Source organism: Bradyrhizobium sp. INPA03-11B (genome assembly GCF_040446015.1).
GTDB classification, from domain to species: Bacteria; Pseudomonadota; Alphaproteobacteria; order Rhizobiales; family Xanthobacteraceae; genus Bradyrhizobium; species Bradyrhizobium macuxiense_A.
Genome location: NZ_JASGSR010000004.1, coordinates 1 through 57671, shown reverse-complemented (window position 1 = coordinate 57671; position 57671 = coordinate 1). Strand labels below are relative to the sequence as shown.

Here is a 57671-nt window from a genome sequence, read left to right as displayed (position 1 = left end):
CGGACAGGATCCGACCAAGAGCAATGTCACCCTGGTCGCGCCGCGCGGCACCATCGATCTCGGCGCGGCGGGTATCCGCGGCAACGACATCACGCTCGTGGCGCTGGTCGTCCTCAACGCATACAACGTGCAGGCCACCGGCACGGTGACGGGACTCGCGTTTACGCCGACGCCGAGCACCACGCTCGCCGCTGTCACCAACAACGCGACCGCTGCGACCCAGCAGTCGGGGCAACCGGCGCCGAACAAGCCCAACGACCAGCCTTCGATCGTGATCGTCGAGGTGCTGGGCTATGGCGGCAGCGGCGGCGACGACGCGACGCCGGCCGGCACCAGCGGCGGTGGCGATAGCCAGAAGCAGAGCAGCGGCGACGACGAGCGCCGCCGCCGCGGGCAGCAGCCTTAGCCCGTCGTTGGTCTCACGGTGAAGGCCCGTGAATGTATGCAACCTCGTCATTGCGAGGAGCGGAGCGACGAAGCAATCCATGGTTCCGCGCGTGTGGACGGATGGATTGCTTCGCGGAGCCTGTCATCCGGCGGCGCTTCGCGCCGACCGGGTGAATCGCAATGACGTGGATAGAGCTGCGCGCTTCGACCGCACGGTTCGATGCGTCCTTGCACCGCTCCGTGAGGTCTTATGATGTCATCTCAGTCGATCGCGCCCACGCCATCAGTCCCAGTTGCCGAAACCGACCGGCTGAGCGCTCTGCTTGCAGCCGAACGTCTCACCGCCGTGGTCGATATCGGCGCAAACCCGATCGACGTTCCACCCTATGTGCCGCTGCTGCAGAAGCGGCTGTGCCGGCTGTTCGGCTTCGAGCCGCAGCGCAGCGCGTTAGCCGAGCTGAACGCCCGCAAGAGCGAGCTTGAGACTTATCTGCCTTACGTCGTCGGCAGCGGCGAGCTGGCCCGCCTTCGCGTCTGTGCCGCGCCCGGGATGACCAGCCTGCTGGAACCCGACCCAATCATGCTGAAGCACTTCCAGGGCTTCAATGAATGGGCGCGCGTCATCGCCGACAGCAAGATCGCGACGCATCGGCTCGACGAGATCGGCGAGATCGATGCGATGGATTATCTCAAGATCGACGTGCAGGGCTCGGAGCTCGCGATCTTCCAGAACGGGCGGCGGCGGCTCGCGGAGGCGGTCGTGATCCAGACCGAGGTCTCGTTTCTGCCGCTGTACAAGAAGCAGCCGGTGTTCGGTGAGATTGACCTCGAGCTGCGCAGCCAGGGCTTCATTCCCCATGCCCTGCTCGGGATCAACAAGCGCATGATCTGGCCGATGCGCGGCGTCAATCCCTATGAGGCATTCAACCAGCTGCTCGAGGCCGACGCCGTCTATGTCCGCGATTTCACCAAGGCCGAGGCGATGAGCGCCGAGCAGCTCAGGCATCTCGCCCTCGTCGCCCACCATTGCTACGGCTCCTACGATCTGGCGGCCATCTGCATCCAGCATTTGCTCAACCGCGATGCGATCGTGCCCCAGGCCGGAAGCCGCTATTTCGAGCTCGCTGCCGCGCACCGCGCCGCCGCCAAAGTCGGCTGAGACGTCAACAGAACAGCCGGGCCTCGATCGAGCGCCCGGCTGCTGATGTCTTCGCGTGAGATCGTGATCCGGATCGCTCCGGATCACGAACTGATGTTGGCGTTAGTTCGCGCCGCCGGTGACGCCGGTGCAGCCGTCGGTCTCCGTGCCCGACGTGCTGTAGGCCGCGATCGCGCTCGGCAGGCCGCCGGCCGCGCTCGATGTCAGGTAGGCGTTCAGGATGTTGGTGGCCCACACGCCGTCGAGTTCGTGGAAGCCGTTGTTGCGGATGACCCGGGCGACATTCGGATCATAGCCGGGATTGTCGGAATTCGATGTCGCCGGATTGTAGTTCGGCAGCCCGGTGACCGATCCGCCGAAGTACCAAGCGAGCCAGTTCTTCACGGCAGGCACCCGCGTCCCGGCCGTGTCGGCGTAGCAGCTGTACACGTTGAGGAAGCTCGCGCCGGTGATCGGATAGTCGGCCTGCGACTGCATCGGGATGCCGATGACGGACAGGCCGTCATAGGTCACGCCACCGATGACGGTGCCGGCGGGATAGACCTGGGCATACAGGTTCCAGGCATCATAGCTGCTGTTGATGTCCGGTGCCGTCAGGTTGGAGAACGCCAGCTGGGCATTGTTCGGCGTCGGCGGGACGAAGTTTTGCGCCTTGCCGTTGCTGCCGACCTGGCCCGGATGATAGACGCCGAGCAGGCGCTGCCGTTCGTTCTGGACGCTGGCCGACAGCGGCGCCGCCGCGGAGATCGTGGTGCCGGCGATTTCCTCGGTCACGGTCTGCGCATAGGGCTGGGTGAAGTCGGCGCTGAGATAGCCGATCCGGCCGGCGAAGCGCGGGTCCGTGCCGATCTTCAGCGCTTCGTGGTTGCTGCCCGATGCGCTGATCCAGTGCGGATCCGGACGTTCCTCGTCGTCATCCACGTCGTAGGGGTCGCTCTGGTCGGAGCTCTTCACCGCCCTGATGTTGTCGAGCAGGCGGGAGAATTTGCCCGACGGCAGGTTCGCCGTGGTGCTGCCGCCGGCGCCGACACCGGTGAAGATCTTCTTGTAATTGTAGGTGCCGGTCGGGTCGAGCAGCGGGCAGAGGTTGGCGAGGTAGTTGGTGAGGATGAAGCTCGCGCCGGCATCATCCGCACGATAGACCACCTTGATCGGCAGCCGGCCGCTGGTATAGGCGACCGGGGTCAGCGAACCGTTGGTGTTGGCGTCGTAGAAGTGCTGGAATTGCTGCACGCCGTTGGCGTCGAGCGCGGGGATCAGCGTCGAGGTGTCGTGCCAGTCCGTCACGGTCGCCGAGAAGATCGCGCAGAGCTGGGCGGCAGAGAGCTGGATCGCGCCGCCGGCCTGGTTGTTCGGCGACAGCGCCGACTGGTTGGTCCAGGTCACGCCCGAGGCGGAGTTCGAGGTGTTGATCGCAATCGCAACCGGGACCTCCATAGCCGGCACCTGGATCGGCGCGCCGACGGCCGACGGGTTGAAGCTGGCGGCCGAACTGCTCAGGGCGCCGATCAGCAGCGTGTTCTGCCAATTGGTCGACGGGACTAAATTGCCGAACGAGATGGTGGTCAGGCTTGCAATCGTGCTGGCGAGCGGCGCGTCGCTGGCGGCGAAGTCGAGCCGCGGATAGGGATAGCTCTTGAAGGCCGAATTGGCGGTGTCGCGGAACGGCGGCTTGGCCGAAGGCTTGCGCACCACGGCCGGCGCGGAGGCCGGGCTGCCGCGGAACAGTTGCCGCGCATCGTCGGCGATGTAGGCGCGCTGGCCGTTGCCGGAGCCGACGGCGGCGAACAATCCCTCGACTGAGGTCGAGACGAGGGTGCAGCTGGTCGGCAGCAGGTTCGGGCTCGGCGCTGCGGTCGAGAAGCTCGGCGAGAATGCCTGGCCGTCATTGGCGAGCGTCGCGCCTGCATAGCAGTCGAAGATCTGCCGCAGCGCCAGCGACGACAGCGTGCTGCCGCCGCCGTAGATGCCGGTTTGGGCCGCAGCCGGTTGCTGGGCTCCGATCACGGCGGCGGCCGACAACACGACCAGCGAGGTCGTGCCCAGCACGCGTTCGGCGAACGATTTCGTCTTCATGATAACCTTCCCTGTTTTTGTTGCGTGACACAGCAGCGCCGCGCGACCGCCTGACGGCCTCGTGAAGTCCGGAACGTCTTGTTCGATGGCTGTAGAATGGGACGGCGATGAAGAAGACCTTGCAGGAACGTCTCAAGACAATCGAAGCTGTTCGCCGCGCAAGGCGGACAGCCCTGCGCGTCGTTGTCGGCATCGGCGCCGATGTGGCTCACACCCCTTAGACAATCTGAATTGGTGCGACGCGCAGAGGCTGGTGGTGATTTTTCGGGCGGGGTGAGTTCTGAAGGGAAGCGCTTCAGCTCCTTCAGGGGCGTCACCGGATCGATGCGCGGGCGTCACGATCCGGATTCAAGGGTGCGGGATCGCGAGGGCTCGATCAGCAGCAATTCGGCTACGCTCGCACGCTGCGCGGCTGGTTTCGACGGCGTGTCGACAACGAAACGGACGCCTCGTTCGAGGCGCCCGTGCCCCATGCTGCCTTAACGTTACGCAATCGGGATTGCATGCCGTGCAACGTGCGCTGGGCTACTTGGCGCCGCCACTGGCTCCATTGGCTACGTTCAAGCAGCCGTTCGTCTGGGTAGTGAACGCCCTGCTGATGGCGGTCGTCTGCGTGCCCCAGTACTGGTTCTTGATGTTCTGCACATACCTAATCGGCACCTTTTGGAAGCCGGCATTTTGGATCAACGGAGCGACGTCGGGATCGTAGTTGGGGTCCGTCCTATCGGCGCCGGCGAAATACCAGGTTAGGAAGTTGACCAGGTTGGTCACGCGGTCGGGATCGCTCTGGACGTTGTAGCAGCTATACAAGTTGAGGAAGGTCGTGCCGCTGAGCGGATAGGCGTTCAGCTTGTTGGTGAGCGGCAGCACCGGTAGGCCGGAGACGTTTACGCCAAACTGCGAGTAGAAATAAGCGGAGCCGGAAGGGATCACGTTGGCGTAGATGTTGTAGTCGTTCCAGGTCCAGGTCGTGGAGGGCGTCTGGAGCCTAACGTCAGCCCACGCGGCGGCGGCGGCGTCCGGCGTTGGTGCGATGAACGTCAGGGACGTCGATCCCCCGTTGTTCGGAACATAGGTGCCGGCCCCGCGCAGTTGTTCGTTCTGCAGCGCGGCCGAAAACGGCGCGCCGACATTGCTCAGGCCCGCTCCCGACACCTGGGTGGTGTAAGGCCTGGTCAGATTGGCGCCGACATATCCGATGCGGCCCGCCCCTCCAACTCCATCGCTGATCGTGGCGGCCGCGCCGCCGCTTCCTATTGCGGAAATCCATGCGTTTGTGGTCACTGTCGTGGTTGTTGACCATGGACCAGGGCCGCGGATAGCATCGATACGCGTGATCAGATTGGTGAAGGACGTGCTCGGCAGGGTCGTGGTGTTGAAGATCGATTTGTAGCCATAGAGTCCGCTCGGAGTATCAAGCAGCGGGCAGACCGCCTTGAGATAGTTGGTCAGGATGAAAGTCTCGCCGCTTTCGTCGCCGTTGTACACCACCCGGATTGGGAGGGACGAAACCGAGTATGCCTGCGCCGTGCCCGAGCTGTTGAGGTTCGTGTAGTCAAAAGCGGCGAGCTGCTGCGTGCCGGTCTTGTCGAGGTACGGGAGATAGTTGGGAGTCGTGCTGTTCCAGTCGGTCACGAGGCCGGTGAAGATCGCGCACATCTGCGCGGTAGAGAGCTGGATGGCGGCGCCCTGGCTGGCCTGGGTCGCGGGCAGCGTGCCCGTGCCAGCGACCGCCGAATTCACCGTCATCGTGCTGGTGTTGACTGCGATCGCGACATTGACCTCGAACGCCGGGATCTGGATCGGATTGCCGTAGACCGTGGTGTTGTAGGCGACCGATGCGGTCGAGGTGCTGTTCATTGTGATCTGGGTCAGCGCGCCGCCGGTGGTGGTCCAACTCTGGGTCGGGTTGAAGCTGATGAACGACGTCGTCAGCGTCGTGGGCGCACCAACCATAGCCAGCGGCGCTTCCGACAGGCCGATATCGATACGTGGATAGGGATAACTGCCGAACGTCGTCGCTGGAGCTCCCGGATTGGCCAGGTCGATCATCGGCGGTTGGCTCGCCGGTAGCGGCGTGTTGATCGGAAAGTTGGCCGATGCGTTCGGCATGAGCCTCCTACTGTACCATTGCTGCGGGGTGTTGGTGATGAAGCCGCGCATGCCGTTCCCGCTGCCGACACCGGCAACCATGCCCTGAACCGGCACACTCACCAGCGTACAGGTGGTCGGCAACAGGCCCCGTCCCGGGAAGCCGGCGTCGAATGCGAGGCCGTCGGGGTAGGTGGTGCCGGAGCCGACGATGCTGCCCATGTAGCAGTCGAAGACCTGCCGGAAGGCAAGCGCTGCGAGAGTGCTGCCGCCGGCGTAGATGCCGCTGGTGGCGGTGGAGGCCTGTGCATTGGCAGGCCTCGCGCCGGACAACGCAAAAAGAGTCGCCGCCGACAGCGCCAGCATCGATGTCGTACCGCGCAGATGGCCCAGAAGTGTTTGCTTCTTCATCGTTGTGCTCCGGTTTGTTGGCCATGCGCGTGTCGTTTGGGTGTTCGTGCATACACGCACAGCTTGCATCTTTAAGACATCTCTAGGCGAAGCGAAGCGCAGCTCTTGGCGGCGTTTTTTTGCGAACGCATGTGCTTTCGGATGAAACAGCTCTGGTGCTATTGCCCGTTGCCGCAATTGATCCCAACCCGCCGCTGTTCAACGCGCGTGCGAGACTGTAATGAGGGCGCGGGCTGCGTGCGTCGGGGGGGCGCCGGCGGCCTGCGGTCGCTTGTCACCAGGCGATCGCTCTCACGAAATAACGATGGATTTGACGTGGCGAATACCAAGAAGGCCCGCGCTGCTGCTGGCGCGACGAAGAACAGCAAGGGATTGGCGCGTTCCGGGATCTCATCTTCCTCGCCCCTCGGCATGTTGGCGCTGCATCTCCTCGAGCAATGGAAGACATCCGGCCGCGACGGCATCGTTTTCCTTGCCGAGAGCGAGAACAGGGCCGAGCGCCTCGGCAGCGTGCTGCATTCGCTCGATCCGTCGCTCGAGGTGCTGGTGTTCCCGCGGCTGAATACCTTGCCGTTCGACGGGCTGGAGCCGTCGCGCGAGATCGCCGGCCGGCGCAGTTCGGTGTTGCGGCGTCTGGCGAAGAGCAAGAGGCCCGTCTTCCTGGTGTCGACGGCCGAGGCGGTCATGGAGCGGTTGCCGTTGCCCGTGAGCTGGGGCCGCCTCAGCATCAGCCTGAAGGTGGGGGCGCGCTATTCCGAGCAGGATCTCAAGGTTCGTCTGGAAGCTCTCGGATACGATCTCGACGAAGAGGCGGATTATCCTGGAAGCGTTCTGTTCCACGGCATGACGTTCGAAGTGTTTCCGGCCGGCGCCCTGGGGCCGTTCAGGATCGAGCATTCCGGCGGCGTGATCGGCAGAATCGCAGGCGTCGATCCCGACGAGCACGATGTCGTCTTCGACACGCAGGAGCTGCTGATCGATCCGATGTCCGAACGGATCGCGCTGGGAGGCAAAAGGGCGCAGCGCGCGGTGCTGCCGGACTATTGTGAGCGCGCGCGCTGGATCGCGGACGCGGGCGTGTCTGTTCACGCCGACAGCTGGTTGAGCACGATCAAGGAGGCGGCCGGCCGCCGCGAGACCGAGCGCGAGTATTTTGCGCCCGCTGACTGGAAGAGGCTGACCAAACGCATGAGCGTGTTGCCGCGAAAGGCGGCGTTCATCCCGACACCTGATTTCTCGAAGGTCACCTCGTCGCGCAAAGCGCTCCGCGCCTTTGTCGCCGACACGGAACGCGCCGGATCGCGGCTGCTGCTCGTTGCAGCAGTGGAGGACGACCTGCGCACGATGGAGCGCATGGGCGGGATCAAGGCGGAGCGCTTCACCGATTGGAGCGAGGCGGCGAAGGGGCGGGGCGGCGAAGCCGCGCTCTTGGCAGACTTCGACACCGGCTTCATCGATTCAGGCCGCAAGCCGCTTGTCGTCGTGACGGCGACCGACGTGCTCGGCAGCCGGGCCCATCATCCGCAGCCGATGGCCAGAGCCTGGAGTGCGGCGTTCGATCATCCCGACGTGCCGGAGCGGGGCGCGGTCGTCGTTCATCTGCAGCGCGGTCTCGCCGAGCTCGACGGCTTGCAGACCCTCGACATGGGGAAGGGATCGTCGCGTGAGATGATCAGGCTGGCATTCGCCGGCGACGATGCCGTGCTGGTTCCGCCCGCCGACCTTGCACTGATCTGGCCCTATGCGGCTGAACTCGGCAGGCTGACATTGGACAGGGCGGACGGCAGCACATGGTGGGCGCGACGGACCAAGGCGGAGCAGGAAATCCAGATCGCCGCCAAGGCGCTTGCCAAACACATCGCGCAGCGGCGGCGCCGGCGCGCGCCCAAGCTGGTCGCTCCCGGTCCCGCATATGAGCGGTTCGTCGCGCGCTTTCCGTATTTCACGACGGTCGACCAGGCCAAGGCGATCCGGGACGTGCTCGACGATCTCGCGTCGGGTCATCCGATGGACCGGGTCGTCTGCGGCGATGTCGGATTTGGCAAGACCGAGGTCGCCTTGCGCGCGGCGGCCGCCGTTGCGCTATCGGGCAAACAGGTTGCCATCGTTGTGCCGACTACCGTTCTGGCAAGGCAGCACGTCGCGACGTTCCGCAAACGGTTTGCGCCGCTTGGCATCGAGGTGGGAAGCCTGTCGCGCGCGACATCGGCGCAGGAAATGCGGGAGACGAAGGAGAGCCTGCGAAGCGGCAAGATGAAGGTCGTGGTCGGCACGCAGGCGATCGCATCGAAGGACGTCAAATTCGCCAAGCTGAGCCTGGTCATCGTCGACGAAGAGCAGCATTTCGGGGCAGCGGAGAAGGCGAAGCTCTCGGGTCTGGCGAAGGGTGTCCATACGCTCTGGATGAGCGCCACGCCGATCCCGCGCACGCTTGCGGCAGGTCTTGCGGGATTCAGGGATCTCAGCGTGATCGCATCCCCGCCGGTGCATCGGCTGCCGGTCGTGACGAAGATCGCGCCGCTGTCGGACGCTGCGATTGCCGCGGCATTGCTGCGCGAGCAGCGGCGTCACGGGCAGAGCTTCCTGATCTGTCCGCGCATCCAGGATCTCGATCCGCTGCTGGCGCGGGTGCAGGCGGTCGCCCCGGAGCTCCGCATCGTTTGCCTGCACGGCAGGCTGCCCGCCGATGAACTTGACGACCGCATGATGAGCTTCGTCGAAGGCGAGGCGGACGTCCTGTTGGCGACCAACATCGTGGAAAGCGGTCTCGATATTCCGCGGGCGAACACCATCGTGGTCTGCTGGCCGGAAAAGTTCGGTCTGGCACAGCTTCACCAGTTGAGGGGACGGGTGGGGCGCGGTGGAACGCGCGCCTTCGCGTACATGCTGACCGAAACGAGCTCGGAGCAATCCGGCAAGCGACTGGCCGTTCTGGAGGAGTTTAGCAGACCGGGCGCAGGCTTTGCGATCAGCGAGCGTGATCTGGACCTCAGAGGTGCCGGAGACCTGTTGTCCGAGCGGCAATCCGGCCACGTGCAGGTGTTCGGACCGGTGCTCTATAGCCACCTTCTGAAGCAGGCTTCGGAGAAGACCAACGATCGGTCCGCCGATCTGTGGGTGCCGGACCTCAATCTTCCGCTCGCGGATCTCTTGCCAAGGAGTTACGTGCAGTCGGAATCGATGCGCCTTGAAATTTATGGCCGCGTCGCCAGGTGCCGGAATGAAGACGATCTGGAAGATCTGGAAGAGGAGACCTCGCGCCGTTTCGGCAGGCTGCCGCCGGCGGGTCGGGATTTCTTCGCGGCGGCAAGGCTCAGGATCGATTGCAAGCGGCGAGGCATCGTGAGGCTCGATGTCGGGCCGGAGGCGGTCGCGGCGACGTTCCTCCCGGGGAGGCTGCCGAAATCCAGAGCACGATCGCTCCAGCGCGACGGCGATCGCGTCTTTTACTCAGACAGGACACACGAGCCGCCGTTCGAGCGGATCAACGACCTGCTGGATATTTTGGACGAGTGAGTGTGACGTCACTCTTGGCTACGCCTTCGTGGGCTGCGTCACGCGCGCGCTGCTCACGGCGCTTGACCCGCTCTCGTCAGGCACGAGTCTTGTGACTGCATCCGACTGCATGGCGCCGTGTGACTGCGTCACGCGCGCAGTGGAGATATTTCATCGCACGCCTGCTGCGGAGAACAAATCGACTGATCCGGTGCACTGACATCGCCGTGACATGTAGTGCCGGTACTGCAGACATGAAGCGGTCCGTCCGCCGTCCTTCGGCCTGCTCCGAGCCATCGGAAAGCCCCCTTCCAGGCCCGACTCGACGGTATCTGGGGCGGGCTATGTCGTTCAGATACCGGTATTTTTGGGCCGAAATATCGTGCCCGGAGCCGGAATCAGTGCCGCCAAAGCGGGCTCCGATTTTCGCTTTCTCCGTACGACTACTCGTTTTGCACACCGTTCCGCCCGGTGTTGCCCAAAGTTATGCCCTCCGGCGGTATCTTAAATATTCTCATTATATTTCAATATTTTGCATGGGCGCCGCCGTTCAAATGCCCGTGATATTTGTGCAACATTTGCCCGAAAACAGCCGCAACTCCTGCCGAGACGAGCGGTCTTTTGTTGCGTGATCGGGGGCCTTCTGTCTCATATGGAACTGCGACGGAGGGGGGCATCCCGAGGTCGTCCCGTTCTAGGTGGTTCGCTTAAGTCCCTCGCGTTCATGCGGGTGTGTCCGAAGGCGCGAAGCGACTAAGCGGGGATTTAAGGGACAAAGGGAACCAACCTGAGGGTGTTTTACCCGGCGGAACCGGAACCTTCCCTGAGATAGAGCAACTTGGAGGTTTAACATGAAGATGGTTAAGAGCCTTATCCTCGGCTCGGCGGCGGCTCTCGTCGCGGTCGGCGGAGCTCAGGCGGCCGATCTTCCCGTCAAGGCCAAAGCGGTCGAGTACGTGAAGGTTTGCTCCCTGTATGGTCCCGGCTTCTACTACATCCCGGGCACCGATACCTGTATCAAGCTGGGCGGCTACCTGCGCGCCGACGTCGTCGTGAACTCGAACTCGGATCACACCGGCAACACCTCGGGTGCCGGCGGTGCGAACAACCGGTTCACCAACGGCTACACTTGGCGCTCTCGTGAAGACCTGAACATCGATACGCGTACGGCGACCGAATACGGTGTCGTCCGTACCTTCTTCGATGCGACCTTCTCGTGGACGTCGGACACCTACGCTGGCAACGGCGCGGCGCCCGGCTCGACCATTTACTCGGCCATCGGTGGTGGCGGCACGGTTTCCCCGGCCAGCGCACCGAACAACGCCAACTCCGGTGCGGTTGCGGGCGGTACGGTCGGCGTCTACTACGCCTTCATCCAGTTCGCCGGCTTCACCATGGGTAAGGCAGTCTCGCAGTTCTCGGCTCCGTGGGCCAACTATCCGGGCAACAACTTCGACGGTCTCGTCGGCGGCGGCGGTACCATCACTGGCGTGAACCAGTTCACCTACACCGCTCAGTTCGGCAACGGCGTGTCGCTGTCTCTGTCGGCTCAGGATCAGACGGCCTACTATCAGGCTGGCGTGAACAACATCCTCGCGGGTGGCGCTTACGGCACCAGCGATTACGCTGGCACGATTGCTCCGGACCTCGTCGCGATGCTGCGCGTCGACCAGGCTTGGGGTCTGTTCCAGGCGTCGTTCGCGGCGCATGACAACCACGCGGCCTACTACGGCGGCACTGAGTTGACCGGTCATCCGGACGACAAGTGGGGCTGGGCTGGTCAGTTGGCCTTGTCGATCAAGAACATTCCGACCGGACCTGGCGACACCATCAACGTGCAGGGCGTCTACACCAACGGTGCGACGCGCTACAACATCCAGGACCTCGCTGGTTCGGCTGGTGCGAACACCATCTATGGTGGAACTGGTCTGCCGGGCGCCTACCAGAGCATTGGTATCGGCGTTGCTCCTGACAGCGTGTTCGGTGCTATCGGTGGCGTGAACACTGGGCAGCAGCTGGTCACCACCTGGGGCTTCCGCGGTGCATACGTGCACAACTGGAGCCCCTACTGGAACACCTCGATCTACGGTGCTTATGCCGGTATCACCTACAACGATACGGCTAAGACCCTGCTCTGCGGCGTCGGCGGCGTGGGCGGTTCGGTTCGGACCACCCTCAATGCTCTGGGCGGCGCGATCACCACCTGCAACCCCGACTACAATATCGCGCAGATTGGTACCCAGACCCAGTGGACCCCGGTCAAGAACCTGACCTTCACGGCAGACCTGACCTACACCCATCTGGATCAGAAGTATGCTGGTACGGTGTCGGCGCCCAGCGCCGCGATCGGCAAGCCTGCTGCTCTCTACGAGCTGAAGGACCAGAATACTGTGACCCTGCTGCTCCGCGCTCAGCGCAACTGGTAATACCGGTTGATCTGATAGCCAACTAACAGAGCCCCCGGTGGAAACGCCGGGGGTTTTGCTTTGTTCAGGCAATGCGGCAGCTCTCACAAGAGCGCCATTTTTTCGTACGATGTCATATTTGGTTCATTAATGAGTACCAAGCACCGATGGATCGTTTTGGCGACCGATGACGGTAGCTCAACAAATAATTCGGCTCATTCGCGAACAGCCGGGTCTGACCGAACGCCAGATTGCCGAGCGCATCTTCGGCGACGGAGGTTCCATACAGCGCGTCAATCCAACGTGCCGAAAGTTGGTGGCAGCGGGCTGGCTGGAGCGACGTGGTCGCGGATGGGCGGCGGACCCGTTCACGTATCACGCCGCGAGGCCCAACCTCTGAACCAAGATTGAGATTGATTCGATTGTTTCGGGCAGCCCGCGTGGTCTATCTTTAATGAACCCCCGGCGCCGAAACGCCGGGGGTTTTGCCTTGTGCGGGCGGCTCGCGTGCGTCACGCGGCGAGCATGTCGCGCACCATCGGCACCACCTTGGTGCCGTAGAGCTCGATGCTCTTCATCAGCTTCTCATGCGGCAGCGGGCCCGCCGAATATTTCAGCTGGAAGCGCGCGGCGCCGAGCGCCTTCACGGTCGCCGCGATCTTGCGGGCGACGGTTTCCGGCGCGCCGACATAGAGCGAGCCGTGCTCGGCCTCGGCGACGAACTCATCGCGGCTCATCGGCGGCCAGCCGCGCTCCTTGCCGATCCGGTCGCGCATGACCTTGTAGTCCGGCCACAGTTCTTCGCGGGCTTGCACGTCGGTCTCGGCAACGTAGCCCGGCGAATGCACGCCGATCGGTTGCGGCGTCCGGCCGAACTGCTGATAGGCGCGCTGGTGCAGATCGACATAGGGCGCAAAGCGCTTGGGATCGCCGCCGATGATGGCGAGCATCAGCGGCAAGTCGTAATGCGCCGCCCGCACCACCGATTCGGGGCTGCCGCCGACGCCGATCCAGGTCTTCAGCCGACCGTGCTCGACCGCCGGATAGACCGACTGGCCCTTGAGGGGCGGCCGCAGCTTGCCCTCCCAGGTCACCGGCTCCTGCTTCAAGAGCTCGGTGAACAGGTCGAGCTTCTCCTCGAACAACTCGTTGTATTGCCTGAGGTCGAAGCCGAACAGCGGGAACGACTCGGTGAACGAGCCGCGGCCGAGGATCACCTCGGCGCGGCCGTTCGAGACCGCATCAACGGTGGCGAAGCGCTGGAAGACCCGGATCGGATCGTCCGAACTCAGCACGGTCACCGCCGAGCCGAGGCGGATGGTGTTGGTACGTGCAGCAATGGCAGCCAGCACGGTCTCTGGGGTGGAGATCGCAAAGTCGGCCCGGTGGTGCTCGCCGAGCCCGATGAAATCAATCCCGAGCTGATCGGCCAGCACCGCCTCGTCGACGACGTTGCGGATCACCTGGGCGTGGGGCAGCGGCGCGCCGGCGGCGTTCTTGGTGACGTCGCCGAACGTATCGAGCCCGAATTCGAGAGAGGTCGTCATCACATAGTCCAGTTGTCGGCGTGGCGGAGCATCCGCCACGGGCCACCCATCGCACGCAGGCCGAGAGGTCGTGTTGCTGAGATGTCCGCAAGCCTGCGCTGTGGAGCCTTCGGTTGGAGATGGGGTGGAGGTATTGCCTGTTCGCGGCCCGACAAGGTCAGGCCGCGAAACGCAGCGTTTCCAACCCCGCGAGCCGGCAGCCGACCGGCTGCGGCCAGCGGCGATCAGCCCGGGATGACCAGGAATCCGGCGCGCGGGAAATGCACCACGACCTCGCCGACGCGCTCGTCGGACCGGCGGATCGCGATGTGCTGCGCCGACAGCGAGACGATCTCGCCGCGGACCGGGATCTTGCCGTAGTCATCCGGCATCACGCTGACGATGTCGCCGGGCTTGCGACCGTTCGGATCCGCGGGATCGCCGAACACCGGCGACTCCGGCTGCGCCTTCGCCGCGATCTCGAGCGCGTCGGTTGACGACATCTCGCTGCGCGTGCCGTGGCCGATGGCGCGGATGCGCTCCTCCCACGCCGCGGTGCGTGGAAAAGGCTTCATCATTTCGTCGATCGTGGCGAGGCTCTGCCGTGCGTACCACACGTTCATATAGGCGCTGACATCGGCGAGGCTGAACTCGCCAAACAGCCACGGCCGGTTGTCACCTAGTTGCGCCTCGATCCAGTCGGCATTGGCGCGGAATTGGTTGCGCATCTGCGGCAGCGCCGCGGTCATGGCGGCGATGTCGAACTTGCCGCCGCGCAGCTTCTCGCGATCCGCGATGAAATTCTGCGGCACCTTGTCGCCGATGAAGCCGAACACGAGGTTGACCGTGCTCTGGAAGAACGGCCGGTCGGTCCACATGCCGAGCGCCCACGGCATTCCGGCATTTCCCGCGGGAAACAGCGTCGGCGTCGGATAGCGCCGCTCCAGCTCGCGGATGATGATCTGGGTGTCACAATAGATGTCCGCGCCGATCTGCATCGTCGGGGTGCGGCGATAACCACCGGTCATCGGCATCAGGTCCGGCCGCGGCATGATCCGGGAAATCCGCACCGAGTTCCAGGTCAGCTTCTTGAATCCGTAGATGATGCGGATCTTCTCGGAGAACGGCGACTGATCGAAATGATGCAGGATCGGCGTGGGCTGCGACATGGCCTTCTCCCGGGACAAGTTGCGATCTCGACGGACCTTGTCGCATAGCCTGACAAGATTTGCGCCGATCGCAATCGATTTTCCCGGGCGATGGCGCGCCGCCCTGGGCGCTCAGAACTGCTCCGCCCACGGCCGCAGGTCGAGCTCCAGCGTCCAGGCGCTGCGATGCTGGTGATGCAGCACCCAATAGGCCTCGGCAATCGCCGCGATGTTGAGCAGGCCATCCGGCCCGCGCTCATCCTTCAACTGCGGGCGCATGCTCAGCAGGCGATCGCCGCCGATGCCGCCGTCAACCACGACATGGCCGACATGAATGCCCTGCGGCCCGAATTCCCGCGCCACGCTCTGCGCCATCGCGCGCAGCGCGGCCTTGGCGGCGGCGAAGGGCGAATAGTTGGCCTTGCCGCGCAGCGAGCCGCTGGCGCCGGTGAACACCAGCGTGCCGCCGCCGCGTGCAAGCAAGGCGGGGATCGCGGCCTGTGCCAGCTGGAAGCCGCCGAGCGCGTGTTCGCGCCAGTGTTCCTCGAAGCGCTGCTCGCTGACCTTGAGGAACGGCGCCGGCCGGTTAGAGCCCGCATTGTGTACGGCCATTGCGAGCGGCGCGAGTTTTTGCGCAGCCTCGACGAAACGGGCGACGTCCGCGGCCGTCGAGGCATCTCCGACGACATGGGTGACCCTGGCGCCATCGGCTGCGAGCTCGGCTGCGGTTGCTGCGAGCTTCTCGGCGTTGCGTCCGGCGATCGCGACGGGATAGCCGCCGGCCGCGAAGCGTCGCGCGATCGCGGCGCCAAGGCCGTTGGATGCGCCGACGCCGGCGATCAGTACGCTGCCCTGCACGGCGCCCGGCTCGAGGGGAGATCGGTCGTTCATGGCTTGCTCCATCAAGCTGCCCGCGGCGCGGGCGCAATCATTCGTCTGAGGCCATCGCGATGATGCGCTCGCGCACCGTGCGCAGGATGACATCGGACCGCTTCGGATCGGTGAGGACGCGCGAGATCGCGAGTGCGCCGACCATCGCGCTGACAGCGACGATCGCGTTGCTGTCGTCATCGTCACCGAGCGTCTCGGCGACCTTGGCGATGAAGGATTCGATGTGCGGCTCCATCACCGCGCGGCATTGCGCGTCGGCGCGGCCGACATCGGAGATCAGCGCGCCGATCGCGCAGCCCAACTTGGGCTGATCGCGATGGGTGCGGCTGAGATAGCTTCGCACCAGTGCGTTGATGCTGACCGGCTTGTCGGGATCGCGCGCAGCGTGCGCCGACGCTTCGCCTGCGATCAGCGCCTGTTCCAGCGCCGCGGCGATCAGGTCGGAACGCGAGGCGAAGTGCCCGTAGAAGCCGCCATGGGTCAGCTTCACCTGCTGCATCAGGCCGCCGATGCTGAGCGCGTCCAGCCCCTTGTCGCGGATCTGCGTCGCGGCCTCGTTCAGGATCCGCTCACGGCTCCTGGCCTTGTCGGCCTGGGAATGGCCCATTTCACAGTGCCCCTGTTTGACTCTCGTTCTGGATTATGACCATCATGCATCTGGATGACAACCATCATCCAGAAAATATTCAGTCACAAAACAGGGAGGAACAGATGTCCGGCAGCGCGAGCGAAGGGCGGGTCCGCCACGAGCGGCATGACCGCATCCTGAAGATCATCATCGACAATCCCGCCAAGAAGAACGCCTTTAGCCCGGAGATGATGACTGAGCTATCCGACGCGCTGACGCTGCTCGACAATGATGACGGCCTCTGGGTCGGCGTGCTCTGCGCCGCCGGCGGCAGCTTCACCGCGGGTCTCGACATGCCGAAATTCTTCGGTCCGACGGCGAGCCGCAAGCCGCTGCCGGAGGGCAACGTCGATCCCTTTGGATTGTCGAAGCGGTGCCGGAAGCCGATCGTCACCGCGGTGCAGGGCATCGTGTTCACCGTCGGCATCGAGATGATGCTGGCCGGCGATATCGTCGTCGCCGCAGACGACAGCCGCTTCTGCCAGATGGAGGCCAGGCGTGGCATCGCGCCGCTCGCCGGCGCGCATTTCCGCTATATCAGCCGCGCCGGGTGGGGCGATGCGATGTATCACCTGCTTCTGTGCGACGAGTTCTCCGCGGCGGAAGCGCATCGGATCGGTCTCGTGCAGGAGGTCGTGCCGGCCGGTCAGCAGATTGAGCGAGCGATGGCGCTTGCCGAGATCATTGCGCGCAATGCGCCGCTCGGAATCCAGGTGACGAAAGAGGCGGGCCGCAAGTTCATCGAAGCCGGCGAGCAGGCGGCAATCGCAATCGTCCCGCAGATCCGCGAGCGCGTGCTCAACACCGCAGATGCTGCCGAAGGCATCAAGTCGTTCGTGGAGCGCCGCGCCGCCGTGTTCCAGGGGCGCTAGCGCCGGGACGCGAGTCCCAGGACGCAAGTTGCGTTCGCGATACGTACCCGGAGAAGCTGTGACAATGATGTCGCAGCTTCTTGATTTCGATCACGACAATGTTGCAGCGACTCTTGTCGAGATTCGTCGAATCAGGGAGACTCCAGTCATTCATTAAATTTCATTTCGTCCTGGCTCTCACTCAAGCGTCCGGTATGGAATCCCATGACAAACGCACGAGTAATTGTTGTCGGAAACAACAAGGGCGGCTCTGGCAAGTCGACGATTGCCATGCACGTCGCCATCGCGCTGATCAAGGCGGGTCAGCGTGTCGCCACCATCGATCTCGACAATAAGCAGAAGTCGCTGACGCATTACGTCGAGAACCGGCGTGACTGGGCGCGGGAAACCTCGCTGGATCTCGGCGTCCCGGCGCATATGTGCTTCGAGACGGTGAGCGGCAGGAGCAGCGAGGTCGAGACGCTCGGGCGCAGCGCACTCGCCGAGATCGTCGAACGGCTCGGCCGATCGCATGACTTCGTCGTCATCGACTGTCCCGGCCATGACACCTACCTGACAACGTTCACGCATTCGCTGGCTAACACGCTGATCACGCCGCTGAACGACAGCTTCATCGATTTCGACGTGCTCGGCACCGTCGATCCGAACGACTTCAAGGTGACCGGCATCAGCCACTATTCCAAGATGGTGGAGGAGGCGCGGCGCCAGCGCAGCGCAAACGATCAGCCGGCGTTCGAGTGGGTGGTGCTGCGCAACCGTCTCTCCACGCTCGGTTCACGCAACAAGCGCCTGGTCGGCGAGGCCCTCAGCGAGCTGTCGAAGACGCTGAATTTCCGCATGGTCGACGGCCTAGCCGAGCGGGTGATCTTCCGCGAATTCTACCCGCGCGGATTGACAGCGGTCGACGACGTCAATCAGCTCGCACTCGGCGGCCGGCCAACCATGTCGCATGTCACCGCATGGCTTGAGATGGAGCGGTTGATGACCGCGATCATGCTTGGCCATCTGGTGCGCCCGGCAACCTCCTCCGAGGACAGCCGCGACGCGGCATAAGGCTTGAGCGTTACGGGCAATTGCTATTGCCGGCGTTGGCGATGGTCAGGAACGTGATCGTTGCCGGTGCGAAGACGATCGTCCCGGCAGCGGTGGCGTCTCCTGCCAGTGCCGGAATCCGGCCGGATGACTCAAGGGCGAGTGTCCTGCCGTTGAGCTGAACGGTGCGGTCTGCGGGCGTCGTGCCCGCCAACGTGTAGCGTTGCGAGGCGGCTGGCAGCGTCAGCTTGTGGTGTAGCCGCCGATCATTGTTGACGACAAGCAGGGCTATTCCGCCCGGGATGTCGCGCGCGCAATGCGCATAAACATGGAAACCGGGTTGCCCTGAGATGCCGGCATCGAGCACGGTGGTTCCCATCAACCGTCGCCATAGCAGCGCGGCCCAGTAGTTCGGACGCGGCAGATGCGTCCGCTCGTCGAGCAGCCCATAGTCGCTCGCGGCAAGCGTGTTGTGCATCACGACCTGAACACCGGCCTTGGCCAGCCGCCCGAGCTGATCGAGGTAGCGGAACGTATCGGTGAAGGTTGCCGCCCAGCGGTTGCCGCCGCATGCGCTCTCCGCGGTTTCGGTCAGCCAGATCGGCTTGCCCGACGCGAGCCGATCGCGCAGCGCCCGGTAGAAGGCGAGGGTCTTGCCGGTTCGCGCCAGCCAATCGTCCGACAATGCCTGTCTCAGTGTGCGATCGCCGCCGCATCGGGCGGAGAGGGCCCCATAGTGATGATAGGAGACCACGTTGATGCCGGCTGCCGATACCGCGAACCGCGCTCTTGCATCCGCTCCGCTGCCGATCGTGCCTGGGCCGAGGATCGTCACGTCGGGCGCGGTGTCCTTCATGAAGGCGCGGAAAGTCGCAAAATCGCGGCCGTAGGCTCTGGCATCGTAGCGGTCAGGCGCGCCGCCGATCGCAGGCAGGTCAGGCTCGTTCATGAACTCGGCTGCGGCAATCTGGCCGCCGGCCGATCGCGTGAAGGAAAGAAGCAGCTGGGCCTGTTCGGAGGTCCATCGTCCCGCGGCGTCACGCGTGCCGGCGCTGATCGCAAAGGACGTGACGATGGGGGCATCGACGACGTGCGAGAAGTCGATCACATCTCGCCATTGTTGCCGTGTCAGGACGCCGCTGAAGCCGGCCGGCGGTGTGCTTGGCGGCGGGTCGGAATCCGCAAAGAACGTGCTGTTGGCCCAGGTTCCGGCGACGCGAAGGTAGGCCGGTGCGAGGGCGGCGGCCAGCGAGCGTAGCCGGCCATCGCGCAGATCGATCGGTGGGCGCGGTGCGAACCGTTCCGTCGTTGCATCCGCACCGGCGGCCGCATAGGGCCTCCAGAACCGCCCGCCGGTTACCTCGACCATCTCGATGTTGTAGGACTGGAAGCGCGGGTCGATCGTCGCAACGCGCGGCATGGCCGCGACATCGAGCGTCCGCTCCGCCGCGATCGCCTTCGTGCAGACCAAGACGGCAATCGCCGGGATGGCGATGCGTGTGATGCGTCGAAGTGAGCCGGCTCGTTGGTGGTTGCGCACGGGTGCTCGCGTCGATCTGAACTGCTTGTCAATTCAGAATGCCGCTGCCGCCTGCTTGAATCAACGCGGGAGCGGGTCTTGCGGCTCGCTTGCGATGCGATCCCACAGCGCGCGGATCATGTCTTTCATGACCAGCGCGTCCCGCCAGCGGTCGGACAATTCCCTGCCGTCGGGGCCAGTGATGGCATAGGGCGGGGGACCGAGCTCGCACAGGAAGGTCAAGGTCGCGTCGGGCCCGGCGCGCTTGCGCCAGGAGCGGATGCCGTACTCCCACCAGTCGGTGAACAGCGACACCCAACCCTGGTGCTGGGGGAAACCGGGCGAGATCTGCACCTGCTCGCGGCTCGCGATGCGGCCGTGGAGGCCCCAGGCATGGTCGAGGATGCGGTGCATCATCGCGTGGTTGACGTCGTCGACCGGCCAGGCAAATTCGCGGCCGACCAGGTAGTGCGAGAGATCGGCGGTCAGCCGCAGATCTGGAAAGCAATCGAGCAAATCGAGCATGAAGAACAGGTCGGTCGTCATGCGATCGCGATGGGTCTCGACGTGTACGGGAACGCCGGCCTCGGCAGCAAGCCGCCGCCAGCCCTCGAGCAGGGGAATGCAATCGGAAAGCCGGCGCGGCCGAACGTCAGGCTGCAGGTTGACATGATCGGCGCCGAGCCGAGCGACCAGCTCGAGCACCGGTTTCAGGTCGTCGACGCTCTTCGGGTAGCATTGCGCCTGCCAGATCATGCCATGCGCGCCAAGGAAGTCCGTCACCTCGCGCGCGAAGGCAGGATCGATGAAGCGCACACCGGCGCCGTCAAACCCGGCATCGCGGATCATCGCGAGCTGGGTTTGCAGCGGCCATTCATCCTCATCGGCCAGCCGCCGCTCCATCGCCCAGAGCGACTGCAGGACGCGCAGTTGCTGCGCCACCGATCAGGCCCGTGCCGGGATCGCCGTGGGCAGCTCGGCGGGCTCGCTCACGTCAACCGCGATGTCCTCTTGATAGGTCTCCGGCCCGACCCAGATCGCAACCACCGTGCAGGCCGACAGGAACATCGCGTAGCAGGCGACCGGCCACCAGGTGCCGTAAGCCGCCACCAGCGCGGTCGCGACGAACGGCGCGGGACCGCCCGACAGCAGCGAGCCGAGTTCGCGGGCGAAGGCGAAGCCGGCGAAGCGGCGCTGCGGCGGGAACAGTTCGGCGAAGTATGCCGCCTGCGGCCCGAACATCGCTGCGGTCACCACGGCGCGCGCGAGGATGAAGGCGAGTGCGATCATGACCCACTCCTTGGTGCCGACCATCCAGAAGAACGGGAAGGCGAGCGCGACGCCGGCCAGTGCGCCGAACATGTAGACCGGCCGCCGTCCGATTCTATCAGACAAGGCCGCGAAGCCGAGGATCGCAAACAGCTCGACCGTGAAGGCCAGCATCAGCGCGCTGAGCGCCTCCGCTTTCGGCACGCCGAGCGTCGTGATGACGTAGCTCAGGCCAAACACCGGGAAGAAATAGCCGAGCCCGTTCTCGGCCATCCGCGCGCCGAGCACGACGAAGAAGTTGCGCGGGTGCTGCCGCAACGCCTCCATCGCCGGATTGCTCTCGACCTTGCCGCGCGCGACCACCGCCTCGGTATATACCGGCGTCTCGGTGATGCGCATGCGGACGAAGATGCCGACCACGATCAGGAGGAAGCTCGCCAGGAAAGGCAGGCGCCAGCCCCAGTCCATCAGCTGCTCGCGCGGCAGCATCGTCACCAGCGCGAAGGCGCCGGCGGCGAGCAGATTGCCGACGGAAACGCCGAGCGGCGCGAAGCCGCCCCAGAAGCCGCGATGCTTCGGCGGCGCGTTCTCGACGAGGTAGATCACCGCGCCGCCATATTCGGCGCCGGCGCCGAGGCCCTGGACGACGCGCATCGCGACCAGCAGGATCGGCGCCCAGACGCCGATCTGCCCATAGGTCGGTAGCAAGCCGATCGCGGTGGTGCCGATGCCGATCATCAGCAGCGTCGCGACCAGCACCGGCTTGCGGCCATAGCGGTCGCCGAGGATGCCGAACAACAGGCCGCCGAACGGCCGCACCACGAAGCCGACGCCGAAGGTCAGGAACGACAGCAGCGTGCCGACCACCGGATCGCTCTTTGGAAAGAACAGCTCGCCGAACACCAGCGCGGCTGCGGTGCCGTAGAGGAAGAAGTCGTACCATTCGAGCGCGGAGCCGATGCTGGCTGCGAGAATCACACGCAGGCGCGATTGGCTGGCGCCATCTGCCATCTTGGTCATTCGTTTCCCCGTTGTTTTGGTTTTTATGGTTTGAAAGCAGCAATGCCCGCGGCGTGGCCGCGGGCATTGTCAGAGGTTTCAGGCCGCGCGCGTGAAGTAGGATTTCTTCGACGCCGACTGGGTCTCGTAGATCGATCCCTGCCGTTTGGCCGGCGGCAGCGGCATCCGCACCGGCACGTCGGTGAGCCGCGGTGCGACCACCGGCGGACCCGCCAGCAGGCGGCTGTTGAATTCGTCAAAGTCCTTCACGCCCATCAGCGGCCAGGCGTCGCTGGCGGCGACTTCATAGAGCAGCAGGTTGCGCGGCCGGTTCGACGTGTTGGTCGCCGAGCCGTGCAGCGCGCGGACGTGGTGGAACGACATGCTGCCGGCCTTGCCCATGCAGGGCACCGCGCGCTTGATGTCGTCCTGGATCTGGTCCGGATCGATCAGGCCGGCGAAGTGGCCGTCCTCGCCGTGATGATCCCACATCGTGGCGCCGGTGTGCGTGCCCGGCGTCACCAGCATCGGGCCGTTCTCGATATCGCAATCGTCGAGCAGCACGCCGATCGCGAGAATGTCGTCATTGGTGTGCGGATAGAACGCCCAGTCCTGGTGCCACTCGACCGGCGAGCCGTATTGCGCCGACTTCATGTTGAGCTTGGAGCCGTGCAGGCGAAGGCCGGGGCCGATCAGTCTGGTCAGGATCGAGATCACGGCGGGGCTGCGGACAATCTCGTCGAAGATCGGATGCACCTTGTGCGGCGCCTTGATGCGGCGGACCCGCGGGGTCTCCGGCGTATGGCCCGGTTCGAGGTCGTAGACGTCGGTGTGCTCGGTCACGGCGGCTGCGCCGGCCACCAGCTCCGCGAGCACCGTGCGGACTTTGCCGAGGGTCTCCTGGTTGAGCACCTCGGGGACCACGATCACCCCGTCTCGCTTGTAAGCTTGGGCCTGCTCGTCCGAAATCATGCCGTTTCTCCCTATTTGTTTCATGTTAGCGCTAACATGAGGCGATGCTAGCGCTAACATCATGGCTTGGCAACCCGGAATCGTGCAGGGTCGGGCCATGAGCTCCGAACTGACCGAATCCGGGACCGGCCCGACCGATGCCGCACCCACCCTTTCAGAGGTGGCCAAGCGCGCCGGCGTCTCCTCGATCACGGTGAGCCGCGTGGTGCGGATGCCCGACCTGGTCGCCCCCGAGACCCGGGCGCGGGTCGAGCAGGCGATGCGCGACCTCGGCTATATCCCGAACCTCGTGGCAGGCGCGCTGGCGAGCGCGCGGACCAATTCGGTCGGCGTGCTGGTGCCGACCATAGCCAACTCGATCTTTGCCGATACCGTGCAGGGCCTGTCCGACAAGCTCGAGCCGCTCGGCTTCTCCGTGATCCTGGCGCAGTCGCGCTATGACGCGGTGCGCGAGGACCGCATGCTGGCGGCGCTGCTGTCGCGGCGGCCCGAGGCGATCATCATGGTCGGTTCGCCGGCAACGGAGGAGGGCAGCCGCCTGCTGCGCAACGCGCGGATCCCGATCGTCGAGACCTGGGATCTGCCGGCAAATCCGATCGATGCGGTCGCGGGCTTCGACAATTACAAGGCCGGTGTCGCCGTCGCGAAGCATCTGGTTGCGCAAGGACGCAAGCAGCTCGCCTTCATCGGCGGCGACGATCCGCGCGGCACGCGCCGTTGGTTCGGCTTCAGGGACGAGGCGCTGGCCAGCGGCCTCGCCGAGCCGCGAAGATTGATCCTGGACCGCAAGGACTCCGGCAGCGTGGCGGCGCACGCACGCCTGCCTGATGTCGACGCCGTGTTCGCCGCCAACGATGCGCATGCGATCGGCTTCATGTCCGGGCTGCGCAAGGCCGGGCTGCTGCGTGACGGGCCCGCGTCGGCGCAGCCGGTCGCCGTGATCGGCCTCGGCGATCTCGAAATGGGCCAGCTGATCTCGCCGACATTGAGCACGATCAGCGTGCACGGCGATGCGATCGGCCGCACCGCGGCGACGCTGACGCTGGAGCGCGGCGGCGAACGCCGGATCGATCTCGGCTTCGAGCTGGTGCTGCGCGACAGCGGCTAAAGCATGATCCGGAAAAGTGCGTAGCGGTTTTCCGAGAAGATCATGCTTAAAAGCGCGATCCCTCACCTTGCCGCGCCGCCGGAGTCCACCTCCTCAAGCAAGCTGAGAAGGCCACGCAGGATCGTCATCGGAGGTGGAGGACATCCCGGAATGTGGAGATCGACCGGGACGATTGCGGAAACCCCGCCCACCACCGCGTAGCTGCCGGCAAAGCATCCGCCGTCCCTGGCGCAATCGCCCGCCGCGACAACCCATTTCGGATCGGGCGTCGCATTGTAGGTTCGCTCCAATGCCTCGCGCATGTTCCTCGTCACCGGACCTGTGACGAGCAGGACATCGGCGTGACGGGGTGACGCGACAAATCGGATTCCAAATCGCTCGACATCATAATACGGATTGCTCAGCGCGTGAATTTCCAGCTCGCATCCGTTGCATGAGCCAGCATCAACCTCGCGGATCGACAGGCTGCGGCCGAGGCGACGCCTTGCGGTGCGGCCGACCGTGGCCGCGAGCTCCGCGAGCGCGGCGTCGTCCGGACGCGGCGCCTGCTCGGTCAATGGCTGGCGAAACAGACTCTGAAGCAGAAGTTTGCGCATCGCGTCCGGTCCTCAGAGGTCGTGCCCTGAATAGGAGCAGTTGAACGACTTGTTGCACAGCGGGAAGTCCGCCACGATGTTGCCCTCGATGGCCGCCTCGAGCAGGGGCCATTGAAACCATGACGGATCGCGCAGATGACATCGCTCGATCCGGCCATCGCTCAGGCGCAGCCATGCCAGGATGTCGCCCCGGAAACCTTCGACCAGCGCGATGCCTTCGCAAGGTTCCGGCGCAATCTGCAGCGGCACCTTGATTGGGCCGGCCTCGAGCGCATCGAGGATCTGGCCTGCCAGCGACAGGCTCTGCTCGACCTCGCGGATCCGGATCCAGACGCGGGCGTTCACGTCGCCGTCGCTGAGAACAGGCACGTCGAAGCGCAGGCCGTCATAGGGATGATAGCCGGGGCTGCGGCGGGCATCGTAGGTGCGGCCACTGGCGCGTCCGACATAGCCGCCGGCGGCGAATTGACGTGCGAGTGCCGCGGTGACGATGCCGGTGCCGACGGTTCGATCCTGCAACGATGCCGTGTTGTCATAGAGCTCGACCAGCGACGGAAAATGCCGGCGGATCTGCTCGAGCGCGGCCCGGATTGCCGCAGGTCCTTCGCCGGTGATGTCGCGCGCCAGGCCACCGGGAACGACGACGTCGCGCATCAGGCGGTGGCCGAAGGCAGCGTCAGCCGCGCGCAGCACGCGCTCACGCAGCACGCCGCAATGCGCGTGCATCAGCGCGAAGGACGCGTCGTTGCAGATCGCACCGATGTCGCCGAGATGGTTGGCCAGCCGCTCGAGCTCAGCCATCAGCGCGCGCAGCAACACCGCGCGCGGCGGCACGGCAACCTGCATCGCGGCCTCGACGGCTTGCGCGAACGCCAGTCCATAGGCAACCGTGCTGTCGCCTGACACCCGGCCGGCGAGCCGCGCGGCCTGCTCGACGGTGCTTCCCGCCATCAACCCTTCGGTGCCCTTATGGGTGTAGCCGAGCCGCTGCTCGAGGCGAACCACGGTCTCGCCGCTGGCGGTGAAGCGGAAATGTCCGGGCTCGATGATGCCGGCATGCACGGGGCCGACCGCAACCTGGTGCAGGCTGTCTCCTTCGGCCGGAAGGAACGGATAAGGCGCTGGATCCGGTGCTGCATCGAGACGTTCGCCCAGCGGTGCCTGCATTTGCCAGCGACCATGATCGAGCCAGGGGCGGCTGTCCGGCGTCTCGATGGCCACGAGTCCGAACAGGTCGTGGATGGTGCGCTCCGGTCGAAGCGCCGGGCGATGGCGGGCGGCGACGGAAGGGTAGCGGCGATCGGGGCAGTCCAGACTGATCACACCAATATTGGATGTGCTGTTGTCAAGCAGCGCCATATGCACGCGCGATGGGTCGCCCCACAGTCCGAGCAAGCTCAGGCTGCCATCCGCAAGGGCGCCGGTGGCGGAGCGCCAGGTGCCGCTGTCCACGCTGACGCGCGGCCATGGGTTGTGCCGTTCAACCCTGCGGCCTGCCCGGATCAGATCGATCAATGCCGGCATGTCTCGTTCTCCCTCGCGCTAGCCCAGGAGGTTGGCGACGTGCTGGAACCAGACGACGAGCGGTCCCGGAAGATAGATGCCCGCAGTCAGCACCAGCGCGAAATGCGCGAACATCGGCAGATAGGACGCTTCCGCCGGCGCGGCACTGCCGCGCGGCTCGCCGAACGCAAGGCTCGTCAGGCGCAGCACGAGCGCGCCGAAGGCGAGCAGCAGGCCGAAGACCAGCGGGATCGCGAGCAGCGGCTGGCGCGCGAAGGTCGAGCTGACGATGAGAAACTCGCTCATGAAGATACCGAGCGGCGGCAGACCGGCGATTGCGACCACGCCGATCACAAGGCCCCAGCCGAGCGCGGGATGGGTTTCAGTCAGGCCGCGAATATTGGCGATCCGCTGCGTGCCCTTCACCTGCGCAATGTGGCCGACCGCGTAGAAGATCCCCGACTTGGTCAGGCTGTGCATCACCATGTGCAGCAGGCCGGCGAAGTTGGCGAGCGGGCCGCCCATCCCGAACGCAAACACGATGATGCCCATATGCTCGATCGAGGAATAGGCGAACAGCCGTTTGATATCGCGGCGGCGGTAGAGCATGAAGGCCGCGAACAGCAACGAGGTCAGCCCCATCGTTACCATCAGCGGACCCGGCGATATCGCGTCCGGGTTGGCGGCAAGCAGGATCTTGAAGCGGAGCACCGCGTAGAGCGCAACGTTGAGCAGCAGGCCGGAGAGCACGGCGGAGATCGGGGTCGGGCCCTCAGCATGCGCATCCGGTAGCCAGGCGTGCAGCGGCGCGAGACCGACCTTCGTTCCGTATCCGAGCAGCAGGAAGATGAAGGCGACGTTGAGCAATGCCGGATCGAATGTCGCGGCGCGGCTGACCAGCACCGTCCAGACCATCGCGTCCTGACCCTCGCCGGTGACCGGCAGCGCGGCCATGTAGACCAGGATGGTACCAAACAGCGCGAGCGCGATGCCGACGCTGCCGAGGATGAAATACTTCCAGGCAGCCTCCAGCGCCGCGTGGGTCCGGTAGATGCCGACCATCAAGACGGTGGTGAGCGTGGCGACCTCGATCGCGACCCACATCAGGCCGATATTGTTCGACACGAATGCGAGGTTCATGCCGAACATCATGACCTGGTACATGGCATGGTAGAATCGCAGATAACGCGGCGTCAGTCGCCCGGTCTCGAGTTCATGGGCAATGTAGCTCGCGCTGAACACGCTCGTGGTTAGACCGACGAAGGTGTTGAGCACGATGAAGACGATGTTGAGATCGTCGACCAGCAGATACTGGCCGGGTTGTGGGCGGGCGAAGACGAGCAGCGAAAGCGCGGCCAGGAAGGTGCTGAAGCTGGCAAGGATATTGAGCCCCGCGGTCAGCCGATAGCCGGGCAGCGCCGCCAGCACCGCTGCGGCGCAGATCGGTATCAGGAGAATCCAGGCAACGGCATCCGACGCCGCGTTCATCGCCGCTCCCCCCTGAACTCATCGAGCGCGCCGACATCGACGGTGTCGAAGCGCTCTCGGATCCGGAACAGGAACACGCCGATGACGATGAACGCGATCAGGATCGAGAAGGCCACGCTGATCTCCACGACCAGCGGCATGCCCTTGGCGCCGGTCGCGGCCAGCACCAATCCGTTTTCCAGCGACATGAAGCCGACGACCTGGCTGACGGCGTTGCGCCGCGTCACCATGACGAGCAGTCCCAGCAGCACCACCGACAGCGCGAAGGCGAGGTCTTCCCTCGCCAGCGGATCGGCCGCCCCAGTCACGCGCAGCATCAGCACCATCGAGAGGGCGACGAGCCCCATGCCGGCCAGCATGGTCGGGCCGATACCGACTGCGGTCTCGATATCGCGATGAATGCCGAGCTGCTTGACGATCCGATGCAGCGCCACCGGAATGATGATCGCCTTGAACACCAGCGCGATGGCCGCGGTCACGTAGAGATGCGGTGCGTTCTGGATGAATGCCTGCCAGGCGACCGAGAGCGCGAGCACCACGGCGTGGGCCGCGAAGATGTTCAGCAACGCATACAGGCGGTCCTGATACAGCATCATGAAGCTGATCAGCACGAGCCCGCCGGCGAGCAGATGGGCAATGTCGAAGGCAAGGTTGTGCATCAGAAGCCCCGCGACACGAACCGGAGAAGCGTACCGAGCAGGCCGAGCATGAGGGCGGCGCCGAGGAACTCGGGAACACGGAAAACCCGCACCTTGGCCGTTGCGGTCTCGAACACGGCAAGCAGGAAGCTTGCGATCACGAGCTTGAGGATGTAGGCGGCGACGCTCACGAGGTACGACAGCGGGCCTGCGCCTTCAGTGGTGATCTGCCAGGGAAAGAACACGCAGATGATCAAGGAGACATAGAGCTGGAGCTTGAGAAAGGCGCCGAACTCGATCATGGCGAGATGGCGTCCGGAATATTCCAGGATCATCGCCTCGTGCACCATGGTCAGCTCCAGGTGCGTCGCCGGGTTGTCGATCGGAATGCGGGCGTTTTCGGCGAGCGCCACCATGATGAGGGCAATCATCGCCATGCCGAGCGAGACGCGCAGGCCCACTTCAGATGACGCCATGAAGGTCGCGACCGTCGACAGCTGGGTCGAGCCGGCAATCAGCGCGACGCAGAACACCATCAACAGCATGGCCGGTTCGGCCAAAGCGGCGATCATCACTTCGCGGCTGGAGCCGATGCCGCCGAAGCTGGTGCCGACATCCATGCCTGCCAGCGCGAGGAAGAAGCGCGCGCTGCCGAGCAGGGCGACGATCGCGATCAAGTCGGCGCTCCAGCTGAACTCAAGGCCGGTGGCAAATGTCGGGACCAGCGCTGCGGCGACCCAGATCGCGGCGAACGTTATGTAGGGCGTGACGCGGAACAGCCAGGACGCGTTTTCGGCGAGAACGACTTCCTTGCGCAGCAGCCGCAGCAGATCGCGGTACGGCTGGAGAATCGATGGTCCTTTGCGGCGTAGCAGGCGAGCCTTCATCTTGCGCACGACGCCGGTCAGGAGCGGCGCGAGCAGCAGAACAAGCGTCATCTGGCCCAGTTGAACGAGGATGTCCGAGATCACGACCATATCGCGAGTGCCAGCAGCAATGTGACGAGGGTTGCGAAGACCAGGCTGAGATAGCGGCGGATGGTGAGGAACTGGAGCTGGTTCAGCCGATCGGCAAAGAACCACACTGTTTCAGTCACCGGCGTATAGAGCCGCTCCCAGACCGGATCGTGCATGTCGATCGTGAGGCGGGCCGGCCGCAGGTCGCCCGGCGGCGGCATGTCGACGTGTTCGCGGGCCTGGAAGATCAAGGTGCCGAACACGCGGCGGATCGGCTGGACGAAGCTTACGCCGGAATATTGCGCCGCCGGAGCCGGATCGGCAAAGCCGCAACCCCAGGCGGGCCCGCGTCTGATCGCGCGCGATGCAAAGCGATGGATGAAATACACGGCAAGCGATGCCGCAGCCGTGATGAAGATGAAGACGAGCAATCCGTTGTAGGAGCTGCGGCTCTCCTCGATCGGAACGATCGAAAGCCAGGCGTCGCTCGCCTGAACCGGCATGCGGTGGCCGATCACGGCCATTGCGACGGGCGAGAACGCGTCGATCACCAGGCCCGGCAGAATTCCGGCGAGGAAGCACAGCGCGGCGAGGCCAAACATCGCGGCGAGGCAATAGCGATCGACCTCGCCGGCGGCCTCAGCGGCCGGGCTTCGCGCGCGGCCGAGGAACGTGACGCCGAAGGCCTTGACGAAACATGCGGCCGCGAGCGCTGCCGCCAGCGCCAGCAACGCGCCGACCGCGGGCACCATGATCTTCAGCATCCATTGCGGCAGATCGGGGCTTTGCAGGACCGCCTGAAACATCAGCCATTCCGAGACGAACCCGTTGAACGGCGGAAGCGCCGAGATCGCAACGCAGCCGACGAGAAAGACGAAGCTCGTAAGCGGCATGCGGTGGATCAGACCGCCCAGTTTCTCCATGTCGCGTTCGCCGGTCGACGTCAGCACCGCACCGGCGCCGAAAAACAGCAGGCTCTTGAAGAACGAATGGTTGAGGACGTGGAACAGTGCGGCTGTGAAGGCGAGGGCCGCCGCCAGGCCGTAGCCGTTCGCCTGAAACGCCAACGCGAGGCCGAGGCTCGCGAAGACAACGCCGATATTCTCGATCGTGCTGTAGGCGAGAAGGCGCTTGAGATCCTTCTCCATCAGCGCATACAGGATCCCTATCACGGCGGTCACTCCGCCGAGAATGAGAACGACGACACCCGCCGACCAGCTTGGCGGTCCGAGCAGATCAAACACGACCCGGATGAATCCGTAGACCGCAACCTTCGTCATCACGCCGCTCATCAGCGCCGAGACATGGCTCGGGGCCGCGGGGTGGGCGAGCGGCAGCCACACATGCAGCGGGACCAGGCCGGCCTTCGACCCGGCGCCGAGCAGCATCAGCGCAAGCACCAGCGCGGCTTCGGACGGCGTGTGCTGGATGCCGCGCATGGCCGCAAAGCTGTAGCTGCCGCCGGCTCCCGACAGCAGGCCAAACGCAAGCAGCAGAGCCAGGGTCCCGAAACTTGCCATCACGAGATAGACGTAGCCCGCCCGCGCATTGTCTGCTTCACGGTGGTGCGACATCACGAGCGCCCACGATGCGAGCGACATGAATTCCCAGCACAGCAGATAGGTGAACGCGTCGTCGGCAAGCACAACGAGGTTCATCCCGGCGAGGAACGCCGGAAAGAACGGAAGGACGCGGTGCGGCGTCGTTTCGTGGCTGCCGTAGCCGAGTCCATACAGGCTTGCGGCCGCACCGCCGAGATTGACCACCGCGAGAAAGAATGCGGCGAGCGCATCGAGACGGAAATGCGAGCCCAGCCAGGGCAGGCCGACCGGCAACATCAGTTCGGTTGCGTTGCTGTGAGCGATGAGCGAGAGCAGCGCCCCGGCCAGCCCGATCGCCGAGATCGCGAAGGTCGCGCCGTAGGTGATGGCTGTCGATCGGCGTGATCGGCTCGTTGCAATCGCGAGAACGGTCGTCGCCAGCAGCGCGGCTACACACCAGAGCTGCTGGGCGACCGTTGAGATCACGTCTGCACCTTCGGTGAGCCTGATCCGGCCTTCAATCGTACGCCGCGGCCGCCGCCGCTGCTGACGGCGCCCTCGTTGATGACCTCGACGCCGGCCGCGCCGAGCGCGTCGATCAGTTTCACGAGCGAGTCGACATTGCCTCGAATGGTGCCCTCGCTCGCTTCCATGCGCTGGATGGTCGGCACGGAGAGTCCGGACAGCTCGGCGAGCTGCCGCTGGTCGATGCCAAGCAAGGCTCTTGCAGCCCGAAGCTGCGCTGCAGTGATCATCGATCGGGCCGTCGGTTGGGATTCGAGTCTAGTTGAATGTCATTTATGCATATTAAGTAGTGATGTTACAAGGCCAATAAATGATGTTTTATACATCATTTATGAGCAGGCTATCGACGCGATCGATGCCGCGTGCCGACGAAGATGCGCTGCTGGATGCTCAGTCGGAGATTTTTCGATAGACGGCTGCGGCGCGGCGCAGCAGCTGGCTCTTGCGCTTCCGCTCGTGCACGCGTTGGTGCTTGGCCTTGCGCTCCTGGGCGCGCTGCGCGAGGGCATCGGCACTTTCGAGCAGCGCGCGGCGCACCTCGTCATCGTTCAGTTCGCCGAGCAGTTGCTGTCCCTTGCGCAGATGCTTCAGCACGTTCCGCCATGATGCGTAGACATCGGCAGGCAGGCCGCCCTCCGAGAACTCGATGGCGTAGCGCAGCCGCTTGCTGGCGAGCCGGACGCGGTGGCGCTTGTTCTTGCCCATGCCTTGCAGGCCGCGGCTCCGCTGGCACAGTTTTCCATGCCACCGCGCCAGCCGGCGGGCGTGAAACACCGCGACCGGCACCGCCCGCCGCTGCGCGGCGCGGCGGTTCTGCCGCGCGGTCCAGGGGCCGCTGCCGACCCAGTCCCACATGCCGTCGAACCATTGCCAGTATCGGTCGCTTTGCAACGCTTCCTTGAGGGCGTCGAACGCGTCGGTTCGCGCCGTCTGGAGCATGCGCTCCTCAGGCAAGCCCTTGCTGTTGGCGATCGCGACGTCGAGATCGCGCGTCGCGCCGAGATGGGCGCTCAGCCATTTCAGTTCGGATTTCAGTCGCGTCCATTCGCTGTCGGCCACCATCGGGCCGTAGAAGGCAACCGCCGCCTTGAGCCGCGTCAGCGCGATCCGGGTCTGGTGCAGCGCGGCGGAATTGCCGGAGCTCAGGGCCTCGTGATTGGTCGCGACTTCCTCGAGGCATTCGGACAGGATCAGGCGAAACGCGGTCTCACAGCGCATGGCCTGGCTGAGATGACGCGGCCGCTTCGGGCGGGCAACGCGTTCCCGGTCCGGACTAGCCGCTGACGTCATGGCACTCCCGTGGCGCTGCCGGAGCCGCGACGCAAAGCGCCGCTCCTGGGATAGAAGATTTCCCGTTTGGTCGATGCCGATCAAGGGTTTTCTGCCGGTGGCGGCACTGCGGTGATCCGGCATTGCAATCAAAATGTCGCAACCAACCTGGCCGGGCGGTCTCATTCCAATCGACATGTTGGCTCGCGCCGGTGGGGGCGTCGGTGCATCGAGGCCGCCGCGCGACAAGACAACGGATTTCGACCAATCGCCAGATATTTCGTGCGCGAAATATCTTGATATTTCGTACGCGAAATATATAACGGCGGGATGAGAGCTGAACACCGGCTGATCTTTCTCCTGACCGTGGCCTATCGGCGGCTGCAACGCGCCATCGATCAGGAGACGGCCGCGCACGATCTGACGTCGGCCCAGACGGGCGTGCTGTTCTTCCTCGGCCGCAATGACGGCGCGCTGATCGGCGACGTCTCGCAGGCGCTCGACATCGTGCCGTCGGCGATGACCGGGCTCGCCGACCGGATGGAGCGTGCGGGCCTTGTGAAACGCCGGCGCGACGGGGAGGACGGGCGCAGCCAGCGGCTCCATCTGACCGCGGCGGGGCAGGAGCTCGGCAAGCGCGCCGCGACGCGGACCAGGGTGATCAACAACCGCCTGATGGACGGGTTCTCGGAAGCCGAGATCGATGTGGTCTCGCGCTGGCTGACCAGCCTGCAGGACAAGTTTCCGAAAGACAAAGGCGTCTAGAGCACGATCCGGAAAAGTGCGAAGTGGTTTTCCGAAAAGATCATGCTCAAATCAAAGGACCAGTTAGAGCGTTTTCAAGCGAAGTGGGTACCGGTTCGCGTGAAGAAAACGCGTCAAACGATTAGCAATCAAAGGAGTGAGACATGAGTGACGTGGTCGTGGCGCTGGACGGTGGCGTGCTCACCGTGACGATGGCGCGTCCGGACAAGAAGAATGCGATTACCAACGCGATGTATGGCGCGATGGCCGACGCGCTTGAGCGCGCGGAAGGCGATTCCTCGATCCGCGCCGTGCTGCTGCAGGGCGACGGCGACAGCTTCACCGCAGGTAACGATCTCGCCGATTTCGCCGCGGTGTCGCGCGGCGTGCAGGGCGAGCGTCATGTGACACGCTTCCTTAGCTGTCTTGCCAAGGCGACGCGGCCGCTGGTTGCCGCCGTGCAGGGCAATGCGGTCGGCATCGGCACCACCATGCTGCTGCATTGCGACCTCGTCTATCTCGCGCCGACCACGCGGTTGATCACGCCGTTCGTCAATCTGGCGCTGGTGCCGGAGGCGGCGTCGACCTATCTGCTGCCGCAGCGGATCGGCTATGCGCGCGCCTATGCGATGTTCGCGCTCGGTGAGCCGGTCGAGGCGGAGACTGCCGTCTCCATCGGCCTTGCCAATGCAGTGGTGCCGCTCGCGGATCTTCGCGCCAAGGCGCGCGCTGCTGCCGACGCATTGGCGAAGCGGCCGTTCGGCTCGCTGCAGCACACCAAGGCGTTGATGCGCGATCCCGCAGGGATCAGCGCGCAAATGGCGCGCGAGGGCAAGATCTTCCAGGAGCGGCTGATGAGCGCCGAAGCGCGCGAGGCCTTCGCCGCCTTTGCCGAGCGGCGCCAGCCGGATTTCTCCAAGATCACCGGCTAGGCTCAGGACTTGGGGCCGCCACGCGCGGGCGGCCCCATCGCTTTGGGGTTGACGGCCTCGCCGGCATCGAACATCTCGTGTGATGGTATGGTGCAACCCGGCGAGGCGAAGCATGAGCGACAGTCACACGCTGCGCGGCGATGGAATCGCCGCGACCATTCAGGCTCACGGCGCCGAATTGTCGTCGCTCAGGAATGCCGAAGGCACGGAACTGGTGTGGCAGGCCGGTCCGCAATGGCCGCGCCATGCGCCGATCCTGTTCCCGATTGTCGGCCGGTTGAAGAACGACACGCTGATCCATCGTGGCAAAACTTATCCGATGACGCAGCACGGCTTCGCACGCGACCGCCGCTTTGCCTGGGTGGAGCAGGGGCCGCGATCATGCAAGCTCGCGCTGTCAGACGATGCGGAAACCCGCGCACGCTATCCCTTCGCGTTCAGGCTCGAAGTCACCTACAGCGTTGATGGCGCCGGTCTCGACGTCAGCTTCGAAATCGTCAACAGCGGCCACGAGATGCTGCCGGCCTCGCTCGGCGGGCATCCCGCATTCAACTGGCCGCTGCTTCCGGGATTGCCGAAGGATGCCTACACGCTGACCTTCGAGAAGGATGAGCCGGCGCCGGTCCGGCGGCTCAAGGACGGGCTGATGCGGCAGCAAGCCGAGCCAACTCCGGTCAAGAGCAGGGCGCTCGCGCTGACAGAACAATTGTTCGACGACGACGCCGTCATCCTCGACCAGGTCGCGAGCGCATCGGTTCGCTTTGCTGCCGCGCGGGGGCCGGCGATCGAGGTGTCGTGGCGCGGCTTCCGCGAACTTGGCATCTGGTCGAAGCCGGGCGGCGCGCCGTTTCTCTGCATCGAGCCGTGGCACGGCTTTGCCAGCCCGGCGCAGTTCGATGGCGACTTTGCCGACAAGCCCGGCTTGATGCACATCGCTCCGGGCAGCCGGAAATCCCTGAGCTATCGGATTCGCGTGAGCTGATCAGTGCGCGCGCGAGCCGAGCGCACCCGTGAGCGCGCCCACCGACGGCGGGTTTTCGCGCGCCCACGCCTCATGCGCGGCGAGATCGCGGTAGTGCTCGGCCATGCGCAGCAGCCGCTCGCGGATGCCGGCATCTTCCTCGCCCTTGGCCTGATCGGCCAGCTGCGCGGCGCGTTCGAGAAGCGTTTTCGGATCGATCACGACAGGCTCCAAATCCGGTTTCGCCACAGCATGATCCGGAAAAGTGCGAAGCGGTTTTCCCTCGCGACAAACGCCAAAGGCGTTTGCGCGGAGATCATGCTCAAAACGTACAACGGCCGCAGCCAAGCACAGTTCCTGCCATGGTTTGATGACAGGGTTCAGAGCTGGAACAGGCCCAGCCCCGCCATCACGTCGCGCTTGGTGCGCTCGGTGATCTCCCGCGCTTTCAGGGTTCCGCGCCTGATTACGTCGACGACGTGATCACGATTGGTCGCGAGCTCAGCGCGCCGCGTCCGGATCGGCGCGATCAGGGCTTGCAGAGTTTCTTCCAGCCGCCGCTTCACGGTCGTATCGCCGAGACCGCCGCGCCGATAGCGCGCCTTCAATTCCTCGACCGCATCGTGATCGTCGTCGAACGCGTCGAGATAAATGAAGACGACATTGCCCTCAACCTTGCCGGGATCGGCGACGCGCAGATGGTCGGGATCGGTGAACATCGCGCGCACCGCGGCCGAGATGTCATCGGGCGAAGCCGAAAGCGGGATCGCGTTGCCCGCGGATTTGCTCATCTTGGCGCGTCCATCGATACCGGGCAGCCGGCCGGCGCGCGGAATGATGGCCTCGGCTTCCGGCAGCAGCGGCCGGCGGGCGAGCGCATTGACGCGACGGACGATCTCGTTGGTCTGCTCGATCAGCGGCGCCTGGTCTTCGCCGACCGGCACGACGGTGGCGCGGAACGCGGTGATGTCGGCGGCCTGCGCCACCGGGTAGCACAGGAAGCCCACCGGGATGTCGCGTCCGAAACCGCGCGCGCGGATTTCGTCCTTGATGGTCGGGTTGCGCTCCAGCCGCGCGACGGTGACGAGGTTGAGATAGAGCATCGAGAGTTCCGCCAGCGCCGGAAGCTGCGATTGCAGGCAGATCGATGTTCGCTCGGGATCGATGCCGACGGCAAGATAGTCCAGCGCGACCTCGATGATGTTGCTGCGGACCTTGCCGACATCGTGTGCATTGTCGGTCAGCGCCTGCATGTCGGCGAGCAGCAGGAACTGCTCATGGCTGTCCTGAAACTGAAGGCGGCTGCGCAGCGAGCCGACGTAATGGCCGAGATGCAGCGGCCCGGTGGGACGGTCGCCGGTGAGGATGATCGGTTTGGTCACGGTTGATCTCCATTCGGTTGAATGGGGACACCGCATGCGGGCCGGATGGGATGAAACAATAAAGGCCGCCCGATGCGGCGGCCCCGAAAATGCATGAACGCGTTCGGCCCGCCTGTCAGTCGGCGAGCCACCAGAGATTGGCGATGAGGATCGATCGGTTCATGGCGTGACCGGTAGGGCAAACCTGCGATGCGGTCAAGGCGATCGCCTTGTTGTTTGACGCGTTTTCTTCACGCGAACCGGCCTCCACTTCGCTTGAAAACGCTTTAGTTGAACGCCATGCCGCCGCTCATCGCGATGGTCTGTCCGGTCATGTATGGATTGTTGACCAGCAACATTACGGCTTGCGCCACCTCCTCGGCGGTGCCGAAACGGCCGACCGGGATCCGGCTGACGAGGCCGCTCTGTCCCTTCATCATGTCGGTCTCGATCAGCGAGGGCGCGACCGCATTGACGGTGATGCCTTCCTTGACGAGGCGTGCGGCATAGCCGCGGGTCATGCCCTCCATGGCCGCCTTGGATGCATTGTAGTGCGGGCCGATCGAGCCGCCGCCGCGCGCAGCGCCGGAGGAGATGTTGACGATGCGGCCCCATTTCCGGGTGCGCATCATCGGCAGCACCGCCTGTGTGCAGAGGAAGGCCGACTTGAGGTTGACCGTGATGGTGCGGTCGAAATCCTCTTCGGTCAGGTCGTCGACACCTCTGACGATCGCGATCCCGGCATTGTTGACGAGGATGTCGACCGGGCCGAGCTCGGACTTGGCGCGCTCGACCAGGCCGGTGACGGCGGCTGCTTCCGAAACGTCGGCGGCAATTGCGACGGCCCGGCCGCCCGCGGCAATGATGCCCTTCGCCAGTGTCTCGGCCTCGGCCGCGCGCTCGCGGCAATTGATCGCCACGGCGGCGCCGGCGTCCGCCAGCATCTTGACGATCGCCGCACCAATGCCGCGCGATCCGCCGGTCACCAGCGCCACATGTCCGTGCAAGCTGTTTGTTGTCATCTAGTCACCCTGATTGACGTATCCTTGTCGCATCCTTGGAGGCTCGCAAACAGGCAGGCGAGGCGCAACGCAACTTTGCTCAAATCTGCGTTGCGGGACCGTCAAGCGGCGAAAAAACCGCCTTTCCCCGCCGGAATCGGCCTTGCGTCCGGCGCGGGCCGGCGGCAATGGTTGGGGCATCACTTCTTCCAGCTACCCACGAGAGTCCGATGAGCAAACTGATTGTCCGCGCCGGCGATTTCACCTTTGACGCACGTTTCGAGGAACAGCTCGCGCCGAAGACGGTGGCCGCGTTCCGCAAGGCGATGCCGTTCGAGAGCCAGGCGATCCATGTGCGCTGGAGCGGCGAGGGCGTCTGGATGCCGCTCGGCGATCTCGATTTTGGCGTCTCCTACGAGAACCACACCAGCTATCCGGCGCCGGGCCAGATCATCCTCTACCCGGGCGGCATCAGCGAGACCGAGATCCTGCTCGCCTATGGCGGCGTGCACTTCGCCAGCAAGATGGGCCAGCTCGCCGGCAATCACTTCATCACGCTGACCTCGGGGCTGGAGAACCTCACGGCCTTCGGCAAGACCGTGTTGTGGAAGGGCGCGCAGAACATCCGCTTCGAGGAAATCTGATGTGACCGAGGCCCGCTATCCGCGCGATCTCCGCGGCTACGGCCGCAACCCGCCGGATCCGAAATGGCCTGACGCTGCGCGCGTCGCCGTGCAGTTCGTGGTCAATTTCGAGGAGGGCGGCGAGAACAACATCCTGCACGGCGACCGCGCCTCGGAAGCGTTTCTGTCCGACGTGCTGGGCGCGCAACCCTGGGTCGGCCAGCGCCACGCCAACATCGAAACCATGTTCGAATATGGCTCGCGCGCCGGCTTCTGGCGGCTGTGGCGGATGTTCACCGAGCGGAAGTTGCCGACGACCGTGTTCGGCGTCGCGATGGCGCTGAAGCGCAATCCCGATGTCGTCGCCGCGATGCAGGAGGCAGGCTGGGACATTGCAAGCCACAGCCTGCGCTGGATCGAGCACAAGGACATGTCGGAGGACGAGGAGCGTGAGGAGATCGCGCGCGCCATTGCCGTGCACACCGAGGCCACCGGCGCGCGGCCGCTCGGCTGGTACACCGGCCGCTCCTCGATCAACACACTGCGGCTTCTGATGGAGGCCGGCGGCCTGCGCTATCTCTGTGATTCCTATGCCGACGATCTGCCGTACTGGATCAAGGCTGCCGGCACCGAGCCGCATCTCGTGATCCCCTACACGCTCGATGCCAACGACATGCGTTTCATTAACCCGCAGGGCTTTGGCGGCGGCGACGAGTTCTACACTTACCTGAAGGACAGCTTCGACGTGCTCTACGCCGAGGGCGCGACGCGACCCAAGATGATGTCGGTCGGCCTGCATTGCCGTGTGGTCGGCCGTCCCGGCCGCGCCGCCGCGCTGATGCGCTTTCTCGATTACATCGGGATGCACGAGCACGTCTGGGTGCCGACGCGGCTTGCGATCGCCGAGCACTGGCACGCCAATCTGAAGCATCTCGCCGATCAGGCGTTCGAGATCGGGTAGTCGCGTTAGCAGGCCGCAGCCTCTTCGCCTCGCCCCGCCTGCGGGGAGAGGCCGGAGCGCATGCAGCGAAGCGGAATGCGATCCGGGTGAGGGGGAGTCTCCGCGAGTCCGGCTGCCATCGAATATCTGGAGACAGCCCCTCACCCCAACCCTCTCCCCGCGAAGCGCGGGGAGAGGGAGCGCAATCCCGTCGTGGTCAATGTCCCGCCATGTGCCGGCCGATCTCGGTGAGGTCGGCCTCGCTGGCACGGGCCTCGTGCACGAACGCGCCGTGGAACATCACGACCAGCCGATCGGACAACTCCAGCAGTTCGTCGAGGTCTTCGCTGACCAAGAGCACCGCCGCGCCGCGGTTGCGCGCCGCCATGATCTCGGCATGGATCTGCGCCACCGCCGCGAAGTCGAGCCCAAAGCAGGGATTGGCCGCGATCAGCACCTCGACGTCGCCCGAGAGCTCGCGCGCCAGCACCGCGCGCTGCACATTGCCGCCCGATAGCGCTGCGATCGGTGTCTCCGGGGTGCGGGTCTTGATCTTGTAGCGGTTGATCTTGCGTTCGGCGTCGCTCCTGAACGCTTTGCCGTTCAACCACCAGCCGCCCCGCGCGAACGGTGCGCGATCGAACTCACGGAAGGCGATGTTGTCGGCGACGCTCATGCCGCCGACGCAGGCGTTCTTCAGCGGCTCCTCCGGCAGCAGCGACATCTTGTGGCGGCGCATCTCCTCGCGGCTTGCCGCATAGGTCTCGCCCTGGACGCGGATCACGCCGCTCTCGGCCTCGCGCTGGCCGGCCAGCACCTCGACCAGCTGGCGCTGGCCGTTGCCGGAGACGCCGGCGATGCCGACGATCTCGCCGCTTTTCACCGTCAGCGACACGCCGTGCACGGCAATCGCGCCGGCATCGTCAAGCGCAGTGAGCTTGTCGAGCTCGAGCCGCGCCGCGCCGGTCTCGCCGGTGCGCGGCGGCTGCACCGTCAACTGCTCGGCGCCGATCATGGTGCGGGCCATCTCGTCGGGCGTGAGATCGGCGACCCGGCCGGTGCCGGCGAGCTTGCCGCGGCGCAGGATCGTCACATCGTCGGCAAACGCCATCACCTCGCGGAACTTGTGCGTGATCATCAGGATGGTGAGTTCGCCTGCGACCACCATCGCGCGCAGCATGCCGAGCACCTCGTCGGCTTCGCCTGGCGTCAGCACCGAGGTCGGCTCGTCCAGGATCAGGAAGCGGCGCTTCAGATAGAGCTGCTTGAGGATCTCGCACTTCTGCCGTTCGCCGGCGGAGATGTCGGAGACCTTTGCATCGAGCGGCACCTTGAACGGCATCCGCGCCAGGAAAGCCTCGAGCTCCTTCTTCTCCTTGCGCCAGTCGACGACCGAAGGCACATCGTCGCGCGCCAGCACCAGGTTCTCGGCCACCGTCATCGCCGGCACCAGCGTGAAATGCTGGTAGACCATGCCGAGCCCGAGCGCATGCGCGTTCTTGGGATTGGCGATGCTCTGCTGACGGCCGCCGACGATGATGTCGCCTTCCGTGGCGTGGTAATAGCCCATGATGCATTTCACGAGCGTGCTCTTGCCCGCGCCGTTCTCGCCGAGCAAGGCGTGGAACGAACCGGGGCGTACCTTGAGCTCGACATTGTCGAGTGCGAGAAAATCGCCGAACCGCATCGTCATGGCGATGGCATCGACGCCGAACGCGCCTGACGGTGCGGGCGGTTCGCCGATGATCACGACAGCGCCCCGATCAGGTCGGCGGATTTGGTCACCGCGCCGAACACGCCGCCCTGCATCTTGATCATCTTCAGCGCGTGGTCGTGGTTGCTCCTGTCGGTCGCGCCGCAGCAATCCTCAACCAGCACGCATTCGAAGCCGCGGTCGTTGGCCTCACGCATCGTGGTGTGGACGCAGACGTCGGTGGTGATGCCGGTCAGCACGATGTTCTCGATGCCGCGCAGCCGCAGCATCAGCTCGAGATCGGTGGCGCAGAACGAGCCCTTGCCGGGCTTGTCGATAACCGGTTCGCCCGGCAGCGGCGCGAGATCGGGAATGATCTCCCAGCCCGGCTCGCCACGCACCAGGATTCGGCCGCAGGGACCGGGATCGCCGATGCCGGCGCCGATCTGCCGCGAGCGCCAGCGCTTGTTGGCGGGCAGGTCGGCCAAGTCAGCCCTGTGGCCTTCGCGGGTGTGGATGATGTGAAAACCCTGCGCGCGCATCACCGCGAGCAGCCTCTTGATCGGCTCGATCGGCGCGCGCGTGAGCGAGAGGTCGTAGCCCATCTTGTCGACATAGCCGCCGACGCCGCAGAAATCGGTCTGCATGTCGATGATGATGAGCGCGGTATTCGCTGGCCGCAGATCGCCATTGTAGGGCCAGGCGTAGGGCTCGGACTTGATGAAGCGCTCGGGCATGAATGATCTCGCGGTCTATCGGGTGATGGACAATTCGGCCGGCGCGCCGGTCAGCGTGCGCTTCGGCGAGCAGGTGATGATCATGATCGCCAGGGTCAGGATGTAGGGCGCGGCATTGAAGAGGTGATAGCCGGATGTGATGCCGACCGATTGCAGCGCGGGCCCGAGCGCGGCGGCGCCGCCGAAGGCGAGCGAGGCCCACAGGCACAACATCGGGTCCCAGCGTGCGAAGATGACAAGCGCCACCGCAGTGATGCCCTGTCCGGAGGACAGGCCCTCGTTCCAGCTGCCGGGATAGAACAGCGACAGGAATGAGCCGCCGATGCCGGCGAGGAATCCGCCAACCATGGTGGCGCGCAGCCGGATCAGCAACACCGAATGGCCCATCGCGCGCGCAGCGTCAGCGCTTTCGCCGGCGGTCCGGATCAAGAGGCCCCAGCGCGTCGTCCTGAAGGCCCAATAGAGCAGCGGCGCGATCGCAACGCCGATCAGGAACAGCACGTTGATGCGCAGCGCCGCGCGCAACTGCGGGATGTCGCTCCACCAGCCGAAATCGATCGCCGGCAGCCGCGCCGCGGTAGGCTCGATCAGCGGCTTGCCGAGGAAGAAGGCCAAACCAGTACCGAGCAGCATCAGCGCGATGCCGACCGCGATGTCGTTGACGCGCGGCAGCGAGCAGATGCCGGCATGTAGCGCGCCGAACAGGGCGCCGGTGATCCCGGCCGCCAGCACGGCAAGCCATGGCGAGCCGGAGAGATAGGAAATGCCATAGGCGCTCATCGCGCCCATCACCAGCGTGCCTTCGAGGCCGAGATTGATGCGGCCAGATCGCTCGGTGATGCACTCGCCGAGGCTGACGAACAAAAACGGCGTCGAAACGCGGATGGCGCCGCCGAACACGGCGAGCGGGACGGTCCAGAGCCCGAGCGAAGTATCCGCCATGTCAGGACTTTCCCTTCAGGAAACCGATGCGCCCGTAGAGCGCGTCGCTCGCCAGCACGAACACGAAGATGATGCCCTGCAGCACCAGCACCGAGGCGTCGGGCAGGCCGAGCCGCCGCTGCAACAGGCCGCCGGAGGCCGAGATGCCGCCGAGCAGGATCGCGACCGGAATGATCGCGAGCGGATTCTGCCGCGCCAGGAACGCAACGAGGATGCCGGTGAAGCCGTAGCCCGCGGCGAGGTTGGCATTGGTGCGGCCCTGCACGGCCGCGACCTCGATCATGCCGGCGAGGCCTGCGCAGCTGCCGGCGAGGAAGCAGACGGTCATGATCAGCTTGCCGACCGAAAGGCCTACGATCTTGGCGGCGCGGATGTTGCCGCCGGCGACGCGCGCGGCGAAGCCGAAGGTGGTGTGATAGATCAGGATGTAGGCGGCCACCGCCGCGACGAGGCCGAACACCAGGCCCCAATGCACGTCGGTGCCGGGAATGGTGCCGATCATGTTGGCGGCGCCGATCTCGCGCGTCGACGGCTTGTTGAGGCTCGCCGGATCGCGCATCGGCCCCTCGACCAGATGGTTCAGGATCGCGAGCGCGATATAGACCAGCAGCAGGCTCGAGATCGTCTCGTTGACGCCGCGATACTGCCGCAGACCGCCTGACAGCGTGATCCAGAGGCCGCCGCCGATCATGCCCGCGATCACCATCGCGATCTGCACCACGATCGGCGCCGCGCCCTGCAGCGCCAGCGCTGCCGATGTCCCCGACAGCGCGCCGATCAGGAGCGCGCCTTCGCCGCCGATGATCACCATGCCGAGTTGCGCCGGCAGCGCCGTGCACAGCGCGGTCAGGATCAAGGGCGCGGCGCGGGTCAGCGTGTTCTGCCAGGAGAACCAGGTGCCGAACGCGCCGTAATACATGTAGAAATAGAGGTCGAGCGGGTTCTTGCCGTAGAGCGCGATGAAGCCGCCGAACACCGCGAGCGCGCCGACCAGCGCCGCGCCCGGAATCAAAATGTACTCGACGCTCGCGCCGTAGCGCTGGAGGAAGCCGGGATCGGCGGCCGGAGCAACGCCGGCCGCCTCCACCGATTCCGCCGCCTCGGTCGTCACGCGGTGGCTCCGATCACGCCCTCGACCAGATAGTCCATCTTCTCGAGCTCGGGATCCTGCTGGCCGCGATCGGTGCCGGAAGCGATCACCGTCTTGCCCTTGTTGTCGACGAGCGGGCCCTTGAAGATCGTGTACTCGCCGGACATGAACTTGGCCTTGACGTCGTCGGCGTGCTTGCGCGCTTCCGCTGAGACCATCTCGCCATAGGGCGAGACCTTGACGATCTCTTCCTTGAGGCCGCCGCGATAGAAGTTCGGGATCGCTTCACCCGCCACGATCATCTTGACGAATTTCGGGTAGAGCGCCTCCCAATTCCATTCGGCGCCGGTGAGATAGGCTTTCGGCGCTAGCGGCGACTGGTTGACGTGATAGCCGCACACCATCGCGCCGCGGCGCGCGGCGTTCTCGACCATCGTCTTCGGTCCGTCGACATGACAGGTCAGTACATCGACGCCCTGGTCGATCAGGCTGTTGGTCGCCTCGGCTTCCTTGACCGGCATCGACCAGTCGCCGGTGAAGATCACCTGCGTCGTCGCCTTCGGATTGGCGAGCCGGGCGCCGAGCGTGAAGGCGTTGATGTTGCGCAGCACCTGCGGGATCGGCTTGGCCGCGACGAAGCCGAGCTTGCCGCTCTTGGTCGAATAGCCGGCGACGATGCCGGAGATGTATTGCGCCTCGTCGATGTAGCCGAAATAGCTGCCGGCGTTCTTCGGGTCCTTGTCCGACCAGAGCCCGCCGCAATGCTCGAAGTGCAGCTTCGGAAACTTGCCCGCCATCTTGACGACGTGCGGATTGTAGTAGCCGAACGAGGTCGGAAACAGCAGCGTGGCGCCGTCGAGAGTGACCATGGACTCGATGGTCTTCTCGACCGCATCGGTCTCAGCCACCTTCTCTTCCTCGACCACCTTGATGCCGGGAAGCTTCTTCACCGCCGCCGCGCCCTGGGCATGGGCCTGGTTGTAGCCGTAGTCGTCGCGCGACCCGACATAGATGAAGCCGACCGTGGTTTCCGCCGCCGCCGCGCCGCGAATGCCGAGCGTGCTGCCGAGCGCCAATGCCGCGCTTCCCTGCAATAAATGCCTTCTTGAAATCCTGCCAAAATCCATCGCCTGCTCCCTCCGGCGGGACCGGCCCGCCTGTCCTTGTCGCAGCCGCCGTAACGACGGCGCTTGACGAAGTGTCGCAAGCTTCGTGCCAGAGCACGTTTGGCGATCATGGTTCCGTAAGCATCTGAATATGCGGGCGAATGGCTGCCGGGATGACAGGGAGAGGGAGCCAGGTGAGATTAGACTGCCTATTTTATAAGCGATTGATCTCTGTTGTATGCAATGCCGTTAAGCAACCGCTAACCGCCGAGCGGCCGATGCGCGCCCGGCCGGGACGTCGCGGAAGGCGCCATTTGCCGGCTGGTGAATCGGACCGGGCCTGCTACGAGTGAAGCGGGCTCGGGCGCCGGGTTGGACCGATGGGAAACAGCATGAGCGAGAAGAATCCGTCTCCGCTTGGCGCCGAGATCGTGGCGCGGATCAATCAGCTCGCGGCGATCTCGGAGACGCCGGAGCATCTGGCGCGCATCTTCCTCACCGAGGAGCACCGCAAGGCGGCCGATCTCATCCTGTCCTGGATGCGCGAGGCCGGCATGAGCGCGCATCTCGATGCTATCGGCAATGTCTGCGGCCGCTACGAGGGCGAGCGGGCGGGCCTGCCGGCGCTGATGCTCGGCTCGCATTACGACACCGTGCGCGACGCCGGCCGATGGGACGGCCCGCTCGGCGTCATCACCGCGATCGCCTGCGTCGCCGATTTGAATCGGCGCGGCAAGCGATTGCCGTTCGCGATCGAGATCGTGGGCTTCGCCGACGAGGAGGGCGTGCGCTTCGCCTCGACCTTGCTCGGCAGCCGCGCGGTGGCCGGCACGTTCGACGAGAGCGTGCTCAATACGCGCGATCGCACCGGCACCACGATGCGCGATGCGCTGATCGCCTTCGGGCTCGATCCCGATCATATCGGCAAGGCGGCGCGCGCCCGCCGCGAATTGCTCGGCTATGTCGAACTGCACATCGAGCAGGGGCCGGTGCTGGAAGAGAAGGCGCTGCCGGTCGGCGTCGTGACCGCAATTTCAGGTGCGACGCGGCTCGCCGCCAATCTCACCGGCTTTGCCGGCCATGCCGGCACCGTGCCGATGCCGCTGCGGCGCGATGCGCTGACCGGTGCCGCCGAATGCATCGTTGCGATCGAGCAATTCTGCAGGAGCGATGAAGCCGGCCTCGTCGGCACCGTCGGCTACATCAGCGCCATGCCCGGCGCCACCAATGTGATCCCGGGCAAGGTGTCCTTCACGATGGACATCCGCTCGCAGAGCGACATGCATCGCAAGCGCGCCGTCGCCGAGATTGTCCGGCAGATCGAGGCGATCGCAAAGCGACGCGAGCTCGCCTTGCAGATCGACGTCACCCATGAGAACCGCAGCGTGCCCTGCGCGCCCTGGCTGAAGACGCAGATCGCTGCGGCCGTCGCTGCCGAGGGCCATGCCGTGTTCGAGCTGCCGAGCGGGGCAGGGCATGACGGCATGGCGATGGTCGATGTCGCCGATATCGGCATGATCTTCGTGCGCTGCCGCGGCGGGATCAGCCATAATCCGGCCGAGCATGTCGAGCTCGCCGACGCCGACACCGGGGCGCGGGTGCTGCTGCGCTTCATCGAGAATTTCGAACGCACGGTGCAGTGAATATGTGAAGGCGCCGCGCCTGGTGCCCGCGAGGCACCAGTCCTGCGTCCGCGGTCGCCGACCCGTGCCGAATCTGGACAGAGCTGACCGCCACTGCCGGCTTGGCTGCGCCTATTGCGGGAACATCGTGAACGGCTAAACTTGGCGTCAACGGGGGGAAGGACATGCGGTCGTCCGTCGTCCACGACGTTCAGTTCCCAAAACAACCGGCGCTGCAGCTGATCTATGACACTGCACCGATCGGCCTTGCCTACCTCTCTCCCGACTGCCGTTATCTCCAAATCAACCAGCGGCTCACCGAGATCTGCGGGATCTCGGTCGAAGGCCATCTCGGACGCACCGTGCATGATTGCGTGCCCGCGCTGGCCACCGCGGTCGAAGGTATCGTTCGCTCGATCATGGAAACCGGCGAGCCGGTGACCGGCGTAGAGGTGTACGGCCAGCGCCCGGGTCACAATGACGAGCGCTGCTGGATTACGCATTGGCACCCGCAGCGCGAGCCGAACGGGAGCATCGTCGGGGTCAACGTCGCGGCCGAGGAGATCACCGATCGCAAACGCAGCGAGCGCGAGATCCGTGCCGCGCGCGATGCCGCCGAGAAGGCCTTGCACCATCTGCAGGAGACCCAGGCGTCGCTGATCGAGGCGGAGAAGCTTGCGGCGCTCGGCCGGCTGGTGGCCGGCGTCGCGCATGAGATCAACAGCCCGGTCGGCACCAGCCTCACGGTCGCCTCGGTGCTGGAACAGAAATGCGCCGACTTCGCCGCCGAGGCTGCGCGCGGCAAGCTGAAGCGCTCGAGCCTCAGCGATTTCATCGAGGTCGTCGAGAGTGCGTCGTCGCTATTGGTCGGCAACCTCAAGCGCGCAGCGGACCTGGTGCAGTCATTCAAGCAGGTGGCGGTCGATCGCAGTTATTTCGATCGCAGCGGGTTCGATCTCGGCGAGGTGACCGAACAGGTGCTTTCGAAGCTGCGTCCGGCGTTGCCGAAGAACAATCTGGCGCTCGAGGTCGATTGTCCGTCGGGTCTCGTGATGAACAGCTATCCCGGCCCCTGGGGCCAGGCGCTGACAAACCTGTTCGTCAATTCGGTGGTGCACGCGTTTCCGGACGGCAAGGGCGGCACCATCACGATCCGGCTGCGGGCGTCGAGCGCGGACCAGGTCGAGATCCTGTTCGCTGACGATGGCTGCGGGATGGACCGTGACGTGCTGCGGCAGGCGTTCGATCCCTTCTTCACCACGCGCCGCGATATTGGCCGGATCGGGCTTGGCCTGCACATCGTGCACAACATCGTCACGAACCGGCTGGGCGGAGAGCTCCATCTCGATAGCGCCCCGGGCATGGGGACGCGCGTGCGCATCACCCTGCCGCGCGTGGCGCCGCAGCGCGGGACGGATAGCTGACGCCGGATCGGGGGGGTCGAGAAGGAAATACTCCCTGCCTTTCGGACCGGAAAACGTCCTTCCAAGGTACCGCCGCAAAAGGCATTCTGCTACCCTTGCGTCCGCCCCCGCCGTCGCGACATTCTGCGGGTAGTCCAGATGGTTACGACGATGAGCCAATCCGCATTCGATCCCTTCGGTGAGCCGGTCCCCGCAGTCGATTCTTCGGCCGCGAGCGAGGGCGTGTCGAAATGGCTGAAGACCGCGGGCACCAGCGTGTTCTGGGTGCTGGTGGTCGGCATCGTGCTGGCGCGCGCCGTCTATTTCGAGCCGGGCGTGTTCAGCTTCGAGCATGCCGTTGCGTGGGCGCAGGGTCTGTTCGCCGCGCTCTGAGGCGGGATGAGTCTTGGTCTCGGTTCGCCTCTCGGATGAGGGCTCTTGCTCTCTCGACAGACCGTAACTCATCAACCGATTTGCTGCGCAAATCTACCTCTCCCTAGGGAGAGGTGTCGGCTAAGGGCCAGTGACGCTTCGTTAAACCAGGCGGCAGCGGTTAGCGCAAATTATCCCGAGTTGGTCCTTCACCCTTCGCTTCGTTTTGCAACCTCAGACGGTCGGTGTCGCTTAGCGGATCTTTTGATGCAACGAACTGCGGGCTTTCGGTTCGTTCAGGTAAAATTGGCGTGTCCGAAATCGTGCTCACGAAGCTTGTTTTGAGGATCGCAGGAGCAACCTTGTTGAGCTGGTCTTCCGGTACAGCATCATCGGCTTCTGCTATTGCGGAAACGATCCTAATATGCTCGTCGAGATTCAAAGTGGCGACGTTATTCCGAAAGAACAGTCCACGCCAACTGGTAGGCTTATCCGCACTATCGATTAGGAATGCATCAAATCTAACGCTGCGGCCATCGAAGTCGTTGGGGATTGATCGATGGATACCAAAACACCTCGCCGCGATATCAACCTTTCGGTGTTCTTGCATCGCAACGCTATAGTTAACGTCGCCGCTGCCATGTCTCGTCTCAAACATTTTGAAAGCCTTCTGACACATTCCCATCTCAATCAGAATGAGCCGATTGTCCGCCAGTCTAAACGAAAGCATCGTTCCGCTTAGACGAGGGCAGCCTCCCTTATTCACCTCTTCAACCCACTGGGCCGACCGGGTCAACTGATTGACTGCGCTCGAAGTGTATTGCCTCCCTCCGACTTCGAGAGTGACGGTTTCGCGATACGCAAAATCATAAGTGCAAAGCGGGTTGAACGCATTCGGCGGGCTGTGCTCATAGAAAATGAAACCAGCTGCGGAGGCCACCAAGCCCGCAAGCGTCCAAATGAGCAATTTCTTCATGCTGTGGCTGCTAGTGGATTTCGTATCATTGAAGGGTCGTTAGACCGTCGCTTTGGTTGCATTAAAAGTTCCAAACAACTCTTAACGCAGATCGATGATTACAGTAGGCGGGACGGACTTCCGCTTCGGGCCACAAGACTATATTGCTTGGGTCGGATCGCGTCTCCGCTTCGCCCCCGAAAAGCGGGCGTCACCCTGGTCTCATCGCGCTCTAGCCGCAGGTATCCGCGGCGCCGTCTTCGCCGCCTGCTTTTCCCGAATGATCCCCTCGAACGCGACCGCCGCCGGCACGTCGAGCCGGCCGGGCGATCTCAATTGCCAGAGCGTGCGTTCGATATGGACGCCCTTGATCGGGATCACCTTCAGCTTTCCAAGCTTGATCTGATCATCGATCGTCGCGATCGACACGATGGCGACGCCGACACCTGATGCCACGGCCTGCTTGATCGCCTCGGTGCTGCCGATCTCGAGCGTGCGCTGCGGCTCGACGCGGTGGGCGGCGAGCGCTTGCGCTACCACCTCGCGCGTGCCCGAGCCGGGCTCGCGCACGATCAGGATCTCGTCGTTGAGCAGGCGGACGTCGATCGGGCCTGCGGTGGCCGCGAAGCGGTGATCAGGGCCTGCAATCAGCACCATCACGTCGGTGCGCCAGGCGTCGCTGGTCAGGTTCTCGTCCTCGACCGGCCCCTCGACCAGCGCGATCTCGATCTCATGTCCCAGCATCAGCGCCGCGATATCGCTGGTGTTGGCGCTCACCACATGCAGGTCGATGCCGGGAAAGGCGCGGTGGAATACGCCGAGATATTCCGGGATCATATAGGTCGCGATCGTCGTGCTGGCGCCGAGCCGCAGCGAGCCGCTGTCGAGGTTGCGCAGCGCCTGCAACTCGTCCTCGGCGGCGCGCTCGGCCGCGAACAGGGTCTCGGCATGGCGGGCCAGCGCCGCGCCCTCCCGGGTCGGCCGCACCCCCTTTGGCGTACGGTCGAGCAGCCGGCAGCCGACCTGCAGCTCGAAATCCCGCACCCCCTTGGAGATCGCTGGCTGGCTGATGTGCAGGAGGTCGGCGGCGCGGGAGAAACTTCCGGTCCTCGCCACGGCCGCGAACAGGCGGAGCAGATGCAGGTTGAGGGACATAACTTCTCTCTATCGGGGCAGTCCGAAAAGATATTAGCCAAGAGGCCCGCCCTGGCGCATAAAATCTTCTCCGAAAAGAGGATTTCGTGCCGGAACAAGAACAAGATCAGGGGCAGAAGCAGGGGGTGCTGAAGGGCATCATCCTGCTCATTCCGGGCATTCTGCTGTGTGGCGTGGTCACGGTCATCTCGCTCGGTATTCAGGCTGCCGAGGAGCGGGTTTTCGACCATCCCTATATCGAGGCCCTGGTGGTCGCGATCCTGCTCGGGATGGCGGTGCGCACCGCCTGGGAACCGTCGGAGCGCTGGTGCTCGGGCATTGCCTTCAGTGCGAAGCAACTGCTCGAGGTCGCGGTGATGCTGCTCGGCGCGTCCATCAGCTTCGCCGCGATCCTGGCGTCGGGCTGGCTCCTGATCGGCGCCATCGCCGCGACCGTCGTGATCATGCTGGCGGTGAGCTATGGCCTCGCCCGCCTGCTCGGGCTCAAGACCAAGCTCGCGATCCTGATCGCCTGCGGCAATTCGATCTGCGGTAATTCCGCGATCGCCGCGGTGGCGCCGGTGATCGAGGCCGATGGCGACGACATCGCCTCCTCGATCTCGTTCACCGCCATTCTCGGCGTGCTGATGGTGCTCGGCCTGCCGCTGCTGATCCCGCTCTTGAAGCTGACGGCGACGCAATACGGCATCCTCGCCGGGCTCACGGTCTATGCCGTGCCCCAGGTGCTGGCGGCGACCGTGCCGGCCGGCATCGTCTCGACCCAGATCGGCACCCTGGTGAAGCTGGTGCGCGTCCTGATGCTGGGCCCGATCGTGGTCGGCCTCTCGCTGTTCGTGGCGCGGCGGCGCAAGGCCGGGCCGGCTAAGGAAGGCGCTGCAAAGGCCGCCTCGATCAGCCCGTTCAAGCTGGTGCCCTGGTTCATCATCGGCTTCCTGGTGCTGGCCGCGCTGCGCTCGTTCCAGCTGGTGCCCGACATCGCGATCGCGCCGGTGACGAAGACGGCGGCGATCCTCACCGTCGTCTCGATGGCGGCGCTCGGGCTCGGCGTCGATGTGCGCGTGCTCTCGACCGTCGGCGGCCGGGTGACGGCCGCGGTCACGCTGTCGCTGATGCTGCTCTTGGGCCTGAGCATCGGCCTCGTGCACTTCTTCAAGTAGAGCATGATCCGGAAAAGTGTGTAGCGGTTTTCCGAAGAGATCATGCTCAAATCGAACGGCTGGAGCGGGATGACGGTTCGAAGAACAGGCATCCCGCTTGAGCCGCCGGCCGCCCGGCTACTCGGCGGCCTTCGCGGTGTTACCGAACATCCGCGTCGGTGCGGGAAAGCCGCAAGACGTGCCGTCGGTGATCTTGACCTGGTCTTCCCAGGGCAGGCGGAAGCGGCCGGACACCATGTCCTGCATGAAGGTGTAGGGGCAATCCATCGCGCCGCCTTTCACCGCGACATAGCCGCGGTGCCAGAGCTGATAGATGTTGTTCTCGACGCCCCAGTTGATCCGCGCCTCGCGCACGAGGTCGGGCCGCACCTCGGCGGTGATGATCTCGTCGGCCCGTCCGGTGGTCCCGTGCGCGATGATGCTGCCGTCGAAATTGACGATCATGCCTTCGCCCATCGAGTCGAACGACCCATCCGAGCCGCACATGCAGACATTGGCCGTCACCATCAGGTTCTGGAATGCGTTGGCCTGGTTGGTGAAGCGCCAGCTGTCGCGGATCGGCGCGGTGTAGCCCGCGGTGCGGATCATGATCTCCGCGCCTTTGTAGGCGCATTCGCGCGCCATTTCCGGGAACATGCCGTCATGGCAGATGATCAGTGCGATCCTGGCGCCTTTCGGCCCGTCGATCACGGGAATGCCGATGTCGCCCGGCTCCCATGGCTCGACCGGAATCCAGGGATGGAATTTGCGGTAGTACAGCTTGATCTCGCCGTGATCGTCGATGATCAGCCCTGAATTGTAGGGATTGCCGTGCGGGTTGAACTCCATGATCGAGAAGCAGCCCCAGATATTGTTGTCGATGCAGGCCTGCTTGAAGGCCGCGACTTCGGGCCCGTCGAGGCGGCACATGATCTCCGGATTGGTATCCATCGAGAGGCCGTGCAGCGAATATTCGGGGAACACGACAAGATCCATGGTCGCAAGGTTGCGCCGCGCCTTGCCGACCATCCAGACGATGCGCTCGGTCTGTCGTGTCAGATCGGCCTTGGTCGCAACCACGGGCAGCTGCAGCTGCACCAGTCCGATCACGACGCCATTGGGTGATTTGTTGAGGCCGCCAAGTCCATTCATGCCTGTCCTCCCGCCTATTTTGAAATGGGCTGTCATGTCGCGAACGATGATCTTCGTTCGGTCGGGCTCCCGGCTAGCAACGATCATGCCAGCAGGATCGGACGATCGGCAAATCAGCTGCCGGTGATTGCGCAGTGGCACGCGGTTTGCTTAATCAAGCGCGGATCTTCTCGCATTCGGGGGCGTGCGTCATGGCGAATTCAGGCGGGACAATCGCGGCGGAGCCGGCGCCGATCACGCTCGACTGGAGTAAGACCGCGCTCGTCATCATCGACATGCAGCGCGATTTCATGGAGCCCGGCGGCTTCGGCGAGACGCTCGGCAATGACGTTAGCCAACTCGCGCGCGCGGTGCAGCCGATCGCCGCGGTGCTCGCGGCGGTGCGCGACGCCGGGCTGCTCGTGGTCCATACCCGCGAGGGTCATCTGCCCGATCTCTCCGACGCGCCGCCGGCGAAGGTCGAGCGTGGCGCGCCCTCACTTCGGATCGGCGATCCCGGACCGATGGGGCGGATCCTGATCCGTGGTGAAGCGGGGCACGACATCATCCCCGAGCTCTATCCGCTCGAGAGCGAGATCGTGATCGACAAGCCCGGCAAGGGCGCGTTCTACGCCACCGAATTCGGCGACATTCTCCAGAAGTACGGCATCGAGAATCTGCTGGTCTGCGGCGTCACCACCGAGGTCTGCGTCAACACCACGGTGCGCGAGGCCAACGACCGCGGCTACCGCTGCGTCGTGATCTCAGACGGCTGCGCGTCCTACTTCCCGGAATTCCACGAGATGGGCCTGAAGATGATCAAGGCCCAGGGAGGCATTTTTGGTTGGGTCACCGATTCAGCCGCGGTGCTGGAGGCGCTCGCTGCGTAGCTAGAGCATGATCCGGAAAAGTGTGAAGCGGTTTTCCGAAAAGATCATGCGAAGCAAGAATCTAAAGCGCGATGACGATTCAAACTCATCTCATCGCGCTTTAGTGCTCCATGATTCCGAAGTTCGGATGAGAGTGAGCCGCATGTGCTTACGAACCTCGGAATCGAAACGCCATCCACTGCGCAACGAAGAGCCAACGCGCGATAACGATTCGATCCGTACCGATCGCGGCCTAACGCGTTCAACGCCGCATCGTGGCGCGGACGTCGGAGGGCGTCGCGCCGTAGCGGCGGCGGAACGCGCGGTTGAAATAGGACAGATCGCCGAAGCCGGCTTCGAACGCGATGCTGCTGATGTTGCGATCGCCCCAGCGCGGATCGGTCAGCAGCCGATGGCTCTGCGTCAGGCGGGCGTCGAGGACGAATTCGGTGAAGCTCGTTCCCTCGTCGGCGAACAGGCGCTGAAGATTGCGCGGCGAGAGATTCCGACGCGCCGCGACGGTGACCAGCGTGAGGTCGGGATCAGAGCAATGCGCATGGATGTCGGCTTTGGCGGCGGCAAGCCGCGCGGCGCGCAAGCCCCGGTCCTTCGCCACAGCCGCCCCGTCGCGGGTGGCGCCGATCACCAACGCCGCGAGGTCGTAGATGTGGGTGACGACGACTTGCCGTAGTTCGGGTGTCGACATCGGACCCATGCGGATCAGTTTTTGGAGATAGTAGGTAAGCAGTTTAACGGCTTCGGTATCGCGCGGCACCGGGCGCATGAGCGCATCTTCGGGATATGACACGAGCTGCGTAAGCGCGTTGCGCCGCAACCGCAGACTGAGGAAGCGCGCGAATGACGGACAGATGCTCACCCACGGCTCCGCGGTCGACATCAGGATGGCATCGCCGGCAGCGCCGGTGACCTCGCGGCCCCGGTGCGTTAAGACGGGCGCGCCGCTCAGCGAGATGCGAAGCATGAGGTGGTCGGTGCCGTCGAGCAGTTCGTGCGTCACGGCAGTGCGTAGATTGCCGAGGGTCCAGGATCCAAAGCACAGCTCGGGCAGGGCGTGCGCCGTCGCCTCGGCGTGGAACGGCCCGTCATGCAACGGCATCGTGTCGAATTGAAAGACGCGGCGTCCGATCGCTTCGCGCCATATCGCGAGCCGGTTCTGCGCCGGCCATTCGGCGGTCGAAAATCGGAGCGTCGTGGGCTCTGGGGGCTCTGACATCATGGGCTCGTAGGCGTATATGTTCTGATCTGTGTTGCCCTATTGTAGCACCAGGTTCAAAAATCAAGGCTGTCGTCTCAGTCCAAGTCCGTGACACCCCAGCCCAAGCGGGCTCATCCGGCCATCCCTACACGTCGTATCCCTAGGAGTCGACGAGGGAGTTTGGGGTGCAGGTCTCAGAACAGGACAGGACGCCGGCCGGCGCGATTGTTCCATGCCGGATCGGCGTGCGCGCGGGTTCGATGGCCCGCGTCATGCTCTGGCCGCTGCTGCTCGGCGCAATCCTGATGCCGCGGACAGGCGAGGCGCAGGACGCGACATGGAGCGCCCATCCTGTCTCGAACGACTGGACCGATTCCGCCAACTGGAGTTCCAACTTCCCGCCGACGGGGACGGCGACTTTCGGCGCCTCCAGCCAAACCGCGATCACGGCTCCGGGAATAGTCTCGGTCGGGACGATTGTGTTGAACAGCGATGCGCCGGCCTACAGGTTCAGTGTGGGCCTGACGTTTACCGGCCGGGGAATCGTCAACAAATCAGGCTCTGCTCCGGTTTTCGACAATGGAGTTGGCTTTAGTAACGCCAGTTCGGCCGGTAACGCCATCATCAACACGACTTCTGGCGGGGCCTTTTTCAACAACACCAGCACCGCGGCCAATGCCACGATCAACAACGCCGGCACCGTTCTCTTTGCGGACAGCAGCTCGGCCGGCAACGCCACTATCAACAGTCTCAATTCTATTATTGCCGAGATACATTTTTCCAACACCAGCTCGGCTGGCAACGCCCATATCAGCAACGGCTTCTCTCTGACCTTTGACGACCATAGCACGGCGGCCAACGCCATCATTGCCAACCCTCGCGGCGGTGACGTGATTTTCGCCGCCAGCAGCACGGCTGCTAACGCAAGCATCACCAACAACGAAATTGTGAATTTTGAATTTTCCAGTACCGCCGCCAATGCCAGCATCACGAACTTCGGCAACGGCAGGCTCTTTTTTGGTGATGCCAGCAGCGCCGGCAATGCGACGATCATCAACAACGCCGGTGGGCTGACATTCTTTAGCGCTCAATCCACTGGCGGTAATGCGCGTTTCATCAACAACGCGGGCGGCGTGTTCGACATGTCGCACTTGGCAAGCGCCGGCACAACAGCCGGCTCGATCGAGGGGGCGGGATCGTTTGTCCTTGGCGGCAAGACGCTCACTGTCGGCTCCAACAATCTCTCCACGGAAGTGTCCGGCGTCATCAGCGGCACCGGCGGCAGCCTTACCAAGGTCGGCACCGGCGCGCTGACGCTGTCAGGTAGTAACAGCTACACGGGCGCAACGGTGGTGAGTGGCGGAACACTCGCGGTCAATGGCTCGATCGCGCAATCCGCGGTAAGCGTCAACGGCGGCGGCACGCTCGCCGGCGCCGGCACCGTCGGCGCGACCACGATCGCCGGCGGCGGTACGGTCTCGCCTGGCGGTGGCGTGGGTGGTGCGATCGGCACGCTCCATATTGCCGGCAGCTTGGCTATGCTGCCGGGTGCCATCTACGCGCTCGACCTCAACGCGGCCGGACGGAGCGACAGGATCGTTGCGAGTGGAGCAGCCAGTCTTTCCGGCGGAACCGTGCGGCTGGCGTCGGTGAACAGTTTCCTCCTCAACACGCCCTACACGATCCTGACCGCAGCGGGAGGAAGGACCGGCACGTTCTCGGGCTTGATGTCCGGCACCAGCAGCTTCGCCTTCATCGCGCCCAGCCTGACCTACGATGCAAACGACGTGTTCCTGACGTTTGCACGCAACAATGTGCGCTTTGCGAGCGTAGCGCAAACGCGCAACCAGATCGCGACGGGGGCCGGGTTAGACGGCCTCGGCCGCGGGCCGGCGTTCAACGCGCTCGCCTTCAGCACGACGCCGGCGCAGGCGCGCTTCGCGTTCGACCAGCTCTCCGGCGAGCTGCACGCGAGCGCGGCGGGCGCGATGCTCGATGAGTCGCGAGACGTCCGTGACGCCGTGATCGGTCGACTGCGGCAGCCTTTCGGCAGCGCGGACGGACCGTCTGCGGCGCTCGCCGGCATCGGTCCTCAGGCCGTCGCGATCGACGGCAGCGGCGCCTTGGCCTACGCGGCCGAACCGGCCTTCAAGGCCGCGCCGAAATTTTTGCCGCAGGAGAGCGTGATGACCGCCTGGGCGCAAGCCGTCGGCGATTGGGGGCACAATGGCAGCGACGGCAATGCCGCCGCGCTCAGGCGTGAGACCGGCGGCGTCATCTCCGGTGTCGACGCCACCTTCGACGCGCGTTGGCGGGCCGGCTTTGCCGGCGGCTACACCCAGTCCTTGCTGCATGTCGATGACCGCCGCTCGGCCGCCACCATCAACAACTATCACCTCGCGCTCTACGGCGGCGGGCAGCTCGACGCCTGGGCTCTGCGCGGCGGCGCCGCCTTCACCGCGCACAGCATCGATACCAACCGCGCGATCGTGTTTCCCGGCTTCTTGGACGCCGCCAAGGCGAGCTACGACGCCCACACCGCCCAAGTGTTCGGCGAGATCGGCCGCGGCTTCGCACTCGGCCGTGTCGCGCTCGAGCCGTTCGCGGGGCTTGCCTATGTGCACCTCGACACCGGCCATTTTGCCGAGACCGGCAGCGCGGCGCTGAGCGGCGGCGGCGGCGCCTTGGCTACCGCCTTCACCACGCTCGGGCTGCGCGGCGAGGGCGCGGTAGCGCTGGCTGACGGCAAGCCGCTGACGGTGCGCGGCACGCTCGGCTGGCGGCACGCGTTCGGCGATGTGAGGCCGGAAACGCTGCTGGCGTTTTCCGGCGGTGGGACACCGTTTACGGTTGCCGGCGTGCCGATCGCGCGCGATGCGTTGCTGGTCGAAGCGGGTCTCGGCTTCAACCTAGCGCGCAATGCTAGCGTTGGCCTCATCTATTCGGGACAGCTTGCGCGTGATTCGCACGATCACACCGCCAAGGGCGAGATCAACTGGAAATTCTAGAGCGTTTTCGAGCGAAGTGGACACCGGTTCGCGTGAAGCGGCAAAACAAGAATCTAAGGCCCCGTTCCGATTCCATCGGAACGGAAATGGCCCTAGGTGGTGTGGACTCTAAGGATTCCCTTTTGAGAGCAAATCAGATTCAAGGCTTCTTTTGGGAGGCAGTCTTGGGT

General features: G+C 64.6%; 49 protein-coding genes (1 of these 49 running past the window's edge). 18 read left to right on the top strand and 31 right to left on the bottom strand.

Annotated elements, in window-relative coordinates; genetic code table 11:
• On the top strand, positions 1–406 hold the 3' portion of the coding sequence (locus QMZ05_RS02700) for a filamentous haemagglutinin family protein (protein WP_353699365.1). Its footprint begins 12896 nt before the window's first position; only the last 406 of its 13302 coding nucleotides appear in the window; its start codon lies off the left edge, out of view; the stop codon is at positions 404–406.
• A gap of 231 nt (positions 407–637) precedes the next feature.
• A complete protein-coding gene (locus QMZ05_RS02695) occupies positions 638–1546 on the top strand; it encodes an FkbM family methyltransferase (protein ID WP_353699364.1) in 909 nt (302 codons plus the stop codon).
• 102 nt (positions 1547–1648) lie between these two features.
• Here the strand turns inward: QMZ05_RS02695 and QMZ05_RS02690 are convergent, their stop codons facing one another.
• Both QMZ05_RS02690 and QMZ05_RS02685 read right to left on the bottom strand, forming a co-directional pair.
• Positions 1649–3622 (bottom strand): substrate-binding domain-containing protein, encoded by a 1974-nt coding sequence (locus QMZ05_RS02690; protein ID WP_353699363.1) that lies wholly within the window; start codon positions 3620–3622, stop codon positions 1649–1651.
• Between the two features lie 525 nt (positions 3623–4147).
• Entirely contained in the window at positions 4148–6124 is a 1977-nt protein-coding gene (locus QMZ05_RS02685; protein ID WP_353699362.1) for a substrate-binding domain-containing protein, read from the bottom strand.
• Between the two features lie 411 nt (positions 6125–6535).
• Here QMZ05_RS02685 and QMZ05_RS02680 point away from each other — a divergent pair, with 411 nt between their 5' ends.
• A complete protein-coding gene (locus QMZ05_RS02680) occupies positions 6536–9640 on the top strand; it encodes a helicase-related protein (protein WP_353699422.1) in 3105 nt (1034 codons plus the stop codon).
• A gap of 830 nt (positions 9641–10470) precedes the next feature.
• A complete protein-coding gene (locus tag QMZ05_RS02675; protein ID WP_353699361.1) occupies positions 10471–12045 on the top strand; it encodes a porin in 1575 nt (524 codons plus the stop codon).
• Between the two features lie 491 nt (positions 12046–12536).
• Here the strand turns inward: QMZ05_RS02675 and QMZ05_RS02670 are convergent, their stop codons facing one another.
• The 4 genes from QMZ05_RS02670 to QMZ05_RS02655 form a co-directional block, all read right to left on the bottom strand.
• A complete protein-coding gene (locus QMZ05_RS02670; protein ID WP_353699360.1) occupies positions 12537–13571 on the bottom strand; it encodes an LLM class flavin-dependent oxidoreductase in 1035 nt (344 codons plus the stop codon).
• 224 nt (positions 13572–13795) lie between these two features.
• Positions 13796–14719 (bottom strand): glutathione S-transferase family protein, encoded by a 924-nt coding sequence (locus QMZ05_RS02665; RefSeq protein WP_353699359.1) that lies wholly within the window; start codon positions 14717–14719, stop codon positions 13796–13798.
• 111 nt (positions 14720–14830) lie between these two features.
• Positions 14831–15589 carry an SDR family NAD(P)-dependent oxidoreductase gene (locus QMZ05_RS02660; RefSeq protein ID WP_353699358.1) on the bottom strand — a complete coding sequence of 253 codons (759 nt, stop codon included), beginning with the start codon at positions 15587–15589 and terminating at the stop codon, positions 14831–14833.
• 37 nt (positions 15590–15626) lie between these two features.
• Positions 15627–16196, bottom strand: a complete 570-nt coding sequence (locus QMZ05_RS02655) for a TetR/AcrR family transcriptional regulator (RefSeq protein WP_353699357.1) — start codon at positions 16194–16196, stop codon at positions 15627–15629.
• A 104-nt stretch (positions 16197–16300) separates the two neighbouring features.
• Here QMZ05_RS02655 and QMZ05_RS02650 point away from each other — a divergent pair, with 104 nt between their 5' ends.
• Positions 16301–17089: a crotonase/enoyl-CoA hydratase family protein gene (locus tag QMZ05_RS02650; RefSeq protein WP_353699356.1), complete on the top strand. Its 789-nt coding sequence runs from the start codon at positions 16301–16303 to the stop codon at positions 17087–17089.
• A 204-nt stretch (positions 17090–17293) separates the two neighbouring features.
• A complete protein-coding gene (locus tag QMZ05_RS02645; RefSeq protein WP_353699355.1) occupies positions 17294–18142 on the top strand; it encodes a division plane positioning ATPase MipZ in 849 nt (282 codons plus the stop codon).
• A 10-nt stretch (positions 18143–18152) separates the two neighbouring features.
• On the opposite strand, the gene QMZ05_RS02640 is transcribed toward QMZ05_RS02645, so the two are convergent.
• The 4 genes from QMZ05_RS02640 to QMZ05_RS02625 form a co-directional block, all read right to left on the bottom strand.
• Complete coding sequence (locus QMZ05_RS02640) at positions 18153–19592, bottom strand: hypothetical protein (RefSeq protein ID WP_353699354.1); 1440 nt, start codon at positions 19590–19592, stop codon at positions 18153–18155.
• Positions 19593–19721: 129 nt separating this feature from the next.
• Positions 19722–20582, bottom strand: coding sequence for a sugar phosphate isomerase/epimerase (locus QMZ05_RS02635; RefSeq protein WP_353699353.1), 861 nt, complete (start codon positions 20580–20582; stop codon positions 19722–19724).
• Between the two features lie 3 nt (positions 20583–20585).
• Positions 20586–21929, bottom strand: coding sequence for an MFS transporter (locus QMZ05_RS02630; RefSeq protein ID WP_353699352.1), 1344 nt, complete (start codon positions 21927–21929; stop codon positions 20586–20588).
• A gap of 78 nt (positions 21930–22007) precedes the next feature.
• The gene (locus QMZ05_RS02625) at positions 22008–22880 is read right to left on the bottom strand and encodes a phytanoyl-CoA dioxygenase family protein (protein WP_353699351.1); all 873 of its coding nucleotides are present in this window, start codon (positions 22878–22880) and stop codon (positions 22008–22010) included.
• Between the two features lie 97 nt (positions 22881–22977).
• Between QMZ05_RS02625 and QMZ05_RS02620 the strand changes: the two genes are divergently transcribed.
• Entirely contained in the window at positions 22978–23988 is a 1011-nt protein-coding gene (locus tag QMZ05_RS02620) for a LacI family DNA-binding transcriptional regulator (protein WP_353699350.1), read from the top strand.
• A 62-nt stretch (positions 23989–24050) separates the two neighbouring features.
• Here QMZ05_RS02620 and QMZ05_RS02615 read toward each other — a convergent pair whose 3' ends face one another.
• The 8 genes from QMZ05_RS02615 to QMZ05_RS02580 form a co-directional block, all read right to left on the bottom strand.
• Positions 24051–24584, bottom strand: coding sequence for an NADH-quinone oxidoreductase subunit B family protein (locus QMZ05_RS02615; protein ID WP_353699349.1), 534 nt, complete (start codon positions 24582–24584; stop codon positions 24051–24053).
• A gap of 12 nt (positions 24585–24596) precedes the next feature.
• Positions 24597–26108: a hydrogenase expression protein HypE gene (locus tag QMZ05_RS02610; RefSeq protein WP_353699348.1), complete on the bottom strand. Its 1512-nt coding sequence runs from the start codon at positions 26106–26108 to the stop codon at positions 24597–24599.
• Between the two features lie 18 nt (positions 26109–26126).
• On the bottom strand, positions 26127–27575 hold the full coding sequence (locus QMZ05_RS02605) for a hydrogenase 4 subunit F (RefSeq protein WP_353699347.1): 1449 nt from the start codon (positions 27573–27575) through the stop codon (positions 26127–26129).
• Complete coding sequence (locus QMZ05_RS02600; RefSeq protein ID WP_353699346.1) at positions 27572–28234, bottom strand: hydrogenase-4 component E; 663 nt, start codon at positions 28232–28234, stop codon at positions 27572–27574. The genes QMZ05_RS02605 and QMZ05_RS02600 overlap by 4 nt, the downstream gene beginning before the upstream one ends.
• Entirely contained in the window at positions 28234–29190 is a 957-nt protein-coding gene (locus tag QMZ05_RS02595; RefSeq protein WP_353699345.1) for an NADH-quinone oxidoreductase subunit H, read from the bottom strand. Before QMZ05_RS02595 ends, QMZ05_RS02600 begins: the two co-directional genes overlap by 1 nt.
• Positions 29181–31193 carry a hydrogenase 4 subunit B gene (gene hyfB / locus QMZ05_RS02590; protein WP_353699421.1) on the bottom strand — a complete coding sequence of 671 codons (2013 nt, stop codon included), beginning with the start codon at positions 31191–31193 and terminating at the stop codon, positions 29181–29183. Before hyfB ends, QMZ05_RS02595 begins: the two co-directional genes overlap by 10 nt.
• Complete coding sequence (locus QMZ05_RS02585; protein WP_050421592.1) at positions 31193–31465, bottom strand: helix-turn-helix transcriptional regulator; 273 nt, start codon at positions 31463–31465, stop codon at positions 31193–31195. The genes hyfB and QMZ05_RS02585 overlap by 1 nt, the downstream gene beginning before the upstream one ends.
• Positions 31466–31625: 160 nt before the next feature.
• A complete protein-coding gene (locus QMZ05_RS02580; RefSeq protein ID WP_353699344.1) occupies positions 31626–32849 on the bottom strand; it encodes a CHAD domain-containing protein in 1224 nt (407 codons plus the stop codon).
• Between QMZ05_RS02580 and QMZ05_RS02575 the strand changes: the two genes are divergently transcribed.
• The 3 genes from QMZ05_RS02575 (at position 32835) to QMZ05_RS02565 (ending at position 35162) form a co-directional block, all read left to right on the top strand.
• Positions 32835–33269, top strand: a complete 435-nt coding sequence (locus tag QMZ05_RS02575) for a MarR family transcriptional regulator (protein ID WP_353699343.1) — start codon at positions 32835–32837, stop codon at positions 33267–33269. The two genes, QMZ05_RS02580 and QMZ05_RS02575, sit on opposite strands and share 15 nt — an antisense overlap.
• A 143-nt stretch (positions 33270–33412) precedes the next feature.
• A complete protein-coding gene (locus QMZ05_RS02570) occupies positions 33413–34180 on the top strand; it encodes an enoyl-CoA hydratase-related protein (protein ID WP_353699342.1) in 768 nt (255 codons plus the stop codon).
• 112 nt (positions 34181–34292) lie between these two features.
• Positions 34293–35162: an aldose 1-epimerase family protein gene (locus tag QMZ05_RS02565; RefSeq protein WP_353699341.1), complete on the top strand. Its 870-nt coding sequence runs from the start codon at positions 34293–34295 to the stop codon at positions 35160–35162.
• On the opposite strand, the gene QMZ05_RS02560 is transcribed toward QMZ05_RS02565, so the two are convergent.
• The 3 genes from QMZ05_RS02560 to QMZ05_RS02550 form a co-directional block, all read right to left on the bottom strand.
• Complete coding sequence (locus QMZ05_RS02560) at positions 35163–35363, bottom strand: hypothetical protein (protein ID WP_353699340.1); 201 nt, start codon at positions 35361–35363, stop codon at positions 35163–35165.
• A 158-nt stretch (positions 35364–35521) separates the two neighbouring features.
• Entirely contained in the window at positions 35522–36559 is a 1038-nt protein-coding gene (trpS, locus tag QMZ05_RS02555) for a tryptophan--tRNA ligase (protein WP_353699339.1), read from the bottom strand.
• 230 nt (positions 36560–36789) lie between these two features.
• Entirely contained in the window at positions 36790–37524 is a 735-nt protein-coding gene (locus QMZ05_RS02550) for a 3-oxoacyl-ACP reductase family protein (protein WP_353699338.1), read from the bottom strand.
• A 209-nt stretch (positions 37525–37733) separates the two neighbouring features.
• Between QMZ05_RS02550 and QMZ05_RS02545 the strand changes: the two genes are divergently transcribed.
• Together QMZ05_RS02545 and puuE are read left to right on the top strand one after the other, a co-directional pair.
• Positions 37734–38147, top strand: a complete 414-nt coding sequence (locus QMZ05_RS02545; protein WP_021077459.1) for a DUF3830 family protein — start codon at positions 37734–37736, stop codon at positions 38145–38147.
• Position 38148: 1 nt separating this feature from the next.
• Positions 38149–39087 (top strand): allantoinase PuuE, encoded by a 939-nt coding sequence (puuE, locus tag QMZ05_RS02540; RefSeq protein WP_353699337.1) that lies wholly within the window; start codon positions 38149–38151, stop codon positions 39085–39087.
• Positions 39088–39283: 196 nt separating this feature from the next.
• On the opposite strand, the gene QMZ05_RS02535 is transcribed toward puuE, so the two are convergent.
• From QMZ05_RS02535 to QMZ05_RS02515, 5 genes are read right to left on the bottom strand one after another with little or no spacing between them, the layout of a single operon-like run.
• Entirely contained in the window at positions 39284–40816 is a 1533-nt protein-coding gene (locus QMZ05_RS02535; RefSeq protein ID WP_353699336.1) for an ABC transporter ATP-binding protein, read from the bottom strand.
• On the bottom strand, positions 40813–41496 hold the full coding sequence (locus QMZ05_RS02530) for an isochorismatase family cysteine hydrolase (protein WP_353699335.1): 684 nt from the start codon (positions 41494–41496) through the stop codon (positions 40813–40815). The genes QMZ05_RS02535 and QMZ05_RS02530 overlap by 4 nt, the downstream gene beginning before the upstream one ends.
• A 15-nt stretch (positions 41497–41511) precedes the next feature.
• A complete protein-coding gene (locus QMZ05_RS02525; protein WP_353699334.1) occupies positions 41512–42438 on the bottom strand; it encodes an ABC transporter permease in 927 nt (308 codons plus the stop codon).
• A 1-nt stretch (position 42439) separates the two neighbouring features.
• A complete protein-coding gene (locus QMZ05_RS02520; protein ID WP_353699333.1) occupies positions 42440–43549 on the bottom strand; it encodes an ABC transporter permease in 1110 nt (369 codons plus the stop codon).
• The gene (locus QMZ05_RS02515) at positions 43546–44655 is read right to left on the bottom strand and encodes a BMP family ABC transporter substrate-binding protein (protein WP_353699332.1); all 1110 of its coding nucleotides are present in this window, start codon (positions 44653–44655) and stop codon (positions 43546–43548) included. The genes QMZ05_RS02520 and QMZ05_RS02515 overlap by 4 nt, the downstream gene beginning before the upstream one ends.
• A 371-nt stretch (positions 44656–45026) precedes the next feature.
• On the opposite strand from QMZ05_RS02515, the gene QMZ05_RS02510 reads away from it, so the two are divergent.
• The 3 genes from QMZ05_RS02510 (at position 45027) to QMZ05_RS02500 (ending at position 48052) form a co-directional block, all read left to right on the top strand.
• The gene (locus QMZ05_RS02510) at positions 45027–46277 is read left to right on the top strand and encodes an allantoate amidohydrolase (protein WP_353699331.1); all 1251 of its coding nucleotides are present in this window, start codon (positions 45027–45029) and stop codon (positions 46275–46277) included.
• Between the two features lie 164 nt (positions 46278–46441).
• A complete protein-coding gene (locus QMZ05_RS02505; protein WP_353699330.1) occupies positions 46442–47680 on the top strand; it encodes an ATP-binding protein in 1239 nt (412 codons plus the stop codon).
• 150 nt (positions 47681–47830) lie between these two features.
• Entirely contained in the window at positions 47831–48052 is a 222-nt protein-coding gene (locus tag QMZ05_RS02500; protein WP_224942950.1) for a hypothetical protein, read from the top strand.
• 160 nt (positions 48053–48212) lie between these two features.
• Here the strand turns inward: QMZ05_RS02500 and QMZ05_RS02495 are convergent, their stop codons facing one another.
• Positions 48213–49007, bottom strand: coding sequence for a hypothetical protein (locus QMZ05_RS02495; protein WP_353699329.1), 795 nt, complete (start codon positions 49005–49007; stop codon positions 48213–48215).
• Between the two features lie 201 nt (positions 49008–49208).
• Complete coding sequence (locus QMZ05_RS02490) at positions 49209–50141, bottom strand: LysR family transcriptional regulator (RefSeq protein WP_353699328.1); 933 nt, start codon at positions 50139–50141, stop codon at positions 49209–49211.
• Positions 50142–50227: 86 nt separating this feature from the next.
• Between QMZ05_RS02490 and QMZ05_RS02485 the strand changes: the two genes are divergently transcribed.
• Positions 50228–51298, top strand: a complete 1071-nt coding sequence (locus tag QMZ05_RS02485; RefSeq protein ID WP_353699327.1) for a putative sulfate exporter family transporter — start codon at positions 50228–50230, stop codon at positions 51296–51298.
• Between the two features lie 117 nt (positions 51299–51415).
• Here the strand turns inward: QMZ05_RS02485 and QMZ05_RS02480 are convergent, their stop codons facing one another.
• Complete coding sequence (locus QMZ05_RS02480; RefSeq protein WP_353699326.1) at positions 51416–52429, bottom strand: formamidase; 1014 nt, start codon at positions 52427–52429, stop codon at positions 51416–51418.
• A gap of 191 nt (positions 52430–52620) precedes the next feature.
• On the opposite strand from QMZ05_RS02480, the gene QMZ05_RS02475 reads away from it, so the two are divergent.
• Positions 52621–53298 carry an isochorismatase family cysteine hydrolase gene (locus QMZ05_RS02475; protein WP_353699325.1) on the top strand — a complete coding sequence of 226 codons (678 nt, stop codon included), beginning with the start codon at positions 52621–52623 and terminating at the stop codon, positions 53296–53298.
• Between the two features lie 241 nt (positions 53299–53539).
• Here the strand turns inward: QMZ05_RS02475 and QMZ05_RS02470 are convergent, their stop codons facing one another.
• Both QMZ05_RS02470 and QMZ05_RS02465 read right to left on the bottom strand, forming a co-directional pair.
• On the bottom strand, positions 53540–54511 hold the full coding sequence (locus QMZ05_RS02470) for a helix-turn-helix domain-containing protein (protein WP_353699324.1): 972 nt from the start codon (positions 54509–54511) through the stop codon (positions 53540–53542).
• A gap of 484 nt (positions 54512–54995) precedes the next feature.
• Complete coding sequence (locus tag QMZ05_RS02465; protein WP_162240926.1) at positions 54996–55547, bottom strand: hypothetical protein; 552 nt, start codon at positions 55545–55547, stop codon at positions 54996–54998.
• Between the two features lie 88 nt (positions 55548–55635).
• Here QMZ05_RS02465 and QMZ05_RS02460 point away from each other — a divergent pair, with 88 nt between their 5' ends.
• Entirely contained in the window at positions 55636–57501 is a 1866-nt protein-coding gene (locus tag QMZ05_RS02460; RefSeq protein WP_353699323.1) for an autotransporter domain-containing protein, read from the top strand.
• Positions 57502–57671: the final 170 nt, after the last annotated feature.

What these genes read in the sequence shown, in the direction of transcription:
- QMZ05_RS02470 (WP_353699324.1), bottom strand. Translation starts at nt 54,511, where the DNA reads ATGTCAGAGCCCCCAGAGCCCACGACGCTCCGATTTTCGACCGCCGAA.
- QMZ05_RS02600 (WP_353699346.1), bottom strand. Translation starts at nt 28,234, where the DNA reads ATGCACAACCTTGCCTTCGACATTGCCCATCTGCTCGCCGGCGGGCTC.
- QMZ05_RS02505 (WP_353699330.1), top strand. Translation starts at nt 46,442, where the DNA reads ATGCGGTCGTCCGTCGTCCACGACGTTCAGTTCCCAAAACAACCGGCG.
- QMZ05_RS02525 (WP_353699334.1), bottom strand. Translation starts at nt 42,438, where the DNA reads ATGGCGGATACTTCGCTCGGGCTCTGGACCGTCCCGCTCGCCGTGTTC.
- QMZ05_RS02570 (WP_353699342.1), top strand. Translation starts at nt 33,413, where the DNA reads ATGAGTGACGTGGTCGTGGCGCTGGACGGTGGCGTGCTCACCGTGACG.
- QMZ05_RS02575 (WP_353699343.1), top strand. Translation starts at nt 32,835, where the DNA reads ATGAGAGCTGAACACCGGCTGATCTTTCTCCTGACCGTGGCCTATCGG.
- QMZ05_RS02595 (WP_353699345.1), bottom strand. Translation starts at nt 29,190, where the DNA reads ATGGTCGTGATCTCGGACATCCTCGTTCAACTGGGCCAGATGACGCTT.
- QMZ05_RS02465 (WP_162240926.1), bottom strand. Translation starts at nt 55,547, where the DNA reads ATGATCGTCGCATTGCCGGCGCTGCTGGCATCACCAAAAAAGAGCCTG.
- QMZ05_RS02610 (WP_353699348.1), bottom strand. Translation starts at nt 26,108, where the DNA reads ATGCCGGCATTGATCGATCTGATCCGGGCAGGCCGCAGGGTTGAACGG.
- QMZ05_RS02615 (WP_353699349.1), bottom strand. Translation starts at nt 24,584, where the DNA reads ATGCGCAAACTTCTGCTTCAGAGTCTGTTTCGCCAGCCATTGACCGAG.
- trpS (WP_353699339.1), bottom strand. Translation starts at nt 36,559, where the DNA reads ATGCGGTGTCCCCATTCAACCGAATGGAGATCAACCGTGACCAAACCG.
- QMZ05_RS02675 (WP_353699361.1), top strand. Translation starts at nt 10,471, where the DNA reads ATGAAGATGGTTAAGAGCCTTATCCTCGGCTCGGCGGCGGCTCTCGTC.
- QMZ05_RS02545 (WP_021077459.1), top strand. Translation starts at nt 37,734, where the DNA reads ATGAGCAAACTGATTGTCCGCGCCGGCGATTTCACCTTTGACGCACGT.
- QMZ05_RS02630 (WP_353699352.1), bottom strand. Translation starts at nt 21,929, where the DNA reads ATGACCAAGATGGCAGATGGCGCCAGCCAATCGCGCCTGCGTGTGATT.
- QMZ05_RS02695 (WP_353699364.1), top strand. Translation starts at nt 638, where the DNA reads ATGATGTCATCTCAGTCGATCGCGCCCACGCCATCAGTCCCAGTTGCC.
- QMZ05_RS02680 (WP_353699422.1), top strand. Translation starts at nt 6,536, where the DNA reads ATGTTGGCGCTGCATCTCCTCGAGCAATGGAAGACATCCGGCCGCGAC.
- QMZ05_RS02670 (WP_353699360.1), bottom strand. Translation starts at nt 13,571, where the DNA reads ATGACGACCTCTCTCGAATTCGGGCTCGATACGTTCGGCGACGTCACC.
- QMZ05_RS02645 (WP_353699355.1), top strand. Translation starts at nt 17,294, where the DNA reads ATGACAAACGCACGAGTAATTGTTGTCGGAAACAACAAGGGCGGCTCT.
- QMZ05_RS02660 (WP_353699358.1), bottom strand. Translation starts at nt 15,589, where the DNA reads ATGAACGACCGATCTCCCCTCGAGCCGGGCGCCGTGCAGGGCAGCGTA.
- QMZ05_RS02460 (WP_353699323.1), top strand. Translation starts at nt 55,636, where the DNA reads ATGTCGCACTTGGCAAGCGCCGGCACAACAGCCGGCTCGATCGAGGGG.
- QMZ05_RS02565 (WP_353699341.1), top strand. Translation starts at nt 34,293, where the DNA reads ATGAGCGACAGTCACACGCTGCGCGGCGATGGAATCGCCGCGACCATT.
- QMZ05_RS02665 (WP_353699359.1), bottom strand. Translation starts at nt 14,719, where the DNA reads ATGTCGCAGCCCACGCCGATCCTGCATCATTTCGATCAGTCGCCGTTC.
- QMZ05_RS02530 (WP_353699335.1), bottom strand. Translation starts at nt 41,496, where the DNA reads ATGCCCGAGCGCTTCATCAAGTCCGAGCCCTACGCCTGGCCCTACAAT.
- QMZ05_RS02605 (WP_353699347.1), bottom strand. Translation starts at nt 27,575, where the DNA reads ATGAACGCGGCGTCGGATGCCGTTGCCTGGATTCTCCTGATACCGATC.
- QMZ05_RS02515 (WP_353699332.1), bottom strand. Translation starts at nt 44,655, where the DNA reads ATGGATTTTGGCAGGATTTCAAGAAGGCATTTATTGCAGGGAAGCGCG.
- QMZ05_RS02490 (WP_353699328.1), bottom strand. Translation starts at nt 50,141, where the DNA reads ATGTCCCTCAACCTGCATCTGCTCCGCCTGTTCGCGGCCGTGGCGAGG.
- QMZ05_RS02510 (WP_353699331.1), top strand. Translation starts at nt 45,027, where the DNA reads ATGAGCGAGAAGAATCCGTCTCCGCTTGGCGCCGAGATCGTGGCGCGG.
- QMZ05_RS02480 (WP_353699326.1), bottom strand. Translation starts at nt 52,429, where the DNA reads ATGAATGGACTTGGCGGCCTCAACAAATCACCCAATGGCGTCGTGATC.
- QMZ05_RS02685 (WP_353699362.1), bottom strand. Translation starts at nt 6,124, where the DNA reads ATGAAGAAGCAAACACTTCTGGGCCATCTGCGCGGTACGACATCGATG.
- QMZ05_RS02625 (WP_353699351.1), bottom strand. Translation starts at nt 22,880, where the DNA reads ATGATTTCGGACGAGCAGGCCCAAGCTTACAAGCGAGACGGGGTGATC.
- QMZ05_RS02690 (WP_353699363.1), bottom strand. Translation starts at nt 3,622, where the DNA reads ATGAAGACGAAATCGTTCGCCGAACGCGTGCTGGGCACGACCTCGCTG.
- QMZ05_RS02495 (WP_353699329.1), bottom strand. Translation starts at nt 49,007, where the DNA reads ATGAAGAAATTGCTCATTTGGACGCTTGCGGGCTTGGTGGCCTCCGCA.
- QMZ05_RS02500 (WP_224942950.1), top strand. Translation starts at nt 47,831, where the DNA reads ATGAGCCAATCCGCATTCGATCCCTTCGGTGAGCCGGTCCCCGCAGTC.
- QMZ05_RS02475 (WP_353699325.1), top strand. Translation starts at nt 52,621, where the DNA reads ATGGCGAATTCAGGCGGGACAATCGCGGCGGAGCCGGCGCCGATCACG.
- QMZ05_RS02655 (WP_353699357.1), bottom strand. Translation starts at nt 16,196, where the DNA reads ATGGGCCATTCCCAGGCCGACAAGGCCAGGAGCCGTGAGCGGATCCTG.
- QMZ05_RS02650 (WP_353699356.1), top strand. Translation starts at nt 16,301, where the DNA reads ATGTCCGGCAGCGCGAGCGAAGGGCGGGTCCGCCACGAGCGGCATGAC.
- QMZ05_RS02550 (WP_353699338.1), bottom strand. Translation starts at nt 37,524, where the DNA reads ATGACAACAAACAGCTTGCACGGACATGTGGCGCTGGTGACCGGCGGA.
- QMZ05_RS02585 (WP_050421592.1), bottom strand. Translation starts at nt 31,465, where the DNA reads ATGATCACTGCAGCGCAGCTTCGGGCTGCAAGAGCCTTGCTTGGCATC.
- QMZ05_RS02620 (WP_353699350.1), top strand. Translation starts at nt 22,978, where the DNA reads ATGAGCTCCGAACTGACCGAATCCGGGACCGGCCCGACCGATGCCGCA.